At 58.1% G+C, this 57,671-nt stretch carries 38 protein-coding genes, 2 tRNA genes and 1 pseudogene (1 of these 41 cut by a window edge); 19 read left to right on the top strand and 22 right to left on the bottom strand.

Annotated features, from left to right (window positions below):
* Window positions 1-23, bottom strand: the 5' end (the start) of a protein-coding gene (locus IPM61_15770; GenBank protein ID MBK8912767.1) for a glycosyltransferase family 4 protein. The gene continues 1,129 nt to the left of window position 1, outside the view; 23 of the gene's 1,152 nt are visible here — the first part of the coding sequence; its start codon is at window positions 21-23; its stop codon lies off the left edge, out of view.
* Window positions 24-308: 285 nt separating this feature from the next.
* Here IPM61_15770 and IPM61_15765 point away from each other — a divergent pair, with 285 nt between their 5' ends.
* Window positions 309-1,289: a polyprenyl synthetase family protein gene (locus IPM61_15765; GenBank protein MBK8912766.1), complete on the top strand. Its 981-nt coding sequence runs from the start codon at window positions 309-311 to the stop codon at window positions 1,287-1,289.
* A 105-nt stretch (window positions 1,290-1,394) separates the two neighbouring features.
* On the opposite strand, the gene IPM61_15760 is transcribed toward IPM61_15765, so the two are convergent.
* The 3 genes from IPM61_15760 to IPM61_15750 all read right to left on the bottom strand — a co-directional run bounded on the left by IPM61_15760 (window position 1,395) and on the right by IPM61_15750 (window position 6,486).
* Window positions 1,395-3,353, bottom strand: coding sequence for an outer membrane beta-barrel protein (locus IPM61_15760; protein MBK8912765.1), 1,959 nt, complete (start codon window positions 3,351-3,353; stop codon window positions 1,395-1,397).
* A 252-nt stretch (window positions 3,354-3,605) separates the two neighbouring features.
* Window positions 3,606-4,775, bottom strand: coding sequence for a cysteine desulfurase (locus IPM61_15755; GenBank protein ID MBK8912764.1), 1,170 nt, complete (start codon window positions 4,773-4,775; stop codon window positions 3,606-3,608).
* 94 nt (window positions 4,776-4,869) lie between these two features.
* Window positions 4,870-6,486 (bottom strand): NAD(P)/FAD-dependent oxidoreductase, encoded by a 1,617-nt coding sequence (locus IPM61_15750; GenBank protein MBK8912763.1) that lies wholly within the window; start codon window positions 6,484-6,486, stop codon window positions 4,870-4,872.
* A gap of 81 nt (window positions 6,487-6,567) precedes the next feature.
* Here IPM61_15750 and IPM61_15745 point away from each other — a divergent pair, with 81 nt between their 5' ends.
* The 3 genes from IPM61_15745 to IPM61_15735 all read left to right on the top strand — a co-directional run bounded on the left by IPM61_15745 (window position 6,568) and on the right by IPM61_15735 (window position 8,545).
* Window positions 6,568-8,250, top strand: a complete 1,683-nt coding sequence (locus IPM61_15745) for an alkaline phosphatase D family protein (GenBank protein ID MBK8912762.1) — start codon at window positions 6,568-6,570, stop codon at window positions 8,248-8,250.
* 110 nt (window positions 8,251-8,360) lie between these two features.
* Window positions 8,361-8,435, top strand: a tRNA-Val gene (locus IPM61_15740).
* Window positions 8,436-8,468: 33 nt separating this feature from the next.
* A tRNA-Met gene (locus IPM61_15735) sits at window positions 8,469-8,545 on the top strand.
* 76 nt (window positions 8,546-8,621) lie between these two features.
* Here the strand turns inward: IPM61_15735 and IPM61_15730 are convergent.
* Entirely contained in the window at window positions 8,622-8,975 is a 354-nt protein-coding gene (locus IPM61_15730; protein ID MBK8912761.1) for a 4a-hydroxytetrahydrobiopterin dehydratase, read from the bottom strand.
* 172 nt (window positions 8,976-9,147) lie between these two features.
* Here IPM61_15730 and IPM61_15725 point away from each other — a divergent pair, with 172 nt between their 5' ends.
* Together IPM61_15725 and IPM61_15720 are read left to right on the top strand one after the other, a co-directional pair.
* Window positions 9,148-10,848, top strand: coding sequence for a hypothetical protein (locus IPM61_15725; GenBank protein ID MBK8912760.1), 1,701 nt, complete (start codon window positions 9,148-9,150; stop codon window positions 10,846-10,848).
* 95 nt (window positions 10,849-10,943) lie between these two features.
* Window positions 10,944-12,794, top strand: a complete 1,851-nt coding sequence (locus IPM61_15720; protein MBK8912759.1) for a hypothetical protein — start codon at window positions 10,944-10,946, stop codon at window positions 12,792-12,794.
* On the opposite strand, the gene IPM61_15715 is transcribed toward IPM61_15720, so the two are convergent.
* Window positions 12,710-12,994, bottom strand: coding sequence for a helix-turn-helix transcriptional regulator (locus IPM61_15715; protein MBK8912758.1), 285 nt, complete (start codon window positions 12,992-12,994; stop codon window positions 12,710-12,712). The genes IPM61_15720 and IPM61_15715 overlap by 85 nt on opposite strands.
* A gap of 158 nt (window positions 12,995-13,152) precedes the next feature.
* Here IPM61_15715 and IPM61_15710 point away from each other — a divergent pair, with 158 nt between their 5' ends.
* The 9 genes from IPM61_15710 to IPM61_15670 all read left to right on the top strand — a co-directional run bounded on the left by IPM61_15710 (window position 13,153) and on the right by IPM61_15670 (window position 24,166).
* On the top strand, window positions 13,153-16,470 hold the full coding sequence (locus IPM61_15710) for a T9SS type A sorting domain-containing protein (protein ID MBK8912757.1): 3,318 nt from the start codon (window positions 13,153-13,155) through the stop codon (window positions 16,468-16,470).
* A 26-nt stretch (window positions 16,471-16,496) separates the two neighbouring features.
* The gene (locus IPM61_15705; GenBank protein ID MBK8912756.1) at window positions 16,497-17,999 is read left to right on the top strand and encodes a T9SS type A sorting domain-containing protein; all 1,503 of its coding nucleotides are present in this window, start codon (window positions 16,497-16,499) and stop codon (window positions 17,997-17,999) included.
* 141 nt (window positions 18,000-18,140) lie between these two features.
* Window positions 18,141-19,271 carry a DNA polymerase III subunit delta' gene (locus tag IPM61_15700; protein ID MBK8912755.1) on the top strand — a complete coding sequence of 377 codons (1,131 nt, stop codon included), beginning with the start codon at window positions 18,141-18,143 and terminating at the stop codon, window positions 19,269-19,271.
* 125 nt (window positions 19,272-19,396) lie between these two features.
* Entirely contained in the window at window positions 19,397-20,893 is a 1,497-nt protein-coding gene (locus IPM61_15695) for a hypothetical protein (GenBank protein ID MBK8912754.1), read from the top strand.
* Entirely contained in the window at window positions 20,890-21,618 is a 729-nt protein-coding gene (locus IPM61_15690) for a TIGR04282 family arsenosugar biosynthesis glycosyltransferase (GenBank protein ID MBK8912753.1), read from the top strand. Before IPM61_15695 ends, IPM61_15690 begins: the two co-directional genes overlap by 4 nt.
* A 22-nt stretch (window positions 21,619-21,640) precedes the next feature.
* Complete coding sequence (gene nadD, locus IPM61_15685; GenBank protein MBK8912752.1) at window positions 21,641-22,294, top strand: nicotinate (nicotinamide) nucleotide adenylyltransferase; 654 nt, start codon at window positions 21,641-21,643, stop codon at window positions 22,292-22,294.
* Window positions 22,278-23,114 (top strand): carbohydrate ABC transporter permease, encoded by an 837-nt coding sequence (locus tag IPM61_15680; protein MBK8912751.1) that lies wholly within the window; start codon window positions 22,278-22,280, stop codon window positions 23,112-23,114. The genes nadD and IPM61_15680 overlap by 17 nt, the downstream gene beginning before the upstream one ends.
* 26 nt (window positions 23,115-23,140) lie before the next feature.
* A complete protein-coding gene (locus IPM61_15675; protein MBK8912750.1) occupies window positions 23,141-23,656 on the top strand; it encodes a CAP domain-containing protein in 516 nt (171 codons plus the stop codon).
* 93 nt (window positions 23,657-23,749) lie between these two features.
* Complete coding sequence (locus tag IPM61_15670) at window positions 23,750-24,166, top strand: hypothetical protein (protein ID MBK8912749.1); 417 nt, start codon at window positions 23,750-23,752, stop codon at window positions 24,164-24,166.
* A gap of 242 nt (window positions 24,167-24,408) precedes the next feature.
* On the opposite strand, the gene eda is transcribed toward IPM61_15670, so the two are convergent.
* A complete protein-coding gene (gene eda, locus IPM61_15665; protein MBK8912748.1) occupies window positions 24,409-25,035 on the bottom strand; it encodes a bifunctional 4-hydroxy-2-oxoglutarate aldolase/2-dehydro-3-deoxy-phosphogluconate aldolase in 627 nt (208 codons plus the stop codon).
* Window positions 25,036-25,114: 79 nt separating this feature from the next.
* Here eda and IPM61_15660 point away from each other — a divergent pair, with 79 nt between their 5' ends.
* On the top strand, window positions 25,115-27,574 hold the full coding sequence (locus IPM61_15660) for a choice-of-anchor B family protein (GenBank protein MBK8912747.1): 2,460 nt from the start codon (window positions 25,115-25,117) through the stop codon (window positions 27,572-27,574).
* Window positions 27,575-27,652: 78 nt separating this feature from the next.
* On the opposite strand, the gene IPM61_15655 is transcribed toward IPM61_15660, so the two are convergent.
* From IPM61_15655 to IPM61_15640, 4 genes are all read right to left on the bottom strand, one after another.
* Window positions 27,653-28,636, bottom strand: coding sequence for a glycosyltransferase family 9 protein (locus IPM61_15655; GenBank protein ID MBK8912746.1), 984 nt, complete (start codon window positions 28,634-28,636; stop codon window positions 27,653-27,655).
* Between the two features lie 19 nt (window positions 28,637-28,655).
* Window positions 28,656-31,652: a T9SS type A sorting domain-containing protein gene (locus IPM61_15650; protein MBK8912745.1), complete on the bottom strand. Its 2,997-nt coding sequence runs from the start codon at window positions 31,650-31,652 to the stop codon at window positions 28,656-28,658.
* A gap of 73 nt (window positions 31,653-31,725) precedes the next feature.
* Window positions 31,726-32,637, bottom strand: a complete 912-nt coding sequence (locus IPM61_15645) for a hypothetical protein (protein MBK8912744.1) — start codon at window positions 32,635-32,637, stop codon at window positions 31,726-31,728.
* Window positions 32,638-32,679: 42 nt separating this feature from the next.
* A complete protein-coding gene (locus tag IPM61_15640) occupies window positions 32,680-37,533 on the bottom strand; it encodes a hypothetical protein (GenBank protein ID MBK8912743.1) in 4,854 nt (1,617 codons plus the stop codon).
* Between the two features lie 372 nt (window positions 37,534-37,905).
* Here IPM61_15640 and IPM61_15635 point away from each other — a divergent pair, with 372 nt between their 5' ends.
* Window positions 37,906-38,169, top strand: a complete 264-nt coding sequence (locus IPM61_15635; protein ID MBK8912742.1) for a DUF1610 domain-containing protein — start codon at window positions 37,906-37,908, stop codon at window positions 38,167-38,169.
* A gap of 38 nt (window positions 38,170-38,207) precedes the next feature.
* Window positions 38,208-38,741: a T9SS type A sorting domain-containing protein gene (locus tag IPM61_15630; protein MBK8912741.1), complete on the top strand. Its 534-nt coding sequence runs from the start codon at window positions 38,208-38,210 to the stop codon at window positions 38,739-38,741.
* Between the two features lie 889 nt (window positions 38,742-39,630).
* Here the strand turns inward: IPM61_15630 and IPM61_15625 are convergent.
* From IPM61_15625 to IPM61_15600, 6 genes and pseudogenes are all read right to left on the bottom strand, one after another.
* Window positions 39,631-41,256, bottom strand: a complete 1,626-nt coding sequence (locus IPM61_15625) for a hypothetical protein (GenBank protein MBK8912740.1) — start codon at window positions 41,254-41,256, stop codon at window positions 39,631-39,633.
* A 23-nt stretch (window positions 41,257-41,279) separates the two neighbouring features.
* Window positions 41,280-41,732: pseudogene (locus tag IPM61_15620) on the bottom strand (transposase).
* Window positions 41,669-42,106, bottom strand: a complete 438-nt coding sequence (locus tag IPM61_15615) for a transposase family protein (protein ID MBK8912739.1) — start codon at window positions 42,104-42,106, stop codon at window positions 41,669-41,671. Before IPM61_15615 ends, IPM61_15620 begins: the two are co-directional and overlap by 64 nt.
* 77 nt (window positions 42,107-42,183) lie before the next feature.
* A complete protein-coding gene (locus IPM61_15610; protein ID MBK8912738.1) occupies window positions 42,184-43,845 on the bottom strand; it encodes a VCBS repeat-containing protein in 1,662 nt (553 codons plus the stop codon).
* A 120-nt stretch (window positions 43,846-43,965) separates the two neighbouring features.
* Complete coding sequence (locus IPM61_15605) at window positions 43,966-45,612, bottom strand: choice-of-anchor D domain-containing protein (protein MBK8912737.1); 1,647 nt, start codon at window positions 45,610-45,612, stop codon at window positions 43,966-43,968.
* A 65-nt stretch (window positions 45,613-45,677) separates the two neighbouring features.
* Window positions 45,678-47,954 carry a VWA domain-containing protein gene (locus tag IPM61_15600; protein ID MBK8912736.1) on the bottom strand — a complete coding sequence of 759 codons (2,277 nt, stop codon included), beginning with the start codon at window positions 47,952-47,954 and terminating at the stop codon, window positions 45,678-45,680.
* Window positions 47,955-48,130: 176 nt separating this feature from the next.
* Between IPM61_15600 and dprA the strand changes: the two genes are divergently transcribed.
* Window positions 48,131-49,222 carry a DNA-protecting protein DprA gene (dprA, locus tag IPM61_15595; GenBank protein ID MBK8912735.1) on the top strand — a complete coding sequence of 364 codons (1,092 nt, stop codon included), beginning with the start codon at window positions 48,131-48,133 and terminating at the stop codon, window positions 49,220-49,222.
* 422 nt (window positions 49,223-49,644) lie between these two features.
* On the opposite strand, the gene IPM61_15590 is transcribed toward dprA, so the two are convergent.
* The 5 genes from IPM61_15590 to IPM61_15570 all read right to left on the bottom strand — a co-directional run bounded on the left by IPM61_15590 (window position 49,645) and on the right by IPM61_15570 (window position 57,665).
* Window positions 49,645-50,526, bottom strand: coding sequence for a hypothetical protein (locus tag IPM61_15590; protein MBK8912734.1), 882 nt, complete (start codon window positions 50,524-50,526; stop codon window positions 49,645-49,647).
* A gap of 100 nt (window positions 50,527-50,626) precedes the next feature.
* Window positions 50,627-55,066 (bottom strand): PKD domain-containing protein, encoded by a 4,440-nt coding sequence (locus tag IPM61_15585; protein MBK8912733.1) that lies wholly within the window; start codon window positions 55,064-55,066, stop codon window positions 50,627-50,629.
* Window positions 55,067-55,235: 169 nt separating this feature from the next.
* Window positions 55,236-56,192 carry an anti-sigma factor gene (locus IPM61_15580; protein MBK8912732.1) on the bottom strand — a complete coding sequence of 319 codons (957 nt, stop codon included), beginning with the start codon at window positions 56,190-56,192 and terminating at the stop codon, window positions 55,236-55,238.
* On the bottom strand, window positions 56,189-56,908 hold the full coding sequence (locus IPM61_15575) for a sigma-70 family RNA polymerase sigma factor (protein ID MBK8912731.1): 720 nt from the start codon (window positions 56,906-56,908) through the stop codon (window positions 56,189-56,191). The genes IPM61_15580 and IPM61_15575 overlap by 4 nt, the downstream gene beginning before the upstream one ends.
* A gap of 10 nt (window positions 56,909-56,918) precedes the next feature.
* A complete protein-coding gene (locus IPM61_15570; protein ID MBK8912730.1) occupies window positions 56,919-57,665 on the bottom strand; it encodes an HAD family hydrolase in 747 nt (248 codons plus the stop codon).
* Window positions 57,666-57,671 lie beyond the last annotated feature (6 nt).

The raw sequence follows: 57,671 nt of genomic DNA, 5'->3' as shown, positions 1-57,671 counted from the left end.
CCAGCAATGCATAGTGTGGGCATAATTCGCGTAGGTAGAAATAATGATCTGTCAGCTATTTCTCCCTGCAATCAACTCATTGATTTCTCAATAGCCAGAACAGGGAAATGGAGCGGCAAAACTACAACTTCTGGGAAGCAAGGTTTGACGATCCAGAGTTCAGGTGGCTGCGGGAAATTGTAACCCCGTGTTTTTCTGCAAACCGTGACCATGATAAACGACGTATTCCAGCATCAGGGTAGGCTATCTTCGTTGCGTGCTTTACCATAGATTGTTCCCAGCCATTGTACATCTTTCCCACATCGCGCATGACCTTTGACGAACGCTACCAACGCTACCGCGCCGAAGCCGACCGGCGCATCATCGAACTTCTGGAACGCACCGATCCGGCATCGCTGTACCAGCCAACCCGCTACGTGCTGGAGGCGGGGGGGAAGCGCGTTCGGGCGGTGCTGGTGATGCTTGCTGCCGAAGCCGTTGGCGGGGAATCAATGGCAGCATTGGATGCCGGCGCTGCCGTGGAAATCCTCCACAACTTCACCCTTGTCCACGACGACATCATGGACCGCTCGGCCACCCGCCGTGGCCGCCAAACGGTGCACACCCGCTGGGATGAAGGCACCGCAATTCTGGTGGGGGATGTGATGATTGGCATTGCTTACCAGATCATCCTTAAGGGCGTGCAATCGCGGCAGCCGCAGGTGATGGCCGCGCTTTCGCAAGGGCTGGTGGATGTCTGCGAGGGGCAGATGCTTGATAAAGATTTCGAGACACGCCAGAGCGTGTGCATGGACGATTACTTGCAGATGGTGACCATGAAAACCGGGCGGCTGCTGGAAACCGCTGCCGAAGTTGGCGCGCAGCTTGGCGGGGGAACACCCCAGCAGATTTCTGCCTTGTGCCGCTACGCACGCCAGCTTGGTATCGCCTTCCAAATCCAGGATGATTTGCTGGACATCACCGCCGAAGCTGCCGAGCTTGGGAAGCCGATTGGCGGCGATGTGGTGGAAGGAAAACGAACGTGGTTGGTGGTGCGGGCGTTGGAGCGGGCAACCTTACCAGACGACCGCCAACTGCTGAACCGATTCCTTTCCGCCAAAGGGTTTCCGCCGGAGGAAGTGCCGGCCATGCGCAGCTTGTTCCAACGAAATGGAGTGATAGAAGAGGCCCAGCAGGAGGTCCGGCTGCATACCGAGCGTGCGGAGCAGGAGCTTCAGATGCTTCCCGACGGTGAGCCGCGCCAGATGCTTCTTTGGTTCACCCAAATGCTGCTGAACCGCCGGTTTTAACCGGATCCGAATTATCTCACGAATATCTTCTTCACAACAGAAAAACGGGCGGTGGCTTTCCATGCCACCGCCCGCTTTTTTTTACTTCGGTGCCAATCCCGCGAATTAATCGTTCGGGATCACCTCGATGGTGACGCCGCGATTGTACTGGCGACCTTCCGGTATCGTGTTGTCGTAGCTAAGCTGCGATTCTTCTTCGCCGTAGCCCACAACTTCGTAGGTGACGGTTTTCCCCGCTTTCCCGGTTTCCCCTTTCAGCATATCGCGAACTTCGCCAGCGCGTGACTTCGACAAACGGTAGTTCAGATCGGCGTTGCCAACAGCATCGGTGGTCCCGATCACATACACCGTTGATCCGTCATCAATGCGTGGGGCAACGACGGTCTTCAGGAAGTTATCATACAGGCGAACCGGATCGTCCGAGCCGTACGGGAAGACGATGGTGAAGCGGCGTGCCGGCTTGCTTAGGCCATCTTTCCGAACCAACTCAAAGTCCTTCGTTTGGCGGATCACTTGGCCGTCGGTTGTGGTTGCGATCACTTCGGCGGTGTACTTCCCGTTCTTCAGCGTGCTCATCATCTCGCGCGAGTCAATGCGCTGGTTTGCATGGTTGAATGGGCCGTAGGTGAGTTCTTTCCCTTCGCCAGTAATCACCACTTGCCAGCTTGCAATTTTCCCTTCGTCAACGTTCAGCACCAAGTCGTTCTCGATTGAAGATTCCTCAACCGAGGTGATGCGAACCGGAGCGTTCAGTGGGGATGGAGCCGTGAAAAGATCAACACGGCGGTTTTCGGCGTTGACCAGTGGGCGGTCCTCCGCCGGCGTGCGTGCCGATCCCGATGGAGTTACCGGAAGCTCGCGATCCTCGATGGTGATGCGCCCGGCATCAATGCCAACAGTGTTGACCAAGTAGTTCTTGACGTTGGTGGCAAGGGTTGCTCCGTCCTTTGCTCCGTAGGGGCCTGCCGCGCCCGATAGCTTTATGCTGGTGGATGGGTCGGCTTTCATCCGTGTTCCGATGATGTTCATCACGTTGTGGTAAACATTCATCTGGACTGCACGGCGTTGGTTTAGGTCAATTTTGCCAGCTTTCGTGGAGTCCATCAGGTTGTTCTCATTGAACGTGGCAATGTCGCTGCTGCTGATTTGGGCGTAGCGGCCTGGAATATCCGAGGAGGTTGAGTCGAAGAAGACCGAGTTGATAACCGGGAAAAATTCCTCGAACTGGCGTTGGCGGATGTACCCGCCGGCAGGGGTTGCCAGCGCAAGGTTGATGATTCCGCTGCCATCTTCCATCGCCACTTTGTCCAGCGGCGGCATGATCCCCATTTTCAGCGCGATACCCGCACGGATGTTCGGGGTGCTCCAGATATCATCGAATTTGTCCTGGTCCAGATCAATAATGGTGATGCCGCGTTGGTGGAGCATCCAGGAGCTTTCAATCCAGGGAGCCAAGTACCAGCGCAGGTCCGCCATGCGGTCGTTCAGCACAAAGTCGTAGCTGAAGCCACCGCCAAATCCAACGGTAAGGGAGTTGATGTCGGTGATGTCCTGCGTGGCCGCCACCGGTTGGCCGGTTGGGTTCGGGTCGGTGAAATCATAATCGCCGCTCATGTTGATTCCGAACAGCGGACCAAAGGTCATGTAGAAAGGGGATTTGTCAACCAAGTTCAAGCGGAGCATCGGCTCGATGGTGACGTAGCTGCTGCGGGTGTCGAACGTCTTGTCGTAGCCGAATGTTGGGTCGGTAACTTTTGTGTTGCGGACGTCGAAGCTGGCACGCAGTTGCGCACCCCACCACCCTTTGGAATTATACTCGGCCATCAACCCGATATACGGGCCGATGCCGGTTCCATCGTTGGCAACGAACGGGGCAAAGTTTGCGCCGCCGCTTGGCTCCAAATTCTGATAACCGAACGCGCCAAAATTGTAATTCAATCCGGCGTTTAGCCCAATGCGCCACGGGGCTTCAATCTGGGCACGGCTTTGCGATTGCGCTGCTGCGGTAAATGCCAGCAAGCCAAGCGCAACCAGTGATAACTGCTGTGCAAGGTTCCGTTTCATGGTCAACAGACTCCTGTAAGTTGTATGAGTAGAGTACATGTGATTATCGGTTCGTTCAGGGGAAATTGCGTATGCCCAGCGCGGAAAATACATCGAAAAGAAGCTATCCACGCCACCACAACGGCACAAACGGAGAAAATGTTGGCGCGAACATCGGGCAGATTTCCGAAACCTTGAGTTTGGAATTGTAAGAGGCCGGCGGACGGATGGGACTTCTGCCCGTACCTGAGCAAAAAATGGAGTGCCTTCTGCTTACTTCCCACGCTGGCGTTGGACCACTTCACGCAGTGCGGCTGCTGCGGCCTGAACGTCGTGAGGTGTGGTAAGTCGGCTGAAGGAAAAACGCACAGCCGCACGCGCTTGCGCTGCCGGAAGCCCCATTGCCAGCAGCACATGGCTGGGCTGCTGGCTTCCCGAGGCGCAGGCCGATCCGTTCGAGACGGCAATGCCGGCCAAGTCCATTCCCACAATTAAGCCTTCGCCGTCCAGCCGCTCGGCATCGGCAAACGTGGCGTTCACGATGTTCGGCAGCACCCCGTTGGCGGGGGTGATAATCCGCAGGTCCGGAATGGATTGCAGCAACTCCCGAAGCTCGTTGTTCAATTGGCGGAACAATGCAGCGGATTGCTCCAGCTGGCTGGCGCACAATCGCGCTGCGGTTGCGAACCCCGCCGCAAGCTCGGGCGATTCGGTTCCGCCGCGCCGGTTCCGCTCCTGCGCCCCGCCATGAATCAACGGCTCAAGCTCAATCTCCTTGCGTAGATACAACGCCCCAATCCCTTTGGGGCCATGGATTTTATGGGCCGAAAACGTGGCCATATCCACCCCTGTGTCCCGCACGTTCAGCGGCAGTTTCCCGAACGTTTGCACCGCGTCGGTATGGAAAACCCCGCCGGCTTGGTGGGTGATTTCTGCAAGCTCGGCAATCGGGTTCAGGGTTCCTGTCTCGTTGTTGGCGTGCATCACCGAAACAACCGGGCAGGCGTTGCTTCCGCCGGCTTCCGCCAAAGCGTCCCGAAGCTCCTGCGGTTCGGTGCGCCCTTCGTTGTTCACCCCAAGCATCCGGATCGGCGCGCCGATCTGTGCCAAAAACTGCGCAGGATGCAGCACGGCGTGATGCTCGGTGCGGGGAACGAAGAACGTTGGCCAAACGCCTCGGTCAGCCTTCTGCCGAAGCGCGATCCCTTTCAACGCCAAGTTGTTCGCCTCGGTCCCGCCGCTGGTGAAGATGATCTCCTTCGGCTCGGCCCCGATAATCTCCGCAATCTGCTGGCGCGATTCTTCCAGAATCACCCGCGCCATCTGCCCGCTTCGATGCACCGAGCTTGCGTTGGCCTGGGTCCGTGCGCGAACTTCTTCCATCCGTTGGATTACTTCGGGGGCAAGGGGCGTGGTTGCGCTGTTATCAAGATATGCCGGCATAGTTGGTGCTTGTTGAAGAATGTTGAGTTTGAAGGCCATGAAACTAACCGACGCTCCCGAACGATCGGCCTGGCCCAAAACGTGAGGTTGGAGGTTATGGAGTTTTTGCGAACCACCGTCTTCCGGTTTTGCCGATTGCTTTCAGGACCACCTGCGCGGTGTTGCGCCCGCTGGCCGCAAAGATACCTCCGCCGGGGTGGGTGCTGGCTCCGGTAAGAAACAGGTTTCGGATGGGCGTGGTGTAGTTACTCAGTTCGGGGGTGGGGCGGAACAGGAACATCTGGTCGAACGACATCTCCAGGTGCATCACGTTTCCCCGCAGCATCCCGTGCTTCCGCTCAATATCCAACGGGGTCTGGATGTAGATGTCGGTGATTACCGATTTCAAATTTGGCGCGTAGCGGGCCGCAACATCAATCAACTTCTCGGCCTCGCGCTGGCGGATGTTGTCCCAATGCTCGCCGTTGGAAAGCTGATAGGGGTGATACTGACCCCAGATGAAAATGGTGTGTTTCCCCGCCGGAGCCAGCGTGCCGTCAATGGCGGAGAAGGTCATCAGCAAACACGCGGGGTCGCGCGCGGGGATTCCGCGAAGGTAGTCGGCGTAGGCGTGGTCCAGATACTGCATGCTGGGGCAAAGCAATTGCAGCCCGGTGTGGGAGTGATGCGGATTCGCTGGGGAATGCTCCGCCGGGTTGTGGGGCATGGCCACGTAGTTCGGAAGCTCGGTGCTGGCGCATCGCAGAATCATCCCAAAGCCGTTCCCGATCCGTAGGTCCTTGATCCGTTTCACCAACGCGGCCGGAAGGTGCTCGGCACCAACAAGCGTCAGCATGGTGGTGACGACGTGCGCCCCGGAAACCACTGCCCGCCGTGCGTGCAATGTGGTTCCGTTGGCAAGCTCCACCCCAACGGCCGTTCCGTTGTTGATGATGATCCGCTTGGCCGGTTCCCCGGTGAAAATCGTCCCGCCGTCGGCTTGGAATCGCCGCGCCATTGCTTGGGTCAGCATCCCGCTTCCGCCGCGTGGCCGCTTGGCCCCCGACACGTGAATCATCGAGTGCCACCCCACAAAATCGGCTGTGGCAAGCTCCGATGGTGGCGGTCCCGATTGCGCCGCCAACCAGTTCATCGAGGCGCGCACCGGCTGGCTAACGAACGATTCGGTGATGACTTGGCCATAGCTGGAGAATATCTTCCGAAGGGTCCCCGCCACGTCTTGCTTCTTCCCGAACTTTCCGCTCATCATCGTTCGGAGCAATCGCCCCGGCGTTGGCGGTTGCAGGAACGCATCGAACACCCCTTCGTTGATTGCCCGCCAGAACTTGCAGAACTGGTGGTAGCATTCGGCATCCTGCGGGCTGATTTGCGCGATTGATTGGCAGGTGCGTTCAACGTCGCGGTAGTACGCAAGCCATTGGCCGTCATCGGTGGGGTGCCAGGCAAACGGGTCCATCTCTAGATACTCCAGCCCGAACTTCTCCAACTCCAATTCACGCACCACCGGGGTCAGGTGGATCATGATGTGTGCCGATCCGCCAACGTCCATCTGGTATCCGCCGAACATCTCCTCGGTAGCAACCGCCCCGCCAACCATGTCGCGCCGCTCAACCACCGCCACCCGCAGCCCGGCTTTTGCCAGGTAGCAAGCGGTGGTCAGCCCGTTGTGGCCGGCACCAACCACGATGCAGTCAAATTCTGATTCAGTCATCTTGGTGTTGAAGTCTTTCCGTTGATTCGGCAGAGTTGCAACGGAAGTATATTCCGGCACAACAACCGCAAAAGGATAGCCATGATACCTCCATATTTCCGCCCCGTGCTGGTTGCCGCGATGCTCACGATGCTGGCGTGCGTTCTTCCAAGTTTTGCGCAGCCGCTGTTCCGCTGGCCATTTGTTGGCAACGTCACCGACCGCGCCGCCACGGTGTTGGTCTGGCGCAGTGGCGGGCAGCCGGTCGGCATTGAATACGACGACGATTCCACCTTCGCAACCCCCCAACAGACGGCCCAAGTTACGCCGCAGCAATCGGAAGATTTTGTGTTGAAGATTACGCTGCAAGGATTGCTTCCTTCCACCCGTTACCACTACCGCGTTGTTGACGCTGCTGGCGGAAGGATTTCCCCCACGCAATCGTTCACCACGTTCCCCGTGGCCGGCACCGACGCGCCGGTGACGTTGCTGTTCGGTTCGTGCAATCGCGCATCGCAGGGGGCCGCCGGAAAAACGTTCGACGTTGGCGGGGGGCTTGGGGGGGATTACTTCATCCATTTGGGAGATTGGTCCTATCCTGACGTGCTGGTCCCCGGGTTCCCGAACGTGCCCGGCACAATCCGCCAATCCTACGCCACACGGCTGGACACGACCTACCCGCTCACCACAAAAATTCTTTCGCAGATGGGGATCGCTTACGAGTGGGACGACCACGACTTTGCTGGAAACAACGGCGACGGCTCGATCCCCCCAACACTAAAAAATGAACTGCTGCAGGCTTACCAGCGATATCAACCACACTATCCATTGGCCAATCCGCAGGGGGGAGTGTGGCACTCCTTCCGGGTTGGAAATGTGGAGGTGTTTATGATGGACAGCCGCACGCAGCGCAGCCCGGTGGACTCCGCCTTCCGCGACGGGAAGTTTGCCCCCGCAGCGGGGCACTCCATGCTGTCCGGCTATCCGGTTCCGGGGGTGGACCAGCGGACCTGGCTGCTGCAGGCAATCCGGAATTCGACGGCACGTTGGAAGGTGTTGGCCAGCCAGGGGCCGTTCAATCCCGGGCTGGCTCCGCTGATCCCCGCCGCGCTTCTTGTTGGCCGCCCGAACATTGCCCGCGAAACCGCCGAGTACTGGGTGGGCTATCCTGCGGACCTTGACTCGCTTCGGAAGCTGCTAAAAACCGAGGCCGGGCGGAATTTTTTAATCATCACCGGAAGCGTCCACAACAACCTGTTCGATGATGGTTCCCATTCGGTTGTGCCGGAGTTCGTGGCGGCCAATCTGGATGTTCCCAACAGTTTTCTGTACGATACCCTGCGGCGGTATGGATTCAATGTTTTTACCGGAGGGCAAACCAACGGCAAGTCAACAATCGGGCGGCTGCGGGTGGAGACGGTTCCGGTGCACCGGCTGATTGTGGAGTCGTTCGACGAAGATGGGGAGCTATCGCTGCGGTACGAGATGGCCGATAAATCGAGCGGGGTGGCCGCCCCGCAAGCGGACCGCTGGCCAACGGTGGAAACCATCACCTTCGGCAGCGACGGGCGCGAGGTGATGGTGCAGTTTACGGCTCCGCTTCCCAGCAACGCCACGGCCACCATCACCGACCTTCAAGGGAACGAAGTTGCGCGCTGGCAGATTGAGGAAGCCACCAGCGTGATGCGGCAGCGGTTCCCGGCATCGCTTCCAAGCGGCGCGTATCTTGGGAAGATTGTGGGGGAGGGCTACACGATGGAGTTTAGGGGGGAGGTAATCAAGTAATCAAGGAAACTAATTGATGCGAACTTGCCCGCGTGGAACCGCTTGCGTTGGCCCCCTCAGCGGCTATATTTGCAGCCCCTTACTTCTGGCGGCAACGCCACGAACGGAAAGGGCGCTTAGCTCAGCTGGTTCAGAGCGCCTCGTTTACACCGAGGAGGTCGGGGGTTCAAATCCCTCAGCGCCCACGGTGCAACGCGGGGAACAAGCGGCGCAGCAATGGCGGAGTAGCTCAGTCGGTTAGAGCAATGGAATCATAATCCATGTGTCGGGGGTTCGAATCCCTCCTCCGCTACCAAAAGCGGCAATTCTTTTTCAGAATTGCCGCTTTTTTTTGTTGGGAAATAGCATGAAGAGCAAAAGGTTTTTTCTCCCTACGCCCCTTCCTCCTTCACCATCCGGTCAATTTTTGCGGCAAGGATGAAATCGCTTTCTACCAGCCCATCAATCTTGTGGGTCCAGATCGTCACCACCACTTTCCCCCACGCCAGATAGATGTCAGGGTGATGGCCTTGCTGCTCGGCAAGCCCTCCAACGCCGTTGGTGAACGCCAGTGCCTGCGCAAAATCAGGGAAGGTGAACTCCTTCCGCAAGTGGTGCTCATTCACCACTTCCCAATTGCCACCAAGCCGTTCATGGATCAGTTTCAGGTCATCCCCTTGTAGCGGGGGAACGCCCCCTTTGCAGGGGATGCAATCTTGCTGGAAAAGCGGAGAGTCAAGGTTCATAGTGATGCGCCGAATAGCAGTGTGAGGAAATAGAGTTGTTGCCCGGAAATCCACCGCAACGTTAGCGAATTGGGGGGAGAGGGCAATGGGTGAGAACATTGGCCATGATCATTGTCTTTATCAAGTAAGCCCGTTGGCGTAAGTTCCTGCCAACCAACCCGAGGATCATTCGATGAACACCAGAACCACCATCCAGACTCTTCTTCTGCTTGCCGCAGCAAGCCTACCCTTGTATGCCCAACCCGTTGTTGAACCCATCACCCAAAACCCCGATGCTGTTCTGCTCAGGCGCATCTGGACAATTACTGGCAACGATGGCGACCGCGTTGGGCAAGGCTGCGGCCCGGTGGGGGATATTAACGGGGACTCGATCACCGACTTCGCGGTGCAGTTCGGTCTGGCCTCCCAATGGCGGGTGTATTTGGGTGGAAGCCCGGTTCCAAGCACTGAGCCAGTGTGGGTTGGTGATAGCTTGCTGGCTGGCATTGGCTACCCGGTGTATGGGGACTTCTTTGGGAATGGGAATCTGATGATCGGATTCAATGATCTGGTTCCGATTAACAATGGTGCAGCGTATTCTTATCGACTGTTTCTGTTTGGTGTGAAGAACAATGAACTATCAACTACCGCCGATGATACGCTTGATCCATACACGCGAACGAAATCCAGCAAAGAGTACATAGGGATTTATCCATACTACATTTTTGCTCAAGACCTTGATGGGAATGCAGGTGAAGAACTGATTTTGGCTCATTTGGGTGTCCGTCATGGAGATAACCTTGTCACGAAAGCGCCGGAGTATTGGTTTTACCGAGGGGGGGCAGGGTTCCAGATAGATACGCCGGATTATGTGGTACGTGATCCGGAGGAGGCGACCGATGCCCAGTTTTACACGGCGAAGCTGTTGGATCTTGATGGAGACGCACATCGGGACCTTGTGACGGTGGCGAAGTATTCCGAGGGCTTCAAATTGAAGATGTGGTTTGGCACCGAGACCTCCCCCTGGACATGGACCGAACCCGATCGGGAGATTCTCCTTGATGACTCCAGCGGGTTGAACTACCACATGACAGTGGGGGATTTTGACGGGGATAAGGTGATGGACTTCGCCGGAACCGCAGGTCGCGATGCCACACGAGGGACCTACATCTATCGAAGTCGCTCGGGGAAATCGGTTCGCAGCCGAACCTTCGCTCGCTCCGATGCCGAGCAATGGTTCCCAAACCTTGACCAATACACCAGTAATTCCGCTGGCTCAATCTTTGGTTCGATTGGTCATCTGAATGATAGCACACAGCGAACAATGATGTTGCGGTTGATCGCTGGTGGAAATGAGGATACCTATATGTCATTCTTTTCAGGAAGTCGTAATGGCCCTAATGGAGCTTACGATGGGTTTTACTCGGCTGGGCTTGACGGATTACGGAATCATGCGGTGAACGGGTTTGGTGGCAGGCTTCCTGACTGTAATGATGATGGATGGGAGGATCAGATACAAAGTCATCCTCGTTGGCCAGGGGACTATTCTGGCATCGCAGTGATCCTCGCTGGTGGCCCGTACATCCCACTGGATCAACCCACCGTCAGCGTTCGCACCGAGCCGATGGCTAACCACCAACGGGGACTCTACCTCTGGCCAAACCCCGCCACCACCGAACTCAATCTCGCTTGGCGTGGCGACCTCGCAATCATGCCAACCCGATTCTCCATCCACGACATCGCTGGCAAACTGATAACCGAAAACGAGATACGCCCAGAGCGTGGCGCCGCTCGATGGTCCACGGCTGCGGTTCCATCGGGAACGTACTTGCTAACGGCGTACGACCGTTCGGGGCAGGTGCTTGCCAGCACGCAGATTCTTGTTCAACACTAATCCGATCAATCCACGTCACCGTTTCGGGTGGCACTTCGTTCAATACTATCATGGAGAGAACCATGAAGACGATCACGATCAAGGGAGGAAGATCATTGAAGTCACGTCATACGATGGCGCGACTACTGACCACGTTGCTGTTGATGTTGCTGGCTGGAAGCCAGAGCTATGCCCAGTTTCTTCGGGCAGTGGATACCACGAAGCCACCGCTTCGCCCGATGTATGGTGTTGGTAATGATGAGTTCTACATCGCCGGCACGTTCCAGAAATGGGGGCCGGTGCATAAGTCTTCGCGCAACCGCGACTATTACGACTTGTGGAATCATGCGGCATGGATGGGGATACCGATTGTTCATGTTCAGATCAACCAGAACGACAGTACGCAGAATGACCGTTTTTTGTCGAGCAATGCTCGACAATCGAACCAGCGAGCATTGCTGACGCTGAAGCCGTTGAACGACATGGGATGGGGACAAGCGATTGAGTTTTATGCGTTCGACTCGGTGCAAAGCCAGTTGTGGCCAACAAAGTTCTTGCATCGGCAAGGGGGGGATACGAATGGAAATTATAATAACCCCTATCCAGATCAACCGAATGTTTTTGTCCAAGAAGAGTTATACACGACAAACAACACAGGGGCGAACGATTCAATTTTGTGGGGGGTGGTCTATGGCTACGATTCGGTGTTGCAGAAGTACCGGTGGGTGAAACCCTGGATGCGCCGCTCGTTCTACAGCAACGACAGCGTCCAGAAGACCGATGCCTTCCTGAAAGACCGCCGCGACCGCCCCGTCTTCGAGGACTCCATCAACTACCTCGTCGTTACCGGACATCTCCGCCGTGATGTTGACCAAAACTCTGCGGTCAGCAACGACTCTGCATTGCTTCGGATAGACATCGTCTATGAGCTACCAACCTACATAGGTGTTGACCCGAACGACAACCACAACTCCTACTTCAATTCCAGCGGCCAGAAAATAGATGTCCAACAGGATATGGAGTTCGTCTGCCGCAGCTACTACCTCCGCAAGCAAGACCTGATAGACAACAACCTCGCCTGGAACGAGTACAAGGAAGCGGTGTTCCCGATGTCGCTCCGCTGGTGCAGCGACGAGGTGACGCGAGGTCCCGCCCACCCCGACGCTGCCTCAAGAAGCATAGACATCCGTGTGCATTGGCTTGGGGTGAATGAGGATGTGTACTTGCGTTCAGTAAGCCTGCGCGACTACCGAGGGCAGATGGCATTGGGCCGAACTGCCGAAGCGCGGAAGTATCGGTCCGATGTGCTGATGAAGACGATGAAGAAGCTGATGTATGGAACGAGCATCAACGTGAACAACCGTGTGGAGACCTATCCGGTGGATTCGCTTCGCCGCCATGTGATCGGGTTCCAGTGTGGCGAGGAGCAATTTCCGAACGAGTATGGAGCCTTCAACGGGATTGCGAAGATGGTGGCCGATAGCTTCAACCTTGCCAGATACAAGGGAACCGCACAAGTGAAAGCTGGAGACAGCTTGCTGTTGTTCTCGCACGACTTAGGCCAGCGATCGTTTGCCGAAGTAAGTCGGAACCCGCAAACGGGGAGTTACCTGTACATCAACTCCACGAACGACACGATGGCGGTGTTTCTTGGTCCAGATGACATTCGGCCCGACACGTTGTTCGAGAGCGAAGTACACCAGATTCCGAGCATCATTGAGCACAACGGTGGGCGTGGTCATCTGCCATTGCTGGAGCTAACGGCTGATGGGGTGGAGAAGTACAACACGGCATTCCAGCGGTTGTTTGTGGGGTATTACCACCCTGGGCAAGCGCAGCTATACACAAACCGGAACCGCTATTGGCCAGGGATGTTGGGCTATCAGGATTTTGGATGTTGCTTTCGTTGTTGCTCAAAAGCAATGATTAATTGCGACAGCGGGAGATCGAAAGCAGAAGCAAGCTGAACTATGGTTTTAAGGCAAGGTTCTTTCAGGCCTCGTTCGAGTGCTGAGATAAAGGATTGGTCAACGTTGGTGCGCCAGGCAAGTTGTTCTTGAGTAAATCCGTGTTGGAGTCGAAGAGATCGTATAACGGCAGCAAAAGCAGGAATGATAGTCTCATCATCAGGGGAGGATGAATGGAGATAAGATGGCTGTCGCTGCATAGGGTGGTAAAGGTATGCGGCGATAAAAAGGGTTGTTATTTCTATAGAAATAATTCATAGGTTTGATGAAGTAAGTATGCAAACCGTGGTCTTTACTAGTACCCATTGTTCGCGTAAGTTCCCAGCGAACAGACACCGATTTCTGGAGACCAAGCATCATGAACTCACGCACCATTCTATCTCTTCTTCTGCTTGCCGCAGCAAGCCTACCCTTGTATGCCCAACCCGTTGTTGAACCCATCACCCAAAACCCCGATGCTGTCCTGCTCAGGCGTATTTGGACGATTACCGGCAACGATGGCGACCGCGTTGGGCAAGGCTGCGGCCCGGTGGGGGATATTAACGGAGACTCGATCACCGATTTTGCGGTGCAGTATGGCATAGAGCAATGCTGGAAGGTATTTCTGGGAGGCTCTCCTGTCCCTTCACCTGTACCAATTGCTTCGATACCAAGCCTTGCTCCATACCCTGCATTTCCGGTCTATGGATACTTCTACGGTGATAACCGCCTTTTGGTAGGGTTCGGTTCACATACCTTCAAAAGCATGAATGGCACGAGCATAGGGTTCTATCAATTGAAGTTGTACCAGCCTGATGTTGAGCATGGGTTGTCGAAGGAGCCAGTGATGATTGTAGAGCCAGACCCTGATATGTCCGTTCCCCTGTTGTTGATCGCCCCATCAGCGGCAATAGCAATGAACATAGATGGTCAAAGAGGGGATGAATTACTGCTTGCGTTAAATGCCGTTCGGCGTGGGGATAGTGTGTACAAGCGGCCGGAGTACTGGTTTTACCGAGGCGGGAGTGGCTTCCAAGTAGATACGCCAGATTATGTGGTACGTGATCCGGAGGAGGCGACCGATGCCCAGTTTTACACGGCGAAGCTGTTGGATATTGACGGGGATCGGTATATAGATTTGCTGAGCGTGGCGAAGTATGCCGAGGGATTCAAATTGAAGATGTGGTTTGGCACTGAAACCTCCCCCTGGACATGGACCCAACCCGATCGGGAGATTCTCCTTGATGACTCCAGCGGGTTGAACTACCACATGGCAGTGGGGGATTTTGACGGGGATAAGATGATGGACTTCGCCGGAACCGCAGGTCGCGATGCCACACGAGGGACCTACATCTATCGAAGTCGCTCGGGGAAATCGGTTCGCAGCCGAACCTTCGCTCGCTCTGATGCCGAGCAATGGTTCCCAAACCTTGACCAATACACTGTCGGTATCGCTGGATCACTCCTTAATACGACGGCCTACTTCAATGACAGTAGCCAACGAGTAATCATGCTACGGCTGCAATCAGCGATAGATGGACAAACCCGAATGTCGCTGTTTTCAGGAAGCCGTATTGGCCCGAATGGAGCGGTTGATGGATACTACTCATCCGGTATAGATGGTTTAGCCAATAAGACGGTGGAAGGCTATGGCGGAAGATTGCCTGATTGCACGGGCGACGGATGGGATGATCTGATTACCAGCAGTCCTCGTTGGCCAGGGGACTATTCTGGCATTGGGGTGATCCTTGCTGGCGGCCCATACATCCCACTGGATCAACCCACCGTCAGTGTTCGTACCGAGCCGATGGCCAACCACCAACGGGGCCTCTACCTCTGGCCAAACCCCGCTACCACCGAACTCAATCTCGCTTGGCGTGGTGATCTCGCAACCATGCCAACCCGATTCTCCATCCACGACATCGCTGGCAAACTGATAACCGAAAACGAGATACGCCCAGAGCGTAGCCGCTCGATATCTACGGCTGCGGTTCCATCGGGAACGTACTTGCTAACGGCGTACGACCGTTTCGGGGAAGGTGCTTGCCAGCACACAGATTCTTGTTCAACACTAATCCGATCAATCCACGTCACCGTTTCGGGTGGCACTTCTTTCAATACTATCATGGAGATAACCATGAAGACGATCACGATCAAGGGAGGAAGATCACAGAAATCGCGGCAGGCCATGCCGTGGCTGCTCACCACGTTGCTGTTGTTGTTGCTGGCTGGAAGCCAGAGCTATGCCCAGTTTCTTCGGGCAGTGGATACCACGAAGCCACCGCTTCGCCCGATGTATGGTGTTGGCAATGATGAGTTCTACATCGCCGGAACATTCCAGAAATGGGGGCCAGTGCATAAGTCTTGGCGCAACCGCGACTACTACGATTTGTGGAATCATGCGGCATGGATGGGGATACCGATTGTTCATGTTCAGATCAACCAGAACGACAGTACGCAGAATGACCGTTTTTTGTCGAGCAATGCTCGACAATCGAACCAGCGAGCATTGGTGACGCTGAAGCCGTTGAACGACATGGGATGGGGACAAGCGATTGAGTTTTATGCGTTCGACTCGGTGCAAAGCCAGTTGTGGCCAACGAAGTTCTTGCATCGGCAAGGGGGAGACCCGAATGGAAATTATAATAACCCAGACCCTCAACTTCCTAGCGTTTTTGTCCAAGAAGAATTATACACGACAAGCAACACAGGGGCGAACGACTCAATTTTGTGGGGGGTGGTCTATGGCTACGATTCGGTGTTGCAGAAGTATCGGTGGGTGAAGCCCTGGATGCGCCGCTCGTTCTACAGCAACGACAGCGTCCAGAAGACCGATGCCTTCCTGAAAGACCGCCGCGACCGCCCCGTCTTCGAGGACTCCATCAACTACCTCGTCGTTACCGGGCATCTCCGTGACCTGATTAATCAAAACTCTGCGGTCAGCAACGACTCTGCATTGATTCGGATAGACATCGTCTATGAGCTACCAACCTACATAGGTGTTGACCCGAACGACAACCACAACTCCTACTTCAATTCCAGCGGCCAGAAAATAGATGTCCAACAGGATATGGAGTTCGTCTGCCGCAGCTACTACCTCCGCAAGCAAGACCTGATAGACAACGACCTCGCCTGGAACGAGTACAAGGAAGCGGTGTTTCCGATGTCGCTCCGCTGGTGCAGCGACGAGGTGACGCGAGGTCCCGCCCACCCCGCCGCCGCCTCAAGAAGCATAGACATCCGTGTGCATTGGCTTGGGGTGAATGAGGATGTGTACTTGCGTTCAGTAAGCCTGCGCGACTACCGAGGGCAGATGGCATTGGGCCGAACGGCTGAAGCGCGGAAGTATCGGTCCGATGTGCTGATGAAGACGATGAAGAAGCTGATGTATGGAACGAGCATCAACGTGAACAACCGTGTGGAGACCTATCCGGTGGATTCGCTTCGCCGCCATGTGATCGGGTTCCAGTGTGGCGAGGAGCAATTTCCGAACGAGTATGGAGCCTTCAACGGGATTGCGAAGATGGTGGCCGATAGCTTCAACCTTGCCAGATACAAGGGAACCGCACAAGTGAAAGCTGGAGACAGCTTAAGGATAGCAACTGCGCGATTGTTTGGCAGCACACCACTGCTGCCGGGGCAAACACCATTGCATACTGGCGTCTGCAAGCACTGGAAAGCGTGGGCGGCTTGGTAGCGATTGGAGGTGCCGGATGGAGTGGTGTGCAAGACATTTCGCAAGGGGGATCGAACTTTCATCCTTCGATTGACCAAACCCAATTCTACTTGGGAACCGTGCAGGAAGGAGTAACCTGGGAGAGTGTGGATTGGAGCCCAACCTACATTAGCCCAAACGACGACACCACGTTTATGAACGTTACCTCCATCAATTATATAGGCATGGCAACCGAGACACGGCTTCGCCAGGACACCATTTACCCCTGGGAACCGCAGCATGATTGGATCCAGTTTTCCTATCCGGTTGGGGCGATTCAGAAATTCCCAGTACTCTTCCCAAACTGGTGGTACACCACTGTCCAGTACATCTACAGCGCGTGGTTCGCTTGGCCGAATATCGGCTCGGCAAATGAGTCGGCAACGCAGGATCACCAAAGCGACACAACCCGATTTAGCATCGTTGGAAACACGATGAATGATGAGCCGCGAATACTCTCCGTTGAAGGGATGCAACACGTCTCGGTTCCCTTCGGTTTTGGCCAGCCAACGGCATTGCGGAAGTTTGTGTACAGCGGCGCGTGGCCCCAGGCTTCCTCATCGCCACTACGCCAAGCCGGAAGGCAGGGAACACTCTACGAAGCCTACAAGCCAACGCCTGACAGCCTGCTGCAAGCCACGCGGGAGTTTATGGCACGCCAGCGCCCGCAGGAGTACATCGCCACGGGGCGGGAAGTGGAGGTTATGGTGGATGACACCGCACGGGCGTTCTTAGCTGTTCAGATGGCCGACCCCTGGGTGGCAACCGATAGCGCAAGTTGGGGCTTGGGGATGGTCCAGCGCGACACCGCCCACCTACTCACCAACAGCATTGCAAGCGTGCAAGACCTGTTCCGAAGCAACGTGTTCTTCGCCCACGATACCGCCGTGATTGGCTGCGAGCTACGCGGAATGTTCCGTGGGGACACGGCCTATGCCCACGGCTACAGCCTGTGTTTGATTGCCGAAGTGGTCAACGCCAGCAACCACCAAGCGGTGGCGCAGTTGGATTCGTTTTGTGTCTCGAAAACAGATACGGCATACAACGCCCAGTTGCAGGACACGCTGGACCTTCTTTCCGGCAGCTACTACGTCCGGTTGCGGATTGAGGCGGACTCCTTCCCAGCGATCTCCCGTTGGTGGCAGCCGTTGTCGCTGGGGTCCATGTATCCGGTGACGGAGGTCGCAACCTATGTGGAAGCCCGTGGCGGCTTAGGAAAGCTCCGCCGGGAAGGAACAACAACCACCGCCCAGGCTCGCATCTCGGCGCAGCCGAACCCGTTCACTGGGACCACGGAACTCCGGTTCAGCATTCCGAAGCCTGGGTACGCAAGCGTGCGGGTGTTCAATCCCGTGGGTCGGCAGATGGCGGAAGTGGTGCCAAAGCAATGGATGGAGATTGGCCGCTACGCTGCGGAGTTCAACGCCGCCGAACTTCCCCCAGGAACCTACCTCGTAGAGTTGATGCTTGGCCAGCAACGAGTGGTGGAAAAAATTGTGGTGGCGCGGTAAAAGCACTGCAAGGAATAAGCATCCAATAATGGCAACGGCAGGCTCAGGTAATGGGTTCTGCCGTTGCTTGCTTCATGCCGATTCTTCCCCCCACTTCTTGCACACACCACCCCGCTTCTCTACATTGCGGCCCGCAATTCTATGGCGTGGGATTCTATCATCGGGCAAACACGGGCAAAAAACCTTCTGCGGGCAGCAATTACCGGCGGACGGGTTCCCCATGCCTACCTGTTTACCGGGGCCGAAGGGGTCGGCAAAGATGCTGCGGCCATTGAGCTTGCAAAAGCCCTCCGCTGCCAACAGCTTGGCCCGCAAGCAACCCCCTGCGGCAACTGCCGCAACTGCCAAAACGTTGCCGCATTGCAACACAGCAACGTCCGGTTTGTGTTCGCGCTTCCAACGGGGAAAGGGGAGGATGGCCGCGCCGATTCCCCATTGCTGAAACTGAGCGATGGCGAAATCTCCCAAATCCAAGAACAAGTGGCTCTGAAGGCTGCAAACCCGTACCACAACATCACCATCCCGCGTGCCCAGCAGATCAAGATCAGCAGCATCCGCGAGGTGAAACGGGACATCGCCTTTGCCGCCACCGAGCCGGGCTGGAGGATCGTCATCATCAGCGAGGCGCACCAGATGGGGGAGGAGGCCGCCAACGCCTTCCTGAAAACCCTTGAGGAACCCGCGCCAAACACCTTGCTGATCCTTACCAGCAGCCACAAGGAGCAGCTTCTGCAAACCATCCTTTCCCGCTGCCAAGAAGTTCGGTTCGATATGCTGACCGATGCCGAAATCGCCGAAGCATTGGTTGCCCGAAACAACATCCCCCGCAAAGATGCCCTGCTGCTAAGCAAGCTGGCCGAAGGAAGCTACAGCCGTGCGGTGGAGCTAACCAACAGCGACCTTCAGCAGCTTCGGTTCGATGTCGTCTCCTTCCTGCGTGCCGCGCTGAAACGTAGCCCCATGGCGGTGTTTGCCGAGGTGGAGCGGCTTACCACCGGAACCGACCGCCGCAGCCTTGAGCGGACCCTGATGCTTCTGCTCCTTTGGTTCCGCGACGCAATGCTGCTGCGGCTTACCGGGCGCGAAGAATCTGTGGTGAATCAAGATCAAGTGAAAGATATTCAGAGCTTCAATAGTAAGTTTGCCAACGCTTCCACCGACCGGTTGATCCGTTCGGTTGAGGAAGCAATCGGGGCGGTTCGTGGAAATGCCCAGTCCCAGCTTGCGTTTATCGTGCTTGCGCTCCGTATGGAATCAATCTGCTACTCGTGATCTGTCCTTCGTACTGTTCATTCGGAACAACAGTGGTTCCCGCTGTTGGCTATCATTTTCAGCTTCACTCACTCTGGTCCTAACGCCTTCGCCCACGCTCTTCTGTTCACATTTTTAACCAGTTCATGGGACAATCCAACGCTCCCCAGCATACAACCCCAACAACCGAACGGCCGGAAACCCTGGCCGAGCAAAAAATCGCCCCCGGGCTTCGCGGAAGGGAATCGCACTGCACCCACAATTGCGGAAAAGGGGAGAATGGCTGCGGCGATTGCGGCGCATCGTGCGGAACCGGAGGGGTGGAAGGGGTTCAGATTATCCAACTGATTGCCAACCAGTTCAACTACAACGACTCGCGCCGGATTATTGAAGTGGAGTTCCGCGGCGCGCGGCGGGAGTTTATCGAGGTCCAGGATGAAACCCCGCTGAAGGTTCGCGACCTTGTGGTGGTCCAAACCGAACGCGGCCTTGATGCCGGGTTCGTCTCGATGACCGGGTCCCTGGTCCACGTAAAACGGAAAGCCAAAAAACTTTCCGGCGAGCCGCTTCCCACAATGGTTCGCAAGGGGGATGCCAGCGACCTTGAACGCCACACCAGCAACCGCAAGCAGGAGAAGGAAGCACTGGCACTTTGCCGCGCCCGCGTGGAGTTCTTCCGGCTGCCGATGGAGCTTGTGGATGCCGAATGGCAGTTCGACCACCACCGCATCACCTTCTTCTTCCTTGCCGATGGCCGTGTGGATTTCCGCGAGCTGGTGCGGGACCTTGCCGCAAATTTCCACACCCGAATCGAGCTTCGGCAGATCCCCGCACGCGACGAAGCAAAGCGGCTGGGGACCGTGGGCATTTGCGGGTTGCAGCTGTGTTGCACAACCCACTTGGGCCGGTACGAGCATATCACCCTGGACCACGCACGCGCCCAGCATATCCAGCCAAATCCAACCAAGCTGAGCGGGCAATGTGGCCGCCTGAAATGCTGCTTGCTCTACGAAGTGGACCACTACGTGGAGGCCCTGAAACGCTTCCCCCCGATTGAGGCCACCGTCAAAACACATAAAGGGGAAGGGGTGCTTCACAAGATTGACATCTTCCGCGACCAGCTGGTGATCCATCACCCCGACGGCTGGGAGACCATCACCCTTGCCGATTTCATCGAACAGCAAAAAACGCCCCCTCCGCCCCCAGCAACGCCGCCAACGCCGGCGAACGCCAGGAATGAGAAGCAGGAGAAAAAGGAGAAAAGGGAGCAGAAGCCGAACGAGCAGAAATCGCACGGCGGAAAGCCACGCGGCAAGGAAGAACGAAGCAAGGAAGAACGAAGCGAAGAACGCGCGCAACAGCAGCAACCGCCGAACAAACAACGCCCGCAGCAGCCGCAGCAACGCCCGGCCCAGCAGAAGCAGCCGGGCCAAAACGAACAACGCGCCGCGAACCAACGGTCCAACAACCAACAGCAACAGCGGCCAGCGCAGCAACCGCAACGCCAGCATCAGGGGGAGGGGAAGAAAGGCCAGCAAAATCCTGGGGGCCAGGCCAAAAAGGGGGAGCGTGGAAACAGAGAAGATCCGCAGCCGGTTCCGCAATCAGTTCCGCAGCCGGAAGCCGAACCAACCGTGCAATGACCGTTCCCGAAATGGCAGCAGAAGGTGGCCGATCCCGATTGATCGTCTTTGCCAAGTATCCAAAAGCGGGGGGGGTGAAAACGCGCCTTTCGCCGCCGCTGTTGCCCGATGCCGCAGCGGATCTGTACCGCGCGTTTTTGCTGGATGCAATCAACGCCTACCGGGGCATTCCCGCACCGATTGAGGTGGTGATCTATCTGGGCGCAGAGGCTGATATTCCGGCAATGGAGGCGTTGCTTGCCGCCGCCGGTTTCCACGGGTTGGCGGTCCGCCCGCAGCGTGGCGCAGGGCTGGGGGAACGTCTGGAGTTGGCGTTGCAGGAAGCGTTCAACGAAGGGATTGCCAGGGCCTGCGTGGTTGGGACGGACCACCCCACGCTTCCGCTCCGGTTCTTGCTGGAAGGCTTCGCCAGCTTGCGCGATGCGCCAGCCGTGGTTGGGCCGGCAACCGATGGCGGCTATTACTTGATTGGGATGAACCGGATGATCCCCGAACTTCTGCGCGGGATGCCCTACAGCACCAACCAACTGCTGCGGCAGACGTTGGTGGCCGCCAGGCTTCATCACATCTCCGTTGCCCAGCTCCCTCCGTGGTACGATGTTGACGATGCCGCATCGCTTGCCCAGCTTGTTGCGGACCGGGGATTGCTTCCCGAAGGCTCGCACACGGCGCGGTGGCTGCTGGCCCATCCAATTCCCCCGGCCCCGGCTGCGCCAACTTTCTGAACAATCAGCCCGAACTTCAACCATGATTTCCGAACCTCACCTTCATCAGCCCGCCGTGCCGGATTGGAAAGAATCCTTGCGGCCCCTGTGCGGGCTACGCTCGGTGGGGGTGTTTGGCGGGACGTTCGACCCGGTCCACACCGGCCACCTTCTGCTTGCCGAACGCGCCTGCGACGAGCTTGGGCTGCAGGGGGTGCTGTTCGTTCCGGCAAAGAAGCCGCCACACAAGCAGCAGGGGGTGATGATCTCCCCGCCGCAGGACCGTTTGGCAATGTTGCAGCTTGCCGTTGCCGATAACCCCCGATTCTTTGTCAGCGATCTTGAACTGCAGCGCGAAGGAGTCAGCTTTACGGTGACGACGTTGCAGCAGCTTCGCCAGGTGCTTCCCGGCACCGCGCTGACGTTGCTGATTGGCGGCGACAACGCGCGCGACTTTGCATCGTGGTGGAAGCCGGAAACAATCGCACAGCTTGCCGACGTTGCGGTTTGGCTGCGCCCCGGGTTCCAGCATCCGCCGGAGCTTCTGCCGGGCGTTCCTTACCGGACGGTTCCCGCGCCGCTGATGGAGATTTCTGGAACCGAGATTCGCGGGCGCGTTCGCCACGGGCATTCGGTCCGATACATGACCACCGACACGGTGATCCATTACATCAACACGCATGGCCTTTACCGGTAAATCCCCGCTCCTTTCCCGAATCCTGATCCACACCACGCTGGTGGTGGTGCTGCTTGGGATGCTCTTCCCGCTGTTCTGGATGATCGCCATTTCGCTTCGGGAAAGCACCGCCGATTTTAGCTCCATCAGCATCTTCTTCAGCGGAACCTACACGCTCCAGAACTATCTGGATGTCCTCTCCTCCGGCCCGTTTGGGCGGTATTTCTGGAACTCGACTGTGGTGGCGTTGGCGGTGATGGCCGGGAACGTCCTGTTCTGCACGATGACCGCCTACGCCCTTGCGCGGCGCCGCGTTCCGCTGAAAGGGTTCTGGCTGGTGACGGTGGTTGCGGTCCTGATGATCCCCCCGCAAGTGGTGATGATCCCGCTCTACCGAATGATGGTGAGTTTCGGCTGGATCAACACCTACTGGGCCTTGATTGTGCCGAACCTTGTCACCCCGTTCGGCATTTTCCTGATGCGCCAGTACATCATGAATTTGCCGGTGGAGCTTGAGGACGCTGCGCGGATTGATGGGACCTCCGAGCTTGGCATTCTCTTCAAGATCGTGATGCCTTTGTCCAAGCCGATGCTGGTGGTGCTTGCCGTGTTCCAGTTCCTGACCACCTGGAACACCTTCTTGTTCCCCTTCCTGTTCACCAACGAGGAAGCGATGCGGACCCTTCCGGTTGGGCTGACGTTTTACTTGGGGAATCAATCCATTGATTGGGGGCATCTGATGGCAAGCTCCGGCATTTCGGCAATCCCTGTGATCGTTCTGTTCCTGCTGTTCCAACGCCAGATCATCCAGGGAATGACCGCAGGGGCGGTGAAAGGGTGAGATGCGCAAACCAATGCCCAGAACCGATGCCGATATCTAAAATGAAATTCTTCGACCTCTTCTTCCTGCTGATTATGGTGGGGATTGGAGCGATTACCCTGTTGGGCGGGTGCACAAAAAAAGAATTGGCGATTCGCCGCTCGGCGGATGTTCCAAGCGGTGTTGATCGTGAGATTTGGGAGAGGATCAACCGGCATCGCAAGGGGATGGGGCTTCCCGAGCTTCGGTACGATGCGGCCATTGCCCAGCAGGCGCAACTCCATTCCGAAAACATGGCAAGCGGGGCGGTCCGGTTTGGCCACGAAGGCTTCGATGAACGCGCCGAAGCGATTGCCACGGTTGTGCCGTTCAGCGGTATCTCCGAGAACGTTGCCTGGTGCTCCGATACCAAAGCGATTGCCGACACCGCCGTCCGGTTGTGGCTTGCCAGCCCCACCCACCGCAGCAACATCGAAGGGGATTTCACCACCACCGGAATCGGCGCGGCGTTGAACAGCGATGGCGTTTGGTATTTCGCACAGATTTTTGCGAAGCAGCGGTAGCATATCCGTTGCGCGATTCGTTATTTGCTGCCGCTTCCGTTCCGCCGGTCATCATTCACGTTCTCAAACACGTTCTCAAACTCAGAAAAAACTATGGACCTCGTTTTTACGATTCACTCGCACACACGCTGGTTGGTGGCCATTGCGGCGGTGCTGGCAATCGTCAAGCTGGCAATCACGGCAATGCAAGGGAAGGAGTATGGCAAGGGGGATCGCGCCTTCAGCTCGGCGTTCATCGGAATGCTGGACCTTCAGGGAACAATCGGGCTGGTGGTGCTGATTTGGCGGCTTGCCGCAGGGGTGACGATCGCACGGTTTACGTGGGAGCATTTTGCCACCATGCTGATTGCCCTTTCGGTTGCGCACATCATGAAGGGGCGCGTAGATACCAAAACCGCGCCCGCTGCCCGCGCCCGCGTGATGCTGCTGACGTTCTTGGGGGTGGCGGTGCTGGTGTATGTTGGCATCGCACGGCTGCCACAGGGCGGGGCGCATATGTTTATGCCGTAAGCCTGGATTCCAGCTGCAGGCGATTTGCTGTTTCCAGCAATTATTCAATCGCGCCCCCCTGCTTCGCCGCAAGCGGCTACGCGTCCCCCCAATGCTGGGGGGAAATGGGTCTCTACTTTTGTGTCGGCTCCCTCTGGATTTCACGCTTCCGCTGTGGTCTCCTCCCCCAGAATTGGGGGAGGCGGGGAGGGGGCTACTACGTTGGCGGGGCCCAGCTGCTGGCGATTTGCTGTTCCCAGCGTTCAATCAGCCCTTACGGCCTCTATCAATTTCCGTGCGCGCTCGGTGATGGTGGCAGGTGGGCTTGCGCTGCCGTTGGGTTCGTGAGTTAGCCAGCTTCCCACATTCAGCATTGCCGCGCCGGCTTGCAGAAGTGGGCGCGCTGTTTTTTCAGTGATCCCGCCCGACGGCGCAAACCGAATATCGGGGAAGGGGCCGCGGAGCGTGGCGATATGCTTCACGGGGTCGGGGAGCATTGGGAAGAGCTTTACAAGGTCCGCACCCGCACGCCAAGCGGCAAGAATTTCCGTGGGGGTGAATGCCCCGGCCATGCTCACCAACCCGTGCCGCTCGGTTTGGTTGATAACCTCTAGATCAAGCATCGGGCTTGCAACAAACGCGGCCCCGGCGGCGGCGGCAACCCGAGCATCCTCCGCTGTCAGGATGGTCCCTGCGCCGGGGATTACTTCCGGGATTTGGGAGATTTCTTGCAACATCGCCGCAGCGTTCGGGGTTGTCCATGTGATCTCAATAATGGAAATTCCCCCTTGCAGCATTGCTTCGATTGCCCGCGCTGCCTGCTGCTGCGTTTCCATCCGAACCACAGCAATCACGCCGTGGCGAAGCATCCGACTTAGTGTGGGTTTCATTGCCAAAATGGTTGCTAACAGATCGTGAGATTCCTTCCCGATACCCGCGCTGCCGCCGGTGGATCACGCAAGCAGTGATGTGCCCGAACCTTCAACAACACGTACCGACGCAAAAGCCCAGATGAAAAGCCTTCTTGCCAGCCTGATATTCTTTGGAGTTCTAACCGTTGCCGCGCAATCGCAACCGGTTGCGGCCTACAACACCACGCTGTTCGGCACGCTCGATCCCGATATCCAAAAGCAAGGGACCTACTCCGCGCTGACCGGCTACGCCGCCCCCGACGGGCGCGAGTACGCACTGCTTGGCGGCTTCACCGGAACGTATGTGATTGATGTCACCGAGGCTCCGCTCAAATTAGTCAGTTTTATCCCCGGCCCAACAAGCCTTTGGCGCGAAATGAAAACCTGGGGTTCCTACGGATACGTGGTAAGCGAAGGGGGAAGCGGGCTGCAGATTATTGACCTTACCCAGCTGCCGCTGAAAGCCTTCCTGCTGCGGGCCGACACCGCAGCGTTCCGCACCGCGCACACGATTTCGGTGGAGGGGAACCACCTGTACGTGAACGGAACCAATGTGGAAGCCGGGGCCAACCAGGGGACGCTGATCTTTGATCTTTCGGTGGACCCAACCCGGCCACGGCTGGTGGGGAAATGGACCGGGCGGTACGTGCACGATTGCAGCGTCCGCAACGACACGCTATACGCCGCCGCAATTAATGATGGCCAGCTGGACATTGTCTATCTGGGAAAAGACCGCAAAAGCCCGGTGCAAGTGGCCAACATTCAATACCCCGGCGCCGGAACCCACAACGCCGAAGCCACGACCGATGGCCGCTACATCCTGACCAGCGATGAAGTTGGATCCACCCCAAAAACCTTGAAAGTGTGGGACCGCACCAACATCCAAAGCATCAAGAAGGTTGCCGATTGGACCCCGGTTCCTGGGGAGATCATCCACAACGTCCATATCAAGGGGAACCATGCGTTTATCGCCTGGTACACCGCCGGAACCCGTGTTGTTGACATCACCGATCCCGCCAACCCGGTGCAAGTTGGCTACTACGACACCTACCCCGAAGCCGGAGAGTTTTTTGCCGGGAACTGGGGGACCTACCCGTACCTTCCCAGCGGCAAAATTTTAAGCAGCGATATGCAAACCGGCTTGCACGTGTTCACCTTCAACGGCGCAACGCCAGGGCGGATCAGCGGGCGGGTGATTGATGCCCTTACCAACAAGCCAATCCCCTTTGCTCGGGTTGATCTTACCGACCTGAAACTTCGCCTTATCACCGACTCGCTGGGGCGATACACTTTTGCCGGCGCAGCCGATTCGTTGAATTGGTCGGCATCTATCCAAGATTACCTTCCCCGCTCCGGCAAATTTTACGTGGACCCTAAGGGGGCGCAGTTCGACATCTATCTATCCAAGCTGCCGCTGGCCGATCTTACCCTTCGCGTGGTGGATGATGCCACCAACCAGCCAATCCCCAACGTTGGCTGGCGATTAAGCGAACGCTCCTTTGCCGAGGGCGTTTCCCCCAATGGATTCCAAACATTTTCGCTCCCGTCCGACAGCACCTACCAGTTGTTTGTGGGGGCGTGGGGATACCGAACCAAGCTGGTTCCGTTCAGTTCGAAAATGGGAACCACGCAGGAGGTTCGGCTGAAGCGTGGATACCACGACAATGCCGAGGTTGACCTGGGCTGGGCCGTTGGCGACGCTTCCGACGACGCGGTTTCTGGGGGATGGGAGCGGGGCGTTCCAATCGGGACCGTTGCCGATATTCCACGGCGCGGGAAAACCCAAATCCAACCCGATAGCGACCAAACTGCGGACCCCGGCGACCACGCATTTGTTACCGGCATCACCGGAACCGAAGGGACCAACATCGGGGCCGCCGACGTTGACAACGGAACCACCCGCCTGACCTCGCCAACGTTCGATCTGTCGGGCTGGTACGACCCCTACATCACCGCCAACATCTGGTACTCGCGCGGGGGGAATCTGCAAGGAATTGACGACACGCTGCGGGTGTTTCTTTCCAGCGACAACGGAAAAACATGGAGCCTGGCCGCCGAACTCACCGACTCGGCAGACGCGTGGAAACGCTACGAGTACCGCGTCCGCGATTATGCCGAACTAACATCGCAGATGCTGTTCCGCATAGAGGTTAGCGATCTGGAGCGGCCATCGCTGGTGGAAGCGGCGATGGATGAATTTGAGATTGAGGAGCGTGGCGACCCAACCGGAGTTGAGGCCACGCCAGCCACAACGGAAATTGCTGCCACGCTTCAGCCGAACCCGTTGGTTGCAGGGGAAGGCCAGGTGGTGGTGCAGCTTCCGCACGCGGCCAGCGAGCTTCGCGTTGAGTTGTTCGGGGCGCAGGGCCAGCGGGTGCTGCAATTGTACGCTGGCAAGGCCGGTGCCGGGGTGCTGAGCTTTCCGCTGAACGCCGCATCAATCCCTGCCGGCAGCTACCAGCTTACCATCACCGCCAACGGAAAAACATGGAGCAGGGGAGTGGTGGTGGTGAAATAGGGAACGATGTGAAAAGGGGGGCTACGCCAGTGAAATTACCAAGCCGTGGGTGTGGTGGATTTCGCAAACGCTTTTCCTTTATTGCCTTTCCGCCATAACCTTCCCCAACCCTTCCACCACTTGCCGAAACGGGATTGTGGAAAGCTCCGCCTCGGGCGCGGGCATCAGCACGGCCTGGCGGTCCGATAGCGGGCCGAACGTGGCCAGATTCCCGTGGTTCGGCGGGTACAACCCCACCACCGGACGGTTAAATGCCGAGGCAATATGCACGATGGAGGTGTCGGGGCTGACGACCGCACGGCTGCGGGCAACAATCGCTGCCGCGTCAAGAATGGTGTTGGTGGTGACGGGGCGCGCCTGGCGGCTGGTGGAGCAAATGGCATCGGCATGGTGCCGATCCTCCGGCGAGGAGATCACCGCAACGCTGTATTTCTTGCTTACCTCATCAATCAATTCTTCCCAATGCTCCAGCCCCCAATGCCGCGATGTTGACCCTGCGGAGATATTGATGGCGATTGCCCCATGCTCCCCGGGAAGCATCTGCCCGTCGGCCACACGCAGCGATTCGGTTGGCACGCCAAGCAAGGGGCGGCGCGCGAAGCTCCGTTCGGGATGAAGCAGCTGCAACGGGCGGAGCATCCTGTCAACGTAATGAAGCGGCTGGTCCGGCGGCTCGAACGTCTGGTCGAACGTCTCCCGCCCGCCGTTGGCGCGGCATCCAACCCGATGTTTGGCGCGGATGAACTCCGCAACCACGCGGCTTGTTGAGGAGCGGTGGTCCTTGGGATCAATGTACAGATCGAACGATTTCCGGTGAAGCCGCCGCGCAAGTGTGGGAAGCTGCAGAATGCCGAACGGCACCGAAACCACCGCATCCACCGAAGGGTGATGCTGGGCTATCAGCGCGGAATGCTCAAGGGCGATCACCGTCAGCGCGGCCCCGGGCCAGCACTCCTTCACTGCGCGAAACAGCGGCGTTGTCAGGATCATATCCCCCAGCCTTCCAAGCTGAAGAATGGCGACGGTGGCGGGGGGGAGGAAGGATGGTTCACAGTGTTCCAATATCCAAAAGGGTGGAGGGTTATTTCACCAGCATCATCTGCCGCGTTTTGGTCCAATGGCCGCTGCGGAGCCGGTAGTAATAGAGTCCGCTTGGGAAACCGGCGGCATTCCACTCCACTTCATACTCCCCAGGTTTCAGGCGTTCATCCAGAAGCCGCGCCACCGTTTTGCCGGTGATATCCAGAATCTCCAACATGGTTTCCCCCTCCAGCCCAATCGAGAATTGAAGCTGGGTGGCGGGGTTGAACGGGTTCGGGCGGTTTTGGTCCAGCGCGTAATCCACCGGACCCCCTTCAATCAGCCGCAGGCTTAGCCCACACATCGAGTCCAGCCGTATCAGCCCTGCGGATGGAACAACTTCCACGCAGTTCCCAGCATTCAGCTCCAGCGCGAAGGGGAGTTCGGAAAACAGGACGTTGCTGACAAAGCCCCGAACGTGCAGCCCAATCAATCGCCCCGCTCCGCTCAGATATGCCCCGTTGGGCGCGCTCATCCGCACGCGCACGATGCCAGGAACGCTGCCGCTTTGATCCAGCGTCCAACCATCCACCAACGTTTGCTTCTGGACCAACGTGCCCAGCCGCAGCAGCGACGCGTCGTAGTTGACGGTCAGCAGCAGCGTGCTCAGTTGCAAGGAATCCAGCGGTTCATCCAACAAAATTGGAACGGTGATGGTGTCGCCCGGGATAACGCGAAGGTCGCGGGGGATGCGCGCCGCAAACTGCCGCACGGTGTTGCCGACCGTGATCGTCACCGAGTCGCTGCCAACGCAGCCGGCGGTTGTGGTGACGGTCAGCCGGTAGGTGGTGGACTCCGTTGGCGTGGCCGTGGGGTTCGGGCAATCGGCGCAGCTTAGGCCGGTGGATGGCTCCCAGCGGTAAAGCGGGTTGGCTCCCGCCGAATCAACCGTTGGCATTATCGGAACCGATTGGCCGATGCAGATGGTGGTGTCCGCGCCGGCATTCACAACCGGGATGCTCCCCGCAGCAATGGTGATGGTGTCCGACACCCCAAAGCAGCCGTTCGCGCCACGCACGCGGACCCAATATTGCCCAATGGTTGCAACGGTGATGTGCGGCGTGGTTTCGCCGGTGGACCACAGGTATTCGCCAAAGGGTTCATCGGTCCGGAGCAGGGCGCTTCCGCCAGCGCAAATCGTTGCCGATGGGGAGGCGGAAAGGGATGGAGAAGGGGGGGGAAGGAAGCTGACCGTCACCGGGCGCGAGGTCCCACGGCAGCCGTTGGCATCGGTGATGGTGACGGTGTATTGGCCGGCAGCTTTTGCCATAATCACCCGCGTGGTTTCGCCGGTGGACCAAAGGAAGGCGCGGTAGTTGCTTCCGGCATCCAACATCACGCTGTCCCCTTCGCAAAACTCGGTGCGCCCGGCGGGGATGATGATTGGGATTGCTGGGGTGTTCATCACCACCGTGGCGGTGTCGGAAACGCCGTTGCAGCCGCCGCTTCCGCGAACGCTAACAAAGTATTCCCCGGCCTGCGTCACCCTGATCGTTTGCGTGGTTTCGCCGGTGGACCATTGATATTGCGTGTATGGGCCGCCAGCATCCAACGTGATCGTATCCCCCGGGCAAAGCATCAGCCTTCCCGATGGAGTAAGGCGTGGGAAGAGTTTGTCGTTGATGATAACCTCAACCGTGTCGGAGCTTCCGGCGCAGTTCCCCCGGTTGGTTGCCACCGCCCAGTATCGCCCTGGCTGGCTGACGGTGATGGAGTTGCCGGTTTCGCCGGTGGACCATTGGATCAGCACGATGTCGGGATCGTTCGCGATGCTGAGCGTGGTGGATTCACCGCTGCAAAGGCTAACAACCGGGCCTGGAGTGATCTTTGGTTTTGGGGAGGCTGCAACCGTGACGTTGATCGTGTCGGAAGAACCATCGCAGCCGTTGGAGTCAACCACGGCGGCCCAATATTTCCCTGGCGTTGCAACGGTGATGGTTGGGGTGATTTCCCCGGTGGACCAGCGGTAGCTTCGCATCGGGCGGTCCACCGAAAGCCGCAACGATTGGCCGTCGCACAGTGGGTTCCGTCCGTTCAGCAGCAGCCGTGGGTTCGGGCGGTCGTGGATGGTGAACTCCACCGTGGCGTAGGTTTGGTTGCAGGCGGGAAGCGGAAGGTCCAGCGTGTATTTCCCCGGCTTGCGGGCCGTGATCGTGCGTGATGTCTCGCCGGTGGACCAGTTGTAGGCGGGGAATCCGGCGGGGGCGGTAAGCAACACCCCTCCCGGGCGGAAGCAAAACGTGGCGGGATCGTTGGAGGTAATGGCCAGCGGGCGGAAGCTCCATTGCAGGATGTCGTGGATTTCCCACGCCGACCCGGTGGCCGAAACCAGCCCAACCCAGGCGCGCCCATTATCCAGCACAAGCCGCTTGGAAAGATCAACCCGAACCTCAAGCAGCGGGCGGTCGCAGCGGTCCAGATAGACCTTCATGGTCCCGGGCGTGTACTCGATAATCGCCGTGTGAATTCCGCCATCGGAAAGCAGCCGGGGCGAATCGGCCTGGGCCAGGGTGAACGGTTGGGTGGAGTAGTTTTGCTGGAATCCGTTGGTGTTGATGGCAACGTGGTTACTGCTGATGTCGTAGGAGTTGCCGTTGTTGTAGGTGTCGAACTCCACCGCCAGGCTGTTCGGTATTCCGGCGTAGCCAATGTTCCCGCCGTCGTAGCCTTCGGCGTTGTCGGTGGCGTTTTGGATCACGAACGCAATGCCATCGCCGCCGTTCAGGCCATCTTCATCGGGGATTCCGCCGGTGTCGGTCATGCGGAACTGAAACATCGTCACGAAGCCGTTGGCCACATCTTGCCGTTGCTGCCGCCAAACCGCCCCAACCTCCCCGGGCCGCGCCTCGGTCAGCCGCAGCACATTCCCCACCAACTGCGCCGTCCCAACCGGAACCAGCCCCGAAAACGAAGCAAACCCTGGATAGTCGAACTGCGCCACCGCTGGCGTGGCGGCAACAATCAACAGGAGAAGAATGTGAGGTTGTAGTAATCGCATGAAAGGATGGTTGCAGGCTGTTGTTGGCCCAAACGCCACAACTAAACACCGCAGTTGCGGAAAAGGCTACAGATCAGCCAACACCCGACTCGGCCATGCTTTCCCGTTTCATTCCGGCATACATCGCATGGGCAAGCCCGGGGGATTGATCCCGCTCGGCAGCAGGTTTGTGAAGGGGGATTTGCGCGGTTCCATGCTTCTCCAACTCCGCCAACAGCACCTCGCCCGCGCTGGCCAGCCGTGCAATTCCGGCAAGAAGGTGGCCAATGGAGCGCACGGCAATGCTGGGTTTGTTCCCCCGGGCAATCACCTGTGCAATCCCTTCCGGCAAGGCCACCGTTCGCAGCCGTCGGACCGCGAACCCGGAGCGTGTGGCGTAGCGTTCAAGATGGTGCGAGGTAAGCAGATGCGTAAGCGATGCCCCCCGCTGCCCCATCCAGGAACGCCGCCAAATGGCTGAAAGAAGGGAAGCAGAGTTGTCGGCAACCAGCAGAAGCGAACGCCCGGGTTTCAGCCACAGCCGCGCTTTTTGCAGCAGCAGGGAAGGGGGGATTGGCTGGGCAGTAACGTCGGCAACCACCACGTCGAACAGGTCGGGGATGAACGCTGCTTGCTCGATGGAAAGCACGTGCCGAATCACCCCACGCGGGGCCGGCGTTTCCAGCTCCGTTAAAAGATGGATGGTCAGGTTCCCTTTGTTGATGAACGCATCGGCAAGCCGCGCCGCCGATGCGCCCACCAGCAAAATGGTGGCATTCCGCTCGGGAAGTTTTTTTAGGTGGCTTTTCAGGCTGCGCTCCAACGCCGCGCACTGCTTCCGGTTGGCGGGGACCAAGCATTGCTCATGCGTGGAATCAACCCGCACCAGTCCGCAGTTTTGGCATCGGTGGACCTGTTCCCCACCAATGGTCAATGCCTGGGACCGGAAGCCGCCACACAGGTCGCATGGCGGAAGGAATCGAAGATGTTCAGGGTTGTTCTTCATGGAACCAACAGTCTGATTGGCGCGCGTGATTGCTGCGGCACGTTACTCGGCGATTGCCATCTGCTCCATGTTGCCGGTGCCGCGCACTTCTTGATAGTACATCAGCGAGGCCATGGTTGGCAAGGCGGTCCATTTGCCAGGAATTTGGGCGCGCAGAATGTAGCTGAACTCATACTCCCTTGCCTCCATTTCGCGGGCAAAGAATGCCACCTTCTCATCCCGAACCTCGCGCCCGCTGAACCACCAGTACCAGCCCCAAATATTGTTGGCCCGGCGGTAGGCTTCGTCGTAGTCCCGTTCGCCAGGGATGGTGTAGCCGTCGGTGTTGGCCACCACTTCGCAGCCGGCGGGGATTGGGTCCTCCACCATGCAGAATTGCGAAACTTGATCGGGGCGGACCTTCACCTTCACCAGCAGCTCCTCGCCACTTTTTACGCTTCCGCTGAATGCCCGCTTCTGGTAAACATATTTTTCCCCCACTTTCTCCTTGCTCAGCACGTAGTATTCGCGGCTGACTTTGAAGCCGGCACTGCTGGCAACCACCCCGGGCCCTGTGGCGAAGTAGTTGATTCGCGCCGCGCCGAACATCGCCCCGTTCCCCGATTTCTCAAACGTGATGGTGTTCGCCCCGCTCCGTAGCAGGTCCTGCGGGACCTTCACCCGTACCGCCTCTTTGAAAATATCAGCGCGGGTGATGCGCCCGCTGTAGGCCTGGCTTCCGTTGACCTTCACGGTGATTGCGTAATCGGGCGAAAGGTCGTTCGTGAGTTTAAGATAGTCCGTCAGCGCGTAGATGACGGTTGCGGTCTGGCGCGTGTTGTGCCAGCCGTCGTCGCGGCGGCGGGAAAGAAGCCAGCGGACGGTCGCGTCAACCACCTCGGTGCGGCCACGCAACGCCAGGATTGCTTTGGTGGCAAAGGCCGATGCCTCAACATCGTCGTTGGCCCAGGAGTAGGGGCGCGACTCGCTTTCCCAGAAGGTCAGGTTCCCCTGGGTGGATTTCCCTTTCTCCAAACGGTCGGCCAGCCCCCGCGCCAGCGTTGTTTCCCCCTGGTAGCTGCTTGCCAGCGCAAGCAACGCCAGCGTGTAGTTGTTGATCTTGCTGTTGGCCGCAAGCTCCTGAATCCGGCTTACCACTTCCTTCTGCGGCTGGCCACGTTTAATGAAGCTCATTACGTACAGCATGTAGCCTTGCTCGGTCCAGGTTAGCGGGTCCTTGGCGGAGTTCCGGCCATGCTCAATCTGTTGTTTCAGCGAGTTCAATCCGCTTTGGTAGCGGTCCTCCATCACCTCGTAGCCCGCTTGCTTGGCGATTGTCAGGCCGTACATCACGTAAGCGGTCATGTAGGGGTGGGTTTCGTCGTTTTCCCACCAGCCCCAGCCGCCATCGTTGTGCTGGAATCCGTACAGTTTTGCGAACGATTTGTTCACCATCTTCGGCAACGCTTCCTGCTTTTTGGGATCCAGCGAAAGGTTGAAATCCTTCAGAAGCTGCGCCACGACGATGGTGGGAAGGAACCGGCTCATCGTCTGCTCCACGCAGCCGTACGGGTAGCCGATCAGCTGATCCAGCGAGCCGATAATGGAGCTTGCCGCCGATGGAGAGATGGTGACGTAGGCCTCCCCAGTCCCCGGCTGGGCAGATTCCGGAAGTGAAAGATTCAGGGTTCGGGTCCCGTTGGCTTCGGGGATTTCGGTCATCGCGCCGTCGCCGGTTTTCACGCCGCGTGGGATCACCGGAACCGAAAGCTCCATTGCGTCCGATTCCTCGTTGGTCAGGGCCTTCACCGTCAGCTTGGCGGTGCCGATGCTTCCCGGGGAGACTTTCCAATCAATCCGTTGCTCGCCATTTGCGGGGATGGTGATGGTCCGTTGGCGGTCGGCAAGGGTCACGTTTTCCCCGGCGAACTCCACCTTCGCCACTTTCTCCCCTTTCAGGTAGTTGTGGATTGTTGTGGCAATCACCATCTGGTCCCCCTGGACCATGAACCGTGGCGTCTCCATCCGGACCAGAAGCTCCTTCCGTGAGATCACGCGGGCAACGGCTTGGCCAACGGCGGTGTTGGCCGTAACGCCGCGGGCGGTGATTCGCCACGTGGTGAGGTTGTCGGGGAACTCCACGTTCAGGGTTGCCCGCCCGTCGCTTCCGGTGCGTGCCGAGGGGGTCCAGAACATCATATCCTTAAAGTTCCGGCGGACCGCTGGCTGCACGAACATCTCACCTTTCACATCTCCATAAGCAATGTTGTGGCGGCCACGGTCGGCGGTTTGTTTGTAGCTGCGTGCTTCGCCAAAAAGATCATCCCCCCGTGCGGTGCGCGCGGCGCGGGCATCGCCGTAGAAGGAGAAGTCGAGCGAGGCCGAGGTCCAGATGCGGCTCCAGCGTGGGCCGTAGAAGAACCGTTGGATGTCGGGAGCCGATTCGGGCCTGATGGAGTAAATGGCCTCATCCACCATCCCAAGCGCAACATCCACGTTGCTTACCGGCGTGCCGCTTTCGTCAACAGCGCGGACCGTGACGGTTCCGCGGTCGCCCGGGCGGTACTGCGATTTGTCGGTCTCCACCTGCAGTTTTATCAGCTTCCCACGCGGGACCACGGTGATGCGGCGGCTTTCGGTGTACAGTTGGTCGTTCACCAGCGCGGTGGCCTCAAGGAAGAACATCGGTGCATGGGCATCGGCAATCGTCAGGTGGATGACGGCGGAGTTGGTGGAAAGGCGTTCCACCTGCTTGGTAAGGATGTTCTCCCCCTCGCTGGTAATCAGCGCGTCAATGCCGGCGGCGGGCATAATCACCATGGCGTTCATCGTCTCGCCTGGTTGGTACGATTCTTTGTCGGGGATGATCTGGATGTCGCTTGCCCCTTCGCGGTACCAGTTGGCGTAGGTGTTGTCGCTAACGTAAATGTAGTCGGTCTCGCTGATTGCCGCGCCGCGGCTGTCGCGTGCGTTGACGGTGATTTTTAGGTAGCCAGGCTTGGTTGCTTCGTAGGTGATGGTCCCTTTGCCATCGCTTTCGGTTTCGCCCGATCCTTCCCACACTTTCTCCTCGCGGCGGTCGTAGCGGTAGTTTGCAACGCCGTCAACGCTGTCGGTGAAGACGCGGTCCCAGGAGATTTGGGTGACGTTTATCCGAAGGTCGGTGGCGATTGGCTTGTCGCCATCGAACGTTGCTGCCGCAACGGAGATGGAGGCTTCGTCGCCGGTGCGGTACACGTACTTGTTGGTTCGCAGCGATAGATAGAACTCACCCCGGGTCACCTCCACCGATTTTGCTCCGCTGATGGAGCGGCGGCTGTTATCCACCACGTTGGCTTGGATTCGATAGACGTAATCGGCATCGGAGGAGTCGTCGGTGCGGTAGCGGAAGGTGAAGCTGCCGTCGGGGGCAAGCCGGCCCGTGTCGGATTCGATCATCTCCATCCGGTAGGTGCTGTAGTCGCCCCCTTCTTCGTACAGGTATTCCCATTCCGAACCTTTCCACCAGGGTCGCCAGTAGCGCGAGCGATAAACGAAATACTCCACTTCGGCGTTGGCAACGGGGCTGCCAAAGAAGTAATCGGCCTGGACCGTTGCGGTGATTTCATCGCCACGGGTGTACTGCTTGCGGTCGGTGCTGACCACAACCTTGTACTCCGGCTTCTTGTGTTCTTCCACCGAGAAATTGAACCAGTAATCGTTGTCGTCAACGGTGGCTTTGATGGTGTAGTAGCCAAGCGGGATTTCATCGCCCAGGGAAATCTGGCCGTTGAAGGTCCCCAAATCGCTCAGGGCCAGGGTGTCGCGGCGGATCGCGCCGTCGTTCGCATCCTGAATCTCGATGAACACCGGGGTTGCGGTGTAGTTTTCGTACTCCCCGTTCTTGGCAATCTTCCTGACAATCCCCCGGTAAAAAACGCTTTGCGCGGGGCGATAGATTGGGCGATCGGTGTGGAGATAGACCTTGAAGCGGGAATCGCCACCATCGCTGTAGCTGTAGGGGTCGTGGATGAAGAAATTCCCATCCTTTTCCCCCATCACCACCAATTGGCGGCGGCGGTACTCCCAGTACCAGTCGTATTCTTCCTCATCGTCCTCGGCGTTGGCAACTTTCGGGAGGGGGGGAAGCTCGATGTTGAGCAACCCATCGCCATCGCTTTCGTCGTCGGCGATTTTTGTGCCGCCGCGCAGGCAGGTGATTGGAACGTCGGGGATTTTCTCGCCGGTGCGTTTGTTCACCACCCATGCCAGAACCGCGGCATCGGATTGCTTCACCACCAGCCCGTACTCGCTGATAATCAGGGCCGTTGTCGCCTTCTTTCCACGGATGCTTCCTTCAATCATATACACCCCTTTCTCCCGAAGTGGGGCGGTGATGCTTTGATAATGCCAGTCGGTATCCTCCGGCTTGATCTGCACTTCCCATTCGGCCACCACCTCGAACCGTTCGGCCTGCTTCGGAAGGTCCTTGGCGTTGGCCGGGGGTGGGGTGGTTTTTGGGTCGTTCTTCCGGGCTTTTGTTCCGTTCAGATCGGTTACGTCGCGAAGTGCGCGGCGGCTCCGTTCCGGCATAACGTCGCGGGCGGCGTAGCGAAGGTCCCGCTGGACCTTCTCCATCCCCAGCCCGATCATGTCGAAGGTGTTCGGGGCTTTTGCTCCGTTCATCTGGGGGCTGTGGGGGTCCTTCTGCTCCATGAAAAACGCCACCGGGTCCTTCACCCGATATGCCCGAAACCGGATGGTGGCGGCGGCCAGCCCGTTGCTGCTAAACTGGATGCCGATGTCGGCATCGCCGGGGCCAAATACCCGTTCGGTGGAAAGGCTGAAACTGAAAGAAGTGCTGTCGGTGTTGAACGCGAATCCGGAGATAATCGCGAACAAAATCAGCAAGCGTGTCGGGAGCGAGCGGTAGTTCATGGTGCAGGTTATCGAACGGTCAAGAACATCGTGAATCGGTTACGGCGAACTTACGGCAAACACCAATACCATGGAAAGGGGAAAGTGAAGAAGAAAGAGGAGAAAGTGAGGCGGAGGGGATTGGAGATAACCGCCCCGACGAAGGTCGGGGTAGTCGAAGGTCTTTAGCCTTCGCGGGGACACCCGCGAACACCGCGTCACCTCGCGAATCTCAGGATCAGCACTTTGGCGGATCAAAAAAAATCAACCGGAGATCACTTTTCCGCAAACCGATAACCGTTTCTGGGAAAACCGACAATCGTTCCCGATACCTTTATCGCAGGTGCAGCCGTTGGTGGCCGCAACGCATTCGGGAAACTTCCTATTTCCAACATGACAGAGCATCAGCACAACAGCCCCAAAGCCGATTCGGCAGGAACAACAACCGCAATCGCACGGTGCTTGGTGTGCGGTGCCGCTGGATTCCCGGAGGATCGTTTCTGCCCCTGCTGCGGCGCGCCAATGAACCGGCATTGCCCCCGGTGCGGGGTCGCCATCATCCACGCGCTTTCATTGTTCTGCACCAGCTGTGGCGCGCAGATCCATGATGAGGAAGCCAGCAGCCAACATCCAACGCCAGAATCGCCAACCACATAACCAGATCACACAGATTAAAAAGGAGCAAGAGAACCACGATGAGCACTTGGAACAGATGGAGTATCGCGCTGGCAATGCTGGCGCTTGCCGCAACCGGAGCAACCGCCCAAACCGGCATTAGCAACTACGTGATTGGGAGCGGGGCAACCCGTTCATCCGGCAGCGGGATGGTCCTGCACGCAACGTTGGGCCAAGCGGTGATTGGGCCGGCGCAAAGCAGCACGGGGGCGGCGTATCAAGGATTTTGGTACACGCTGCCGCTCCCAAAACAATCATCGTCTGTTGGAAACGAGGGGGCGGTGGCTGGGGCATCGGCGATGCTCCGCCAAAACACCCCGAATCCCTTCAGCCTAACCAGCCAGATCACGATTGAGCTGCCGGCCAGCACCGTTGCCACCTTGCGGCTGTACGATGCCATGGGTCGCGAAGTGAAAACGCTTCTGGAAGGGGAGCAACCAGCCGGCACCATCCGCGTGACCGTTGACGGCGCAGAGCTTCCCGCCGGACGCTACCTGGCGCGGCTAACCACCAGCCACACCCAGGAATCCATCACGATGATCGTTGTGAAGTAGGGAATCGGAGGCAACCGCCCCGACCTCCGTCGGGGCGCGGGGACACCCGCGAACTGGGCGTCACCTCGTGAATCTCAGGATCGGGAATCGGGGGTAGTCGTCCCGACTTTCGTCGGGACGCGGGGACACCCACGAACACCGCGTTGTTCCACGAATCTCAGGATCAGAGAATTGGAGGCAACCGCCCCGACCTTCGTCGGGACGAGGGGACACCCGCGAACCGAGCGTTGTTCCGCGAATCTCAGGATCAGCAGATACGAGGCTCAGAGGCTTCCGAGGCCAACGGCAAACTCCGCTTTTTCCATCGTTTCCCCGAACCCACCCCGGCCTATCGGCCACCCCTCCGTGGGAGAGGGACGCTTCGGGGCTTCTGGAGGAATTGAGACTGGCTCCGTGCGCGGCCTTGCGGGCTGCTCCCCCTCTTGGGAGGGGGTTGGGGGTGGGTTGGGGACACCCGCGAACTGGGCATTGCCTCGCGAATCTCAGAATCATCGGCTTTTTTAGAGGCTCTATCAGCTGTTTGCTGTTGGAGCCTCAATTTTTTTTTGAGGTTGGAGGAAGATTTTTTCGTGGCGGTGCGGCCAGATAATCGAATTCTGGAAAAGTGATAATCGTTCCCGATAGATTGATAGCAGAAGATCAATCAACAACAACGCAACCGGAAAACTGCCATGAATATCACCGTTACCGCCACCGCACCGAACGCCACCACCACTGGCCGCCGCAGCAACCGTTCGCAAACCTCCAACTGGACCATCCACCACGTAAACATCCCGCAATCGGGAGTGCTGGGGAAGGGGAAATAAGATTTGGGGCAAGGGGGCACGGCGTGCTTTTGCTGCGGCAGCAGCCAAAGGGTGCCGGCTCTGCGCCTGATTGCCGTGGAGACTTAACGATAAGGATGCAGGGAATTTGGGAAGGATTGTTGTTGACTAAGGTCCATCTCCGCTGCCCCCTGTTCCCCGCCCCCCTGGGTTCCCACGCTGGAGGACAATGCACAGCGAAAATCAATAGGATGTGGAAGCGAGCGAATGCGCCCGCCGTAGGTAGGAATTTCATCCTTTGGTGGTGGCTTGAAGAAATGAATCTTCTCGTCGTACCGAACAGCAAAACTGGGTACACCGCTTCCATCAATATCACCAAGTCGTGTCATCGTATCCCAGAAATCGCCAGGGACTCGAGCCATGACATCAATGAGGGAGTCAAGGGTTGGACCAGTAGTGTAGATGAGGATGAATGGTGTTGAATGGGCAACGATCTCCGAACGGTCGTCGCCGTTAATGTCACCCAGATCAAACAACACAAACTCTGACCCATACCATCCATCATGCAGCACCGTTGGTGTTGGCATACTGACCCAGGGGCGGAGTGGGAATCGTCCGTTGGCACGGTCGGCACTGTCGGTTCCTGTGCCGTACTGTTCTTTCAGCCTCTGCCCAGCCTTTCCGGCAAAGACTTTGATGCGTTCACTCTCAAAGTTCCCCCCGATGGTGACAATATCAAGGAGGTGATCGCCGGTGACATCCATCAATCGTGCGTAGGAGCTATAGGATGTTTTGAGGTTAATGGCCTCAATGTCGGAGGTATCAATCCATTGGCCGTTGTCATGCTGATAAGCAACCATGATTTGATCAATGTCATCAATAATGCCACCATAGAAGATGAGGTCATTGTCTCCGGAGCAATCGTGGTCACGGTATTCCACTGCTTTGTTGCCTGGTGGATACCACCATCGTTGAACGGGTGAGTGGTCTCTACCATCGCGTCCCCATCGCTTGCCACGTTCGCCAGCAAAGATGTGTCCTTTAGGAATTCTCGCTAATGCTCCATCAGCGAATCCCCACCCGGATCCACGAATGAACAAATCATCAATGTGATCACCGTTAAAATCACCACTAACTCCTTGTTTTGGAGTAATCCAGATGGGAGCATCGCAGGGGAGTTGGGTGGTGTCGTTGGTGGAGTAGATACCATTGGGTTGTCCCCAGAAGACGACGGGGATACCGATGTCATACTCTCCTCCACGTTCAGTAGTATCCCCATAGAGATGGATGCCACAAGCGATGTCGAGGATGCCATCGTCATCAAAGTCCCCGGCGCAGAGGAAGTAAGTAGTGGAACCGATTTCAGAAGGTCCGATGCGGATACCATCAGCAGGGGTAGGGAGTGAGTTTTTCTTGCCGTAGAACAGCAGGAGTTCATATCCCCGATTGGTTTTGTTTGCCCCAAAGGCGGAGTCACAACGGGATCGCTCGATAATGTAATCGGCCATTCCGTCGTTGTTAAGATCACCAGTTGGGATGATCTGTCTTCCAAAGAGTTCTCCAGTTTCACCAACCCAACCGGGCAAGCATTGGAGAGTGGTTCCATCCATGGTCCCCCATTCTTGCATATAAGCAAAGGAGGGGTGTCTGGGATCAATGCGGTTTTGTGCGTGGGTGAAGGTTTGCCCAAGCAGGAGCAGTGCTGTGGTGAGCAGCAGGAGGAGAGGTGGTTTTTTGTTGGTTTTGTTCATTAGACCTCTTTCAAAAGTAGCTTTCAAGGGAGTTCGAAATTATGGATGGCGGCGATGAGGTTGAATCTCATATCAAATCGCTTGCGACGATTTCGATATTTCTCCGCTATGATCTTGAACACCTTTAACCGACCAAACACATGCTCAATCACGATCCGCTTCCGCGAGTGCTCACGATTCTCTCCCTTCTCCCAATCTCCTAATTCCACCCCCTTCCGCCGCTTGTGCGGCAACCACACGTTGCTCTGAATCTTCGATAAGCCCAGATATCCCAAATCCGCTATCCAACAACTCCCACTCCCCAACAATCGCCCATACCCCCGACCCACACACTGCTTCAATAACGCGAAATCATGCTGGCTACCAACCCCAAACTCTGTCTTGAGTATCCGACGACTCCCCAACGCCACTGCTACCTGCGTCTTGATTGTGTGGCATCCACGCTTCCCGCTGTAGTACTCCCTTTGCTTTTTTTGGGCCGTTCAATCGGGCTTTCTGTCGCATCGATCACGATCACAGCAAACTCTGTCTCCCCGACTCGCGGCTGCGGACGCTTCGGCAATTGAAACTCTTTGCTCTGGGTGAGTTCATCCTCCACTCGCCGAATGATCCGGCTGCAGGTCGGTTCGCTGATCCCAAAATCCGCTGCAAGGTGATATTGCGCTCGATACTCACGCCAATACAGCAGCGTCAACAACAGCTGATCGGCGAGCGTGAGTTTCGGCGGACGACCAAACTCTCGCCGCGCTGCACGAATGACCCGAAGCATTGCCTCGAAGGTCGTCGGCAACACACCGGTTAAGCGTCGAAATTGTTCCGGTGAGCGATCACAAATCTCTGCGTAGCGCATCCTTCTTCCTTATATTGGTTGACCCCAAACATAACCCGTAATCTAGACTTTTGAAAGAGGTCTATTGTTTTTATCTCCTATGGTTGTGATCTATGAATGAAATGTGGAGCCAGTGCAGTTTTGTTGGCTCGATAAGAATCTGAAGAAGTTGCGCTAAGGTCCATCTCCGCTGTCCCCTGTTCCCCGCCCCCCTGGGTTCCCACGCTGGAGGACAATGCACAGCGAAAATCAATAGGATGTGGAAGCGAGCGGATGCGCCCGCCGTAGGTAGGAATTTCATCTTTTGGTGGTGCTTTCAGGAAGTGGACGTTGCCTTCATACCGAACGGCAAAAGTTGGCTTACCGCTCCCATCAATGTCACCAAGCCGCTTGATAGTTCCCCAATTGTAGTCATAGCCTCCAGGAACTCGAGCCATGACATCAATAAGAGAATCAAGGGTTGGTCCGGTGGTGTAGATGAGGATGAACGGTGTTGAATGGGCCGCAATTTCCGAACGTCCGTCTCCGTTAATATCGCCCAGATCGAACAACACGTGTTCGCTTCCAGTCCATCCATCATGGAGGACAGTGGGTGTTGGCATCTTGACCCAGGGTCGGAGTGGGAATCGTCCGTTGGCACGGTCGGCACTGTCGGTTCCTGTGCCGTACTGTTCTTTCAGCCTCTGCCCAGCCTTTCCGGCAAAGACTTTGATGCGTTCACTCTCAAAGTTCCCTCCGATGGTGACAATATCAAGGAGGTGATCGCCGGTGACATCCATCAATCGTGCGTAGGAGCTATAGGATGTTTTGAGGTTAATGGCCTCAATGTCGGAGGTATCAATCCATTGGCCGTTGCCATGTTGATAAGCAACCATGATTTGATCAATGTCATCAATAATGCCACCGTAGAAGATGAGGTCATTGTCTCCGGAGCAATCGTGATCACGGTATTCGACTGCTTTGTTGCCTGGTGGGTACCACCATCGTTGAACGGGTGAGTGGTCTCTACCATCGCGTCCCCATCGCTTGCCACGTTCGCCAGCAAAGATGTGTCCTTTAGGAATTCTCGCTAATGCTCCATCAGCGAATCCCCACCCGGATCCACGAATGAACAAATCATCAATGTGATCACCGTTAAAATCACCACTAACTCCTTGTTTTGGAGTAATCCAGATGGGAGCATCGGAGGGGAATTGGGTGGTGTCGCTGGTGGAGTAGATACCATTGGATTGTCCCCAGAAGACGACGGGCATACCGATGTCATACTCTCCTCCACGTTCAGTAGTATCCCCATAGAGATGGATGCCACAAGCGATGTCGAGGATGCCATCGGCATCAAAGTCACCGGTGCAGAGGAAGTGAGTAGTGGAGCCGATTTCGGAAGGCCCGATGCGGATACCATCAGCAGGGGTAGGGAGTGAGTTTTTCTTGCCGTAGAACAGCAGGAGTTCATTGCCACGGGTGGTTTTGTTTACTCCAAATGCGGTATCGCAGCGATCACGCTCGATAATGTAATCGGCCATTCCGTCGTTGTTAAGATCACCAGTTGGGATGATCTGTCTTCCAAAGAGTTCTCCAGTTTCACCAACCCAACCGGGCAAGCATTGGAGAGTGGTTCCATCCATGGTACCCCATTCTTGCATGTAGGCAAAGGAGGGGTGTCTGGGGTCAATGCGGTTTTGTGCGTGGGTGAAGGTTTGCCCAAGCAGGAGCAGTGCTGTGGTGAGCAGCAGGAGGAGAGGGATGGTTTTGTTCATCATGGTTAGCTCCTATCAATGCTGTTGAACGATTGCTGAATCATCGCCTTATCGCCTGCGAGGCCTGGCCATGCCACACAGGCGATTGCATTCTGCTGGGGGAAGTCCGTTGCATTGCCCCCTTTACCACACCTTCACAAAGCTAATCACTGGCGCGACTGGGATGGAGGGGGCTTCGCCGCCGCCGGTGGCGATTCCTAAAAATCCAATCCCGGCATCCAACGCCCACGTGTGGCCAAACCAACGGGCGGTGGCCGCTATCGGCAGATAACCCAACGTCTCCATGCTCAGAAATTCCACCGCAACTTTCCACCGCTCGCCAACGCGGTAATCCCCTCCGCCGCTGATAATCAACGCGTTTTTGTCGAACGTGCCGCCAATGCCGTTGGTCACGTGCTGCTTAAATCCGTAGCCCGCCAGTATGCTGAAACGGCTGTCGTCGTTGCCGTAGCTAAGGGAGAAGTAGGGGATGCTGACGGTGATCTGCGACTCCAAACTTTCGGTCACGTCCTGGTCGTAGATGCTTCGCGCCCACTGGTAGCCGCCGGCAATGTTCAGCTGTTCCGTAATGGGCAATCCGGCCTTCACCCCCGCCGAGTACGCCCCGTACATCGTGCCGTTCAGGCCGAACCAATCATCTGGCAGGGGAACGCCGCCGCCAACAAGCACCATCACGTTATCGGTGATGGAGTAGCCCGCCACCAACCCCAGCAGATCATAGCTTCCCACATATCCATCTCCACCTTTCGGCAACACCGCGTTCGGCGCGGCAATGGTGCGGAAGGTTGTGGGGTCCACATACCGCTCGCTGATGCTTGGCTCGTCCGGCTCGGTGCTGGTGGTGCCGATTCCGTTTCCGAACAAGCGTGCGGTTACGTCGCTGCTGTCGTCGGTGCGGAAGCTCAGCCGGGTGCTGGTGCGCCCGCTGCGGACCGGGGCAAACCGAAGCTCCATCCGGTGGCCGCTGTTGGGGGGGATGGTGAACCGCCCGCCGCCATCAATCACGCTGAACTGCGTGGTGTCGGGGCCGGTGAATTGCGTGCTGGTGATGGTCAGCGGGGTGGTGGTAAGGTTGCGAATCATCACCGGAACAACCGTGTCGCGGCGGCTGCCAACGGGGATGTCGCCAAAGTCAATCTCCGGCATATCAATCGCCAAATCTTCCCGAATCCCTTCCCCCTCCAATGCCTGAATCATCTCCTTCCCGCCAGCCATGATGTGGATGTTGGACCCGCGCAGCCCACGCCCCGACGGGCGGAACCGAAGCTCCATCGCATGGTTTTCCCCTGGCGCGACCGTGAACGGGGGAATGCCGTTGACAATCCCAAACTCGCGCGCGTTCGGCCCGGTGATCCAGATGGAGTCAACCACAAACGGAACCGCCCCGGCGTTGCGGATCATGTTCGGCATCACGATGTCGGTGACGGAGCCGATCCGCCGCCGGCCAAAGTTTAGGCCGATTGAGCGCGGGTCCGTGTCCAGAATTGCCCACAGCGAGTCGGAGCGGTCCTCCTGCAATCGCAACGCGCCAACGGGGCGCACCACAAGGTTTGCCGATTCGCTGGAAGCAATCCGTTCGCCGTTGGGGCTGAAGGTCGCGTACGACATCTGCGAGTCCCACCGATTGCTCGACATCATTCTTCCGGTGGCCACATCCCAAACGTTGACGCTTCCGTCCACCGTCACGATATGCTGGCCGTCGGGGCTGAAGTTTGCGTAGCCGATGGAGCTTCGCGCGCGGAACTCCTTCCCGTCGCGGTCGAAGTTCATCTCGCGAATTTTTGCGCCGGTGCGGAAGTTGTACAGCGTTGCGGGAATCTCGGACCCATGCCAGATCAGCAGGCTTTCTCCATCGGGGCAAACATTGCCCGCAGGTAGGAGGCCCCGTACCGTTTTCCCGGGCGAATCTTCTGGGCAAGCGCGCCAGTGATGGAGTTAAAAATCCGAACGGTGTCGTCGGTGGTGACGCTGGCAATCCATGCGCCGTCGGGGCTGAAGGTTGCCCCTTCGGTTTTCCGCGCGTGCTTGATTTTTTGAAGCTGCGTTCCGTTGGCGGCATCCCACACCCGCACCGCGCTGTCGGGTCCCGCCGTCAAGATTCGCGTGCCGTCGCTGCTGAACATTGCGCTGGTGACGATCTCACCATTTTGGGGTTCGCCAAAGGTCCTCAGTTTTCGCCCGCTGGAAAGGTCGAAGAGTGCCGGGGTGTAGTTTTCATCCATCAACAACACTTTCTTTCCGTCGGGGCTGAAGACGGGGCTTGGGGTTACGTCGCCTTCGGTGCTGGCGGAGTTCCACCGCTCGGTTTTGTTGTACGGCTTCCCTTTGAACTTGGCAACCTCGCGCCCGCTGGCCATATCCCACACGCTGACGATGTTCCCTTCGGCGGCGGTCAAGGCTTGCCTGCCGTTTGGGCTGAACTCCACGTAGTAGGCGCGTGCCGGGCGGGGGCCGTTCATCCCCACGGAGATCGTTCGGATTTTCTTCCCCGTTGCCACGTCCCACACCGGAACCACACCGCTCCAGCTTGCCCCCGCCACCATCGTTCCATCGGGGCTGAATGCGCTGGTCAGGATCACTTCGCCGGCTCCGGTCAGCCGCATTCCGGTGTCGGCAGCGGCGGTGGCGGCGGTGTCAATTTCGGCGACGCGGGCAAGGCAACGCTCGCTTGGCGTTGCCGGAACCTTCCAATGGAAGCTCCCGCCCGAGGTCCGCTCGGTGATGGTTTTCCATGTTGTCCCGGCATCGGTGCTGTACTCCAATTGCACTGGGGTTTCGGGGGCAACTCCATCCCAGGAAATCGTGGTCGTGGACCCGGCAATAAACCGCTCGCCTCCGTTCGGGCGAATCAAACGGATGCTTGGCTCGGGGCGTGCGCGGGTTCCTGCGGCGGCAAACACCACCGCCCCGGCGCAGGCATCGTTGGCGATTGCCCAGCGTGCAAAACGGTAGGCGGTGTCGGCGGCGGAGTAGCGGATTGCCAGCGTCCGGCTGCTTCCGGCCGAGATGGTGAACGGCGTTGCCGGCGCGTCCAATTGGAACTGGCCTTTTGGGGTCATCGGTGTGATGCTGGTGATGGTGACATCGCGCCCAACGGCCCGCAGCGTTAGCTCCTCCTTCTCCGTTCTTCCAATCGCAACCGCGCCAAAATCAACCGATGGAGGAAGAACCTCCAGCCGGGGAACGCTGCTCTGTGGGGCCTCGTAGCGCATGGCCGCCGCAAGCCCCTGCGATGGGACTTCAAGGCTGACGTTCCGGTTCACGTTGCAATCGGGAAGGCTTTCCCACGTGACTTCGCACGGTTCGCCGCCAAGCGCGCGGTACTGGATTGCCCGATACACCGCCTGGGCCTGCGGAACCGTGGTGACGTATTCGTAAAACTCGCCGCCGGTAGCGCGGGCGATATTCTTCAGGATGTCGGGCGCGGGCATCCCCAGCGTGACGCAGAAGATGGCGACGTTGTTCTGCTGGGCCAGCGCGATGATCTTTTTCTCATCGCCGCCGCCAAGCCCGTCGGTCAGGAAGATCACCACGCGGCGGTGCTTCCCCTTTTCGGCCACCACCAACCCGCCGGCGGGAGGGTTGCGCAATCCGGCATCATACTCGGTCCCCCCTTGTGGCCGCAGCGATTCAATGGCCGATAGAAGGTCCGCACGGTCGCGGGTGAAGTCGCGGATAATCTGGCCGTACTGGTCGAACGTGGTGACGGCGCACTCGCTTCGCCCTTCCGGAAGCCCCTGTATCCACGCCTTCGCCGCCGATTTTGCAAGCTCCATATTTGGCGTGCCGGCGCGTCCGTCGGGGGTGTTGGCCATCGAGCCGGAAACGTCAATCGTCAGCACGGAAGAGAGGGCATCAACCGGAACCGGAGGGGGGCAATCAATCGCGGTGACGCGGCGTTCGGTTCCGTTTTCGCGAACCTGAATGGTCCGCGTGCTAACGTCGCGCAGCGGCTTCCCTGCGGCATCCAGCAGATAGACCTTTGCGGTGATCGTCGGGAATTTGCTTGCGTCAAGGCTGGAGACCACCAGTTGCTGGGCGGCAAGATTCCCGGCGCAAAACGCCAGCGCGGCCAGCAGCAGAACGGAGGAGCGGAGCAGTGAACTCTTCATCGGCAGATGCGATTCCAATAGTTGCGAGTGTGTGTGCGTGTCGCCCGAAAGATGCGACGATAACCGGAGATGGGAAACAGCGAAGTGGTGTATTTTTACCGAAGCCCTTCGCGGGGTAGATTTTTGTTTGGGGAGGGGGGGCACCAAACCATCACGTATCAACCACAACCACGCCGATGCTAACAACACCACAAATCCTTGCTTTGAACTTCCTTCCTGGGATTACTTCCGCGGCGGTGCGGAGCTTGGTGGAGACGGGGGAGGAGTTCCAGACGATTGTGAACGCCGCGCCGGAGGACCTGGCCGCCGAAGGGTTGCGGCGCGCGGCAATCGAGGGGATGGCCACCATGGATATCCTCCTTCGGCAGGCGGAAACGCAGACCACGCGGGCAAAGGAATTCGGCGGGGAGATACTCCATTTTTGGAGCGATGATTACCCGGCACGGCTGCGGCAAATTTATGCCCCGCCAATCGTGCTTTACCTGCGTGGCCAGCTGCTGCCGGAGGATGACCGCGCGATTGCCATTGTTGGAACGCGGGCCGCAACGATGTACGGGCGGCTAACCGCGGAGAAGTATGCCGAAGAATTTTCCGCGGCGGGGGTGGCGGTGGTAAGCGGGCTTGCACGCGGGATTGACCAGTACGCCCATGCCGCCGCGCTGCGTGCCAACGGGCGAACAATCGCCGTGATTGCCAGCGGGTTGGATGAAATCTCGCCAAGCCTTTCGGCGCAGATGGCGGGGAAGATTGCCGAGCGTGGCGCGGTCATCAGCGAGTATCCTTTTGGCGTGAAGGCGATTCCGGCATTCTTCCCGCAGCGCAACCGGATCATCAGCGGAATGACCGCCGCCACGCTGGTGGTGGAGAGCGATGAAAAAGGGGGGGCGATGATTACTGCCAGCTTCGCGCTGGACCAAAGTCGCGAGGTGTTCGCGGTTCCCGGGCCGATCTCCTCGCCGAAAAGCCGCGGGACCAACGGGCTGATCCGCACCGACCGCGCGCGGCTGACGCAATCGCCAGTGGATGTTCTTGACGCGCTGGGATACCACATCCCAACCCCCGCAATCGCCGCCGCCGCCGCTGCGCCCGCCGATCTTACCCTGTTCGAGCGCGCAATCTTCGACACCCTTGACGGCGAACCCCGCCACGTTGACACCCTGTGCGAAGCCACCGGACTAACCAGCAGCGAAGCACTTGTTGCACTGCTGGCATTGGAGTTCAAAGGCCTGGTCCGCCAAATGGCCGGAAAAATGTTTTTGCGGCGGTGATGAACAGGTAGCGGCCCCGCCTCAGTCGGGGTAGCGACCCCGATCTTTATCGGGGCCGAGTCGTTTCTCAGAATTAGCCGCCGAAGGCTAAAGACCTTTTATCAATCCCGACGAATGTCGGGGCGGCTACCGGGTGAACGGGTAGGGGCAGGTCTTTAGCCTGCCCAGTGTTCTTTGAGAGATAGCCGCCGAAGGCTAAAGACCTTTTATCAATCCCGACGAATGTCGGGGCGGCTACCGGGTGAACGGGTAGGGGCAGGTCTTTAGCCTGCCCAGTCGTATCTCAGAATGAGACGCCGAAGGCTAAAGACCTTCGGCTACCGGAGGTCGGGGCGGCTACCGGGTGAACGGGTGGGTACTGAAAACAAAAAGCGGGCGGGCATCATTGCCCGTCCGCTCTTTCTTTTTTTGCAAGGGTGGGATTACCGCGCAATCGTCACCGCGATTGGTTGCCCGCCCCCTTTCACGAAGTACGTCCCCGAGGAGCATTGCGACAGGTCCACCGGGGTTGCTGCCGCAACGGTGTTCCGCCACACCACTTCGCCGCTGCTGCGTATCACTTCGGTTGCCACCGCCACTTTTGGATCCACGTTCCGCACGATCAGTTGATAATTATTCCCCGCCGTTGGTGCCGACTCAATGGCAACATCGGTGTTGTTTTTGATGATGTAGAAAAAAATCTTGTCTTTGGAAAGTGCCTCAACCACGGCAATTCCATCATTGCCGTTGGCTCCGTAATTCCGGTCGAAATATTCCTGGCCTAATTGCCCGCCGGGGCTGTTTTCGGTTGGGCGGTTGCTGATAAAATCATTCAACGCCTTGGCTTCGGCATATCCACCAATCCCAATATCTGGCTTCAGCGTTGCAAGCGCAGGGTCGTTGAAGAATTCCCGCGCCACCGCCTCGTTCCCTTCGGCACGTTCCTGCTCATTCAAGCAATTGCGGAATCTAAATTCCTGATTATTTGCGTCCAGAATCGTCACCCCCAAATCGGCACCGGGCGTTGTAATTGCTTGGGATGCGGCGCACTGATCGGAAAAATTTGCGGGCACGGTAATCGGGCCACTTGGAGCTGCGGAAACCGTTTCCAACGGATCAACCCGTGAGGTCTTATCGCTCCATTCGCGAATTAGCCACCGCTTTCCTGTGGCTTTGTCGTGAATTACCAGATACGTCACGGTATTCCCATTATCGCAGGGATACCGGTGCATAATTTCCATGGTAGCGTTCGCTGCCGTGGCCATCGAAAGCAGACTGGCGGTCGCCATGATCGCAGTCTTCGCAAGGTCTGTGAGCTTTTTCATCATCATTCTCCTGATTGCTTTCATTAAATGGAATTTCCCCACCCCCTCTATCAGCAAAATAGCATTTGTGTTGAGCCAATTGCTACTCCATTTTTGCGTTTTATTTCACCACCATCATCGCTCGGGTCATTGTCCAGTCGCCGCTGGTTAGGCGGTAGTAGTATAGGCCGGAGGGATGCGCGGTTGCGTCCCACGTGACGGTGTAGCGTCCGGCGGCAAGGCGCTCGTTTAGCAGCAACGCAACGCGCTGCCCAACGCCATCCAACACCTCCAACCGTGTTGGGCCATCCAAGCCAAGCGAGAAGGTGATGTCGGTGAGGGGGTTGAACGGGTTCGGGCGGTTTTGGTCCAGCGCGTAATCGGCGGTGGTTAGCTCAATTAACCGCAGGTTCAGCCCGCAGATGGAGTCTATCCGAACCGCGCCGGGATCCGTCACCACGCTCAGGCAATCGCCCATCGGCGAAAGGATGCTGAACGGCAACGGCGAGCTGCTGTTGGCCCCCAAATATCCAATCAGCTGAATCCCCAGCAATGCTCCGCTCCCAACGGCGGGGCTTCCCGTGGGGGAGGAAAGGAAGTAGATTGCCCAGCCCTCGCTGCGGTTCTGCTGGACGCTGTCAATCTTCCATCCATCCAGAATTCTTCCTTCCAACAGTGCGGCGTTGGCGCGAAGAAACGTGGGGTCGTAACTCAGCTTGATGGCGATGCTGGTAAGCCCCAGCGGGTCCATTGCGGAGTCGGCCATCACCTCCACCACCACCGTGTTCCCAATCCCCACCTGATACTCCTTTCCGATATGGAGCCGCACCGTTCGCGGGTTCACAATCACCAGCGCGGAATCACGGGCCACGCAGCCGTTGGCATCGGTGATGGTGAGGTGGTAGCGTGTGGTTGCGCTGGGGTTGGCAAAGGGGGCGGGGCAATCGTCGCAGCTTAGTCCATCCGGAGGGGTCCAGCGGTAGGCCACGGTGTTCGGGGAAGCCGTTGCCGTAAGCTGTCCGGAGCAGAACAGAGTGTCGGGGACCACCGCCACCGTTGGCAACGGAAGCACCGCCACCGTGACGGTATCGCTGCCGCCGCAGGGGAGAAGGGAGCGGACGGTATACACCTGCGTGCTGCTTGGCGATGCCCACGGGGCGGGGCAATCGGTGCAGCTAAGCCCCGTTGCTGGGCTCCATTCCACCGGCCCGTTTCCGCCAACGCTCAGCTGGACGCTATCGCCAACGCAGATTGCCCGAACGGAGGGAGCCTCAATCCCCCGCGGTGGCACGATGCTGACGGTGACGCTGGCGCTGTCGCTGCAGCCGGCAGCGTTGGTGGCGATTACCTTCCATGTTGTTGTTGCGGTTGGCGTGGCTTGCACGGTGGCGCAGGTGTCGCAATCCAGCCCGGACGAGGGAACCCAACGGAACCGCATCGGGCGCGGCACCCCGGCGGAATCGGCAATGGCACTCAGTTGAACGATTCCGCCAGCGCAGATGGAGGTGTCGCGGGTTAGGCGAACGGCTGGCGGCGGAACCACGCGGACCACCACTGTGTCCTCCGCCGTTTCCCTGCAAGCGGGGTCCCCTTGTCCGGTGACGATGTAGGTGGTGGTGGCGGTTGGCCGGGCAATTGGGTTGGGGCAGGTGATGCAGCTTAGCCCCGTTGCTGGCCGCCACGTGTAGGCCACGCCACCGGTTGCTTGCAGCTGCGCCGCGCCCCCGGCACAGATCGCCGTGTCGGGGCTGGCAACGATTGCGGGGCGTGCGGTAACGAACACCGTCACCGTGTCGGTCCCCGTGCAGCCGTAGCCGTCGGTGATGGTGACGCGATAGGTGGTGGTGGCCGTTGGCTGGGCGATTGGATTCGGGCAGCTGGTGCAGTTAAGCCCGGTTGATGGCTCCCACGTAAACAGCGTTCCCCCCGTGGCTTGCAACTGTGCCGAGGCTCCGGAGCAGATATACTGATCCTCCCCCGCCCCCACCGGAATCGGGCGGAAGGGGGGGACGGTGATCTCCATCACCAACGAGTCGCGCGGGCATCCGGCATAGAGCCTGACGGTATAATTCCCGGGGGTGGCGTAGCGGTGGCGGGGGTTCTGTTCGGTGGAGCTTCCGCCGTCGCCAAAATCCCAGAAGCGTTCTTTGGTGATCGGCGCGCCATCGTCCCAAATGCAGAGTTCGGAGCCATCATGGAACTGCACAACCCCGCACGACGTGGTGTCGTACCGGAATTGGAGCAGTTGGTAAGGCTTGAATTTTAGCAGCACTGGTTGGTCCTCAAGTCCGTTATCAACCTCGTTTCCTTTTCGGGGTTGGAACGCGCCCGGGGTTGTGGGGAAATTGGGGGAGTGGGTGGTCATGCCGATAACGGCTTCCACGTTGCAGCTATCCCCCATCAGCCGGATTCGCGCCCGCCCGTAATTGTCAAGGCTGCCGTAGTCGTTGTTCACCCCGCCGATCATCGTGGAGTACATCACCCGGCTGGCGGTTGGGCTTAGCTTGGTTAGGAAAAGGTCGAAGCCGCCACGGTTCAGTTGGTCGTAGGCGCAAGAAGAGATTGGGAAGAATGTTGGCTCGAAATTTCCGCTGGCGAAGGTGCTCCCAACAACAAAGATGTTTTCCGATTGATCCAGTGCCAGGGTGTTTGCGCGGTCGTTGTTGGTTCCCCCCAGATAGGTGCAGAAATTCACCCCGGTAAGATCGGCGCGGAAGCTGGCAACGTAGGCATCGCTGGTTGCAGGGTTCCCCGGGCGGGTGTTAAAACTGCGGTCGAATGCGCCCGGGGTGGTGAAAAGATCGGGGGAGTAGGTGATGCCAACAATCACTGGGTCGCCAGCGGAGTTCAGAACTATCCCTTCCCCAATATCGGTGCCCGCGCCGCCAAAGTAGGTTGATGCAAGAAGCTGGGAGCCATCGCGGCTTAGTTGCAGAAGGAAAGCATCGGCGTTCCCGGCCGGGATTTCCTGGAACGCGCCGGTGGTGGTTGGGAAATCGGCGGAGTAGGTTGTCCCCAGCACGAAGGCTTCATCGGCATTGTTCAGCACAATATCCAACCCAGCCTCGTGATCGTTTCCGCCAACAAGGGTGGAGTAAAGGATCGTTTGCGCGTCGGCATCAAGGACCGTCACCAGCGCGTCGGCGGTGCCCAGTGGGCCGGAGTTGGTGGTGCTGTACGCCCCGGGGGTGGTGGGATAGTTGGGGGAGGTGGTGTTTCCGGTGATGGACAATTCGCCCCGGCTGTTCAGCGCGGCGCGGTCAAAAAAATCGGAACTGTCGCTGCCGAAGTAGGTGGAGTAGATCAGCGAATCGCCATCGCGGCTCAGCTTCACGGCGAAGCCATCCCATAAGCCTGCGTTGTAATCTTGGATCGGCGTGGGGTCAAGCGTGACGGGGAAATCGCGGCTGAAGGTGTAGCCAACAACGTACGCTTCGCCACTGCTGTTGACGTTGATGGACGAGGCCTCGTCCTGGCGGGATCCGCCCAGATAGGTGGAATAGACCAGCGACCTTCCGTCGGGGGTCATCTTGAAAACGTAGGCATCTTCTGGGGCCATGGTTGTCCCTCGGTCGCCACCGTTGAACAACTCGTTGTAGGAGCCGGGAACTGTTGGGAAATAATCGCTGTACCACCCCACGCCGTAGATGTAGCCCAGCGCGTCAACGTCAATATCCCGCATGTAGCCTTCCACCAAATAGCCTTCGGTGGTGCTTGACCCGCCGATAAATGTTGACCATGCCAGCATCGTCGGATCAATCACCAGCGGGAGGTCACGGCGGTAGCTGTGGTCGGTGGCGAATCCGTAGGTGGTGTCGTTCCAAAGGATGAAGCGGGTGGGGACCTCCACTTGCTTTCCGTCAATGATTTGGTAAGCGTAGGGGCGTTGCTCAATCAGCGTCCCCCAGCTGGTGGCAATTTCAAGCTGGCCAGCGTTGTTGATTGCCAGCTGGTTGATCCCCGTGCACTCCATCCGGACATCGCGCAGCTGGCCGCCGGGGCGAACAACGCAATCATATTTCAGCGAACGCCCGGTGCCGTAGTAGCAAAGGTCAATGTTGGGATACAGGTCCCGATACCACAGCCGCCCGTGCTCCCGAACGCCAGCAATGGCGCGCCCGGCATGGAAGTAATTCGCCCGCCCGGGCAGCGGCTCCTCCGCCTGAATGCGCGGATTTGGCAACGCCCCGCTGAAATGAATCCCCCATTGTAAAACCTCAACCGTTGGCGGCGTGTGCCGTGCGGTGGAGTGTGAAGTGGAGGGTGTTTGGCTGCTGCTGGGCCGCGTAAACAGGAACCCAACTCCATCCCGCCCGAACGCCGCTTGCGCCGTTGCAGTTGTGGCGTGGTACAGCGTTGCCGGATCCCACTGCCCGTTGTTCTGCCGGAACCCCAACGGCAGGTCCGGCAACCGCGCCGCCACCAATTCGCGGGTTTGCTGCTGCGCCGTTTCCGGCGTTTGCGCGGTTGCGCTGCCGCAGGCAAAAGCCGCCATCAGCAGTGCCAGCAACGGGCGGAAGGTAAGATGTCGTGTTGGTGTCATCGTGCGTGTGCTGTTCATCAACGGTGCGTTGGTTTGCGGGCCACAAGATCAAGGGAACGCAATAGTAGCAAAAGGGGAGTTGCCATGCCATAGCCAAGTTGGTGGTGGGTGGGGGAAGAAGACAAAAGGGATGATCCAAACAAGGATCATCCCTTTCTAAACATCTCTGTGCTGCTGGGTTGTCTTTCTATGCCTTCATCTTTCCCAGCACGTACATCGCGCCGGTGGGGGTGGGCATTCCGCCGCGTGGCTCAAGGGTGATGGCGAACGCCTCGGCACGGTCAATCTTTTTCATGTGATGGAGTGCCTCCGGTTGGTCGGCAAGGTCGAACACCCCGGCATCAATCGGCTTCCCATCGGCCAATGCCCAAAGCTGATATTGCTTGTCTTCCGGCGGGGCGGGCAATCCTTCCACGCTTAGGGCAACATCGCCGGTTGTTGGGTTCCAGTGGACCATGGCGATCGCGCTTGGCGCGGCCTCAAGCCCGGCAAGCGTCACCACTTGGTTTTTTGGATCTTTCAGCTGGACCATATCGGCCACCACGCGGTTCATCCGGTTTTTCAGCGTGTTGTATTCCTGCACCAGCTGCTGGTTCCGGTTGATGGTGTGGGCCAGGTCCTCCTTGGTGGTTTGCCACTGGTAGCCCATGTAGGCGGCTGCGCCAAGCCCCAGCAGTGCAAAAATAATGGAGGCCGCCAGCAAATATCTGCGCGATGCCGGGAACGCCACCGGTGCGGGCAAGGCCTGCTGCGGGCGCAACTCCAGCACGTTCGCTGGTTTTGCGGGCGGTGGTGGTTCCGGGCTGGGCGTTGCTGGCGGGAAAGGGGCCTCAGGCGGTGGCTGCTGCACAAATGGTTCCGCTTCAGGAGTAATGGTGGTGGCGGCTTCTGCCGCGTCATCCCCCCACGCCACACCCTCGCTGGTGGCGATGCTTTGCAGGATGGAGTCCTTCAGCGCAGGGCGCGGCGCAATCGCCCCGTTGGTGGCCAATGCTTCCAACGTTTCGTAGATCTGCTCAATCTCCTGGCGGACGTGCGGATGCTGCTGTGCCATGGCTTCCACTTCTTGAACTTCTTCGGCGGATAGTCCCCCCAGCGCATACAGTTCCAGCACGCCAGACGATATGTACTCCTCGATATTCAACGTGATCTTTCGGTAAGGGCTTGCTTCGTTTGTTCTGTTTCGGCGTTCATCAGTTCTCGTAATCGTATCAGCGCGCTGCGGACGCGGGTTTTGACCGTGCCCAGCGGTATCCCCAATTCATCGGCAGCCTCACTTTGGGTGAAGCCTTGATAGTAGATCAGGTCAATCAGCTGCTGCTGGTCCGGCTTCAGCTTCAACACAAATTCTTGAAGGCCAATGGTCTCCGGGTTGAAACTGCTGTTTTGCTGGCGGTCAATCTCACCTACGAGATTCTCAATGGATCGGTTTGTTGTGCGTTGGCGGTACTCGCTGGAACGGAGTTTGTCCAGGGCGGAGTTGCGCGCAATGTTCAGCATCCAGGTGAAGAGCGTCCCACGGGAATTGTCGTAAGATTCGGCGTTCTTCCAAATTTTCACGAAGGTTTCCTGCAGCACATCCTCGGCCAGCTCCTCGATTGGCACAATCCGCATCACCACCCCATACAACGCCGCCGAGTAGCGGTCGTAGATCACCTGGAACGCATGCCGATCCCGCTGGCGCAGCTTCAACGCCAACGATTCGGCATCAATGGTGGTATCGGTAGAAACGGACAACGGTGCGGCCGCTGGTTTGTTAAAATCTGGCTGGTGACAATGGAGTTGCTGATTCTCAGGAAATGATGCTTGCTTCTTAGCCCGTGGTTGCGTTGCCGGCGTGCTTTGCTCACCTTGCTCCATCGCCCTCTAATCAACCCCTCATAATTCGCTCCCAAATCTCCGGCATCTGGTCCCAGTGTGTGATCACTGCATCGGCAGCGGAAGCGGTTCCGTCGTCGGCGTATTTGTGGGGGATGTGGTTGCCGCGATACAGGATCGCTTTCATCCCAACCCCTTTCGCCCCCCGGATGTCGGTCCGCTCGATGTCGCCAATGTGAAGCGAGTTCCCCAAGTCCCCGCCGAACGGCTCCACCGCACGGTGGAACGCATCGGGGTGGGGCTTGGCAACGCCGCTTTCGTCGCTGAAGATAAAATTGCTGAAGTAACTGGCAATCCCTTTTTGCTCCATCAGTTCCCGCAGCACCCGCCCCGGGGAGAATGCTGTGTCGGAGATCAACGCCAGCGGCGCACGATTGGCCAAGAACTCCAACGCCGCCGGCACCCCAGGCAGCAACGACGGGGGATTGCTCAGCACCCCCTGGGCAAAGGTTTGCGTCACCTGCTCGACCGCTTCCTCGGGAAGCTCAAGATCAAGCCGCTGGCAGATTTCCCCAACCATCTCCCGCGAAGTTGGGGTGCGGTGGTGGTTCAGCCAGTGGTGGTCGAAGTACTCCCAGATGCTCCGGAACGCCGTGTCAATCTCCTCAATGTCGCGGAAATATCCGGCGTTGGCAATCGCTTGGCGAAGCGCGGCTTGGCGTTCCTCGTTCCGCTGCGGGCCGCCGCTGTCGTCGAACAAGGTTTGCCAAAAATCAATGGTGATAACGGTGGAATGCATGGATAT

Source organism: Chlorobiota bacterium (assembly GCA_016710285.1).
Classification (GTDB): domain Bacteria; phylum Bacteroidota; class Ignavibacteria; order OLB7; family OLB7; genus OLB7.
The sequence above is the reverse complement of the archived record's forward strand: the minus strand, read 5'-3'. Positions and strand labels throughout refer to the sequence as shown.

What these genes read in the sequence shown, in the direction of transcription:
- IPM61_15605 (MBK8912737.1), bottom strand. Translation starts at nt 45,612, where the DNA reads ATGAACTTCGACCGCGACGGGAAGGAGTTCCGCGCGCGAAGCTCCATC.
- IPM61_15640 (MBK8912743.1), bottom strand. Translation starts at nt 37,533, where the DNA reads ATGAACTACCGCTCGCTCCCGACACGCTTGCTGATTTTGTTCGCGATT.
- IPM61_15755 (MBK8912764.1), bottom strand. Translation starts at nt 4,775, where the DNA reads ATGCCGGCATATCTTGATAACAGCGCAACCACGCCCCTTGCCCCCGAA.
- IPM61_15745 (MBK8912762.1), top strand. Translation starts at nt 6,568, where the DNA reads ATGATACCTCCATATTTCCGCCCCGTGCTGGTTGCCGCGATGCTCACG.
- IPM61_15610 (MBK8912738.1), bottom strand. Translation starts at nt 43,845, where the DNA reads ATGATGAACAAAACCATCCCTCTCCTCCTGCTGCTCACCACAGCACTG.
- IPM61_15730 (MBK8912761.1), bottom strand. Translation starts at nt 8,975, where the DNA reads ATGAACCTTGACTCTCCGCTTTTCCAGCAAGATTGCATCCCCTGCAAA.
- IPM61_15625 (MBK8912740.1), bottom strand. Translation starts at nt 41,256, where the DNA reads ATGAACAAAACCAACAAAAAACCACCTCTCCTCCTGCTGCTCACCACA.
- IPM61_15760 (MBK8912765.1), bottom strand. Translation starts at nt 3,353, where the DNA reads ATGAAACGGAACCTTGCACAGCAGTTATCACTGGTTGCGCTTGGCTTG.
- nadD (MBK8912752.1), top strand. Translation starts at nt 21,641, where the DNA reads ATGATTTCCGAACCTCACCTTCATCAGCCCGCCGTGCCGGATTGGAAA.
- IPM61_15675 (MBK8912750.1), top strand. Translation starts at nt 23,141, where the DNA reads ATGCCGATATCTAAAATGAAATTCTTCGACCTCTTCTTCCTGCTGATT.
- IPM61_15630 (MBK8912741.1), top strand. Translation starts at nt 38,208, where the DNA reads ATGAGCACTTGGAACAGATGGAGTATCGCGCTGGCAATGCTGGCGCTT.
- IPM61_15645 (MBK8912744.1), bottom strand. Translation starts at nt 32,637, where the DNA reads ATGAAGAACAACCCTGAACATCTTCGATTCCTTCCGCCATGCGACCTG.
- IPM61_15695 (MBK8912754.1), top strand. Translation starts at nt 19,397, where the DNA reads ATGGGACAATCCAACGCTCCCCAGCATACAACCCCAACAACCGAACGG.
- dprA (MBK8912735.1), top strand. Translation starts at nt 48,131, where the DNA reads ATGCTAACAACACCACAAATCCTTGCTTTGAACTTCCTTCCTGGGATT.
- IPM61_15615 (MBK8912739.1), bottom strand. Translation starts at nt 42,106, where the DNA reads ATGCGCTACGCAGAGATTTGTGATCGCTCACCGGAACAATTTCGACGC.
- IPM61_15700 (MBK8912755.1), top strand. Translation starts at nt 18,141, where the DNA reads ATGGCGTGGGATTCTATCATCGGGCAAACACGGGCAAAAAACCTTCTG.
- IPM61_15680 (MBK8912751.1), top strand. Translation starts at nt 22,278, where the DNA reads ATGGCCTTTACCGGTAAATCCCCGCTCCTTTCCCGAATCCTGATCCAC.
- IPM61_15710 (MBK8912757.1), top strand. Translation starts at nt 13,153, where the DNA reads ATGAACTCACGCACCATTCTATCTCTTCTTCTGCTTGCCGCAGCAAGC.
- IPM61_15750 (MBK8912763.1), bottom strand. Translation starts at nt 6,486, where the DNA reads ATGACTGAATCAGAATTTGACTGCATCGTGGTTGGTGCCGGCCACAAC.
- IPM61_15650 (MBK8912745.1), bottom strand. Translation starts at nt 31,652, where the DNA reads ATGCGATTACTACAACCTCACATTCTTCTCCTGTTGATTGTTGCCGCC.
- IPM61_15690 (MBK8912753.1), top strand. Translation starts at nt 20,890, where the DNA reads ATGACCGTTCCCGAAATGGCAGCAGAAGGTGGCCGATCCCGATTGATC.
- IPM61_15600 (MBK8912736.1), bottom strand. Translation starts at nt 47,954, where the DNA reads ATGAAGAGTTCACTGCTCCGCTCCTCCGTTCTGCTGCTGGCCGCGCTG.
- IPM61_15590 (MBK8912734.1), bottom strand. Translation starts at nt 50,526, where the DNA reads ATGAAAAAGCTCACAGACCTTGCGAAGACTGCGATCATGGCGACCGCC.
- IPM61_15635 (MBK8912742.1), top strand. Translation starts at nt 37,906, where the DNA reads ATGACAGAGCATCAGCACAACAGCCCCAAAGCCGATTCGGCAGGAACA.
- IPM61_15765 (MBK8912766.1), top strand. Translation starts at nt 309, where the DNA reads ATGACCTTTGACGAACGCTACCAACGCTACCGCGCCGAAGCCGACCGG.
- IPM61_15725 (MBK8912760.1), top strand. Translation starts at nt 9,148, where the DNA reads ATGAACACCAGAACCACCATCCAGACTCTTCTTCTGCTTGCCGCAGCA.
- eda (MBK8912748.1), bottom strand. Translation starts at nt 25,035, where the DNA reads ATGAAACCCACACTAAGTCGGATGCTTCGCCACGGCGTGATTGCTGTG.
- IPM61_15670 (MBK8912749.1), top strand. Translation starts at nt 23,750, where the DNA reads ATGGACCTCGTTTTTACGATTCACTCGCACACACGCTGGTTGGTGGCC.
- IPM61_15715 (MBK8912758.1), bottom strand. Translation starts at nt 12,994, where the DNA reads ATGCAGCGACAGCCATCTTATCTCCATTCATCCTCCCCTGATGATGAG.
- IPM61_15575 (MBK8912731.1), bottom strand. Translation starts at nt 56,908, where the DNA reads ATGGAGCAAGGTGAGCAAAGCACGCCGGCAACGCAACCACGGGCTAAG.
- IPM61_15570 (MBK8912730.1), bottom strand. Translation starts at nt 57,665, where the DNA reads ATGCATTCCACCGTTATCACCATTGATTTTTGGCAAACCTTGTTCGAC.
- IPM61_15585 (MBK8912733.1), bottom strand. Translation starts at nt 55,066, where the DNA reads ATGAACAGCACACGCACGATGACACCAACACGACATCTTACCTTCCGC.